General features: G+C 60.9%; 50 protein-coding genes. 23 read left to right on the forward strand and 27 right to left on the reverse strand.

The window, feature by feature from the left end; all coding sequences use genetic code 11:
• A partial coding sequence (locus D0N36_RS02185) for a hypothetical protein (RefSeq protein WP_207190715.1) occupies positions 1–1,180 on the forward strand: 1,180 nt, incomplete at its 5' end.
• A 95-nt stretch (positions 1,181–1,275) separates the two neighbouring features.
• Positions 1,276–2,256, forward strand: a complete 981-nt coding sequence (locus D0N36_RS02190) for an acyl-ACP desaturase (protein ID WP_116939417.1) — start codon at positions 1,276–1,278, stop codon at positions 2,254–2,256.
• 120 nt (positions 2,257–2,376) lie between these two features.
• Here D0N36_RS02190 and D0N36_RS02195 read toward each other — a convergent pair whose 3' ends face one another.
• Complete coding sequence (locus D0N36_RS02195; RefSeq protein ID WP_147320712.1) at positions 2,377–2,997, reverse strand: hypothetical protein; 621 nt, start codon at positions 2,995–2,997, stop codon at positions 2,377–2,379.
• A gap of 185 nt (positions 2,998–3,182) precedes the next feature.
• Positions 3,183–3,464 carry a DUF427 domain-containing protein gene (locus D0N36_RS02200; RefSeq protein ID WP_116939419.1) on the reverse strand — a complete coding sequence of 94 codons (282 nt, stop codon included), beginning with the start codon at positions 3,462–3,464 and terminating at the stop codon, positions 3,183–3,185.
• Between the two features lie 113 nt (positions 3,465–3,577).
• Here D0N36_RS02200 and D0N36_RS02205 point away from each other — a divergent pair, with 113 nt between their 5' ends.
• From D0N36_RS02205 to D0N36_RS02220, 4 genes are all read left to right on the forward strand, one after another.
• Entirely contained in the window at positions 3,578–4,594 is a 1,017-nt protein-coding gene (locus D0N36_RS02205) for a GNAT family N-acetyltransferase (protein ID WP_147320713.1), read from the forward strand.
• 265 nt (positions 4,595–4,859) lie between these two features.
• Entirely contained in the window at positions 4,860–5,969 is a 1,110-nt protein-coding gene (locus tag D0N36_RS02210; RefSeq protein WP_116939421.1) for a vWA domain-containing protein, read from the forward strand.
• 145 nt (positions 5,970–6,114) lie between these two features.
• Entirely contained in the window at positions 6,115–7,677 is a 1,563-nt protein-coding gene (locus D0N36_RS02215; RefSeq protein ID WP_116939422.1) for a sigma 54-interacting transcriptional regulator, read from the forward strand.
• A 217-nt stretch (positions 7,678–7,894) separates the two neighbouring features.
• On the forward strand, positions 7,895–9,250 hold the full coding sequence (locus D0N36_RS02220) for an SMI1/KNR4 family protein (protein ID WP_116939423.1): 1,356 nt from the start codon (positions 7,895–7,897) through the stop codon (positions 9,248–9,250).
• Positions 9,251–9,593: 343 nt separating this feature from the next.
• On the opposite strand, the gene D0N36_RS02225 is transcribed toward D0N36_RS02220, so the two are convergent.
• Together D0N36_RS02225 and D0N36_RS02230 are read right to left on the reverse strand one after the other, a co-directional pair.
• A complete protein-coding gene (locus D0N36_RS02225) occupies positions 9,594–9,857 on the reverse strand; it encodes a hypothetical protein (protein WP_116939424.1) in 264 nt (87 codons plus the stop codon).
• Between the two features lie 153 nt (positions 9,858–10,010).
• Positions 10,011–10,472, reverse strand: a complete 462-nt coding sequence (locus tag D0N36_RS02230; RefSeq protein ID WP_116939425.1) for a peptidylprolyl isomerase — start codon at positions 10,470–10,472, stop codon at positions 10,011–10,013.
• Positions 10,473–10,781: 309 nt separating this feature from the next.
• Here D0N36_RS02230 and D0N36_RS02235 point away from each other — a divergent pair, with 309 nt between their 5' ends.
• The gene (locus D0N36_RS02235) at positions 10,782–11,327 is read left to right on the forward strand and encodes a fasciclin domain-containing protein (protein ID WP_242478773.1); all 546 of its coding nucleotides are present in this window, start codon (positions 10,782–10,784) and stop codon (positions 11,325–11,327) included.
• Between the two features lie 136 nt (positions 11,328–11,463).
• Here D0N36_RS02235 and D0N36_RS02240 read toward each other — a convergent pair whose 3' ends face one another.
• A complete protein-coding gene (locus D0N36_RS02240; RefSeq protein WP_116939427.1) occupies positions 11,464–12,852 on the reverse strand; it encodes a UDP-N-acetylmuramate--L-alanine ligase in 1,389 nt (462 codons plus the stop codon).
• Between the two features lie 290 nt (positions 12,853–13,142).
• On the opposite strand from D0N36_RS02240, the gene dnaB reads away from it, so the two are divergent.
• The 3 genes from dnaB to gyrB all read left to right on the forward strand — a co-directional run bounded on the left by dnaB (position 13,143) and on the right by gyrB (position 19,580).
• Positions 13,143–15,770, forward strand: a complete 2,628-nt coding sequence (gene dnaB, locus D0N36_RS02245; RefSeq protein WP_242478774.1) for a replicative DNA helicase — start codon at positions 13,143–13,145, stop codon at positions 15,768–15,770.
• A gap of 304 nt (positions 15,771–16,074) precedes the next feature.
• Positions 16,075–17,430, forward strand: a complete 1,356-nt coding sequence (locus D0N36_RS02250) for a T9SS type A sorting domain-containing protein (RefSeq protein ID WP_116939428.1) — start codon at positions 16,075–16,077, stop codon at positions 17,428–17,430.
• Positions 17,431–17,591: 161 nt separating this feature from the next.
• Positions 17,592–19,580: a DNA topoisomerase (ATP-hydrolyzing) subunit B gene (gene gyrB, locus D0N36_RS02255; protein ID WP_116939429.1), complete on the forward strand. Its 1,989-nt coding sequence runs from the start codon at positions 17,592–17,594 to the stop codon at positions 19,578–19,580.
• A gap of 204 nt (positions 19,581–19,784) precedes the next feature.
• On the opposite strand, the gene rsgA is transcribed toward gyrB, so the two are convergent.
• The 6 genes from rsgA to D0N36_RS02285 form a co-directional block, all read right to left on the reverse strand.
• Entirely contained in the window at positions 19,785–20,711 is a 927-nt protein-coding gene (rsgA, locus tag D0N36_RS02260; RefSeq protein WP_116939430.1) for a ribosome small subunit-dependent GTPase A, read from the reverse strand.
• A gap of 188 nt (positions 20,712–20,899) precedes the next feature.
• Positions 20,900–22,150, reverse strand: a complete 1,251-nt coding sequence (locus tag D0N36_RS02265; protein ID WP_116939431.1) for a 3-deoxy-D-manno-octulosonic acid transferase — start codon at positions 22,148–22,150, stop codon at positions 20,900–20,902.
• 176 nt (positions 22,151–22,326) lie between these two features.
• Complete coding sequence (locus D0N36_RS02270) at positions 22,327–22,965, reverse strand: peroxiredoxin (protein ID WP_116939432.1); 639 nt, start codon at positions 22,963–22,965, stop codon at positions 22,327–22,329.
• A gap of 132 nt (positions 22,966–23,097) precedes the next feature.
• Positions 23,098–23,598 carry a Fur family transcriptional regulator gene (locus tag D0N36_RS02275; protein WP_116939433.1) on the reverse strand — a complete coding sequence of 167 codons (501 nt, stop codon included), beginning with the start codon at positions 23,596–23,598 and terminating at the stop codon, positions 23,098–23,100.
• 197 nt (positions 23,599–23,795) lie between these two features.
• Positions 23,796–24,575: an enoyl-CoA hydratase-related protein gene (locus tag D0N36_RS02280; protein ID WP_116939434.1), complete on the reverse strand. Its 780-nt coding sequence runs from the start codon at positions 24,573–24,575 to the stop codon at positions 23,796–23,798.
• A 145-nt stretch (positions 24,576–24,720) separates the two neighbouring features.
• On the reverse strand, positions 24,721–26,004 hold the full coding sequence (locus D0N36_RS02285) for an aspartate kinase (protein ID WP_116939435.1): 1,284 nt from the start codon (positions 26,002–26,004) through the stop codon (positions 24,721–24,723).
• A 147-nt stretch (positions 26,005–26,151) separates the two neighbouring features.
• Between D0N36_RS02285 and fbp the strand changes: the two genes are divergently transcribed.
• A complete protein-coding gene (fbp, locus tag D0N36_RS02290; RefSeq protein WP_116939436.1) occupies positions 26,152–27,174 on the forward strand; it encodes a class 1 fructose-bisphosphatase in 1,023 nt (340 codons plus the stop codon).
• Positions 27,175–27,242: 68 nt separating this feature from the next.
• Here fbp and D0N36_RS02295 read toward each other — a convergent pair whose 3' ends face one another.
• The 3 genes from D0N36_RS02295 to yihA all read right to left on the reverse strand — a co-directional run bounded on the left by D0N36_RS02295 (position 27,243) and on the right by yihA (position 29,044).
• Complete coding sequence (locus tag D0N36_RS02295) at positions 27,243–27,875, reverse strand: DUF5606 family protein (protein WP_116939437.1); 633 nt, start codon at positions 27,873–27,875, stop codon at positions 27,243–27,245.
• 66 nt (positions 27,876–27,941) lie between these two features.
• Positions 27,942–28,340: an energy transducer TonB gene (locus D0N36_RS02300; protein ID WP_116939438.1), complete on the reverse strand. Its 399-nt coding sequence runs from the start codon at positions 28,338–28,340 to the stop codon at positions 27,942–27,944.
• Positions 28,341–28,423: 83 nt separating this feature from the next.
• Entirely contained in the window at positions 28,424–29,044 is a 621-nt protein-coding gene (gene yihA / locus D0N36_RS02305; RefSeq protein WP_116939439.1) for a ribosome biogenesis GTP-binding protein YihA/YsxC, read from the reverse strand.
• A 484-nt stretch (positions 29,045–29,528) separates the two neighbouring features.
• On the opposite strand from yihA, the gene D0N36_RS02310 reads away from it, so the two are divergent.
• From D0N36_RS02310 to D0N36_RS02325, 4 genes are all read left to right on the forward strand, one after another.
• On the forward strand, positions 29,529–31,754 hold the full coding sequence (locus D0N36_RS02310) for an OmpA family protein (RefSeq protein WP_242478775.1): 2,226 nt from the start codon (positions 29,529–29,531) through the stop codon (positions 31,752–31,754).
• 132 nt (positions 31,755–31,886) lie between these two features.
• Positions 31,887–32,615: a bifunctional demethylmenaquinone methyltransferase/2-methoxy-6-polyprenyl-1,4-benzoquinol methylase UbiE gene (ubiE, locus tag D0N36_RS02315; RefSeq protein ID WP_116939441.1), complete on the forward strand. Its 729-nt coding sequence runs from the start codon at positions 31,887–31,889 to the stop codon at positions 32,613–32,615.
• Positions 32,564–33,388 carry a type IX secretion/gliding motility protein PorT/SprT gene (gene porT / locus D0N36_RS02320; RefSeq protein WP_116939442.1) on the forward strand — a complete coding sequence of 275 codons (825 nt, stop codon included), beginning with the start codon at positions 32,564–32,566 and terminating at the stop codon, positions 33,386–33,388. Before ubiE ends, porT begins: the two co-directional genes overlap by 52 nt.
• A 129-nt stretch (positions 33,389–33,517) precedes the next feature.
• A complete protein-coding gene (locus D0N36_RS02325; RefSeq protein ID WP_116939443.1) occupies positions 33,518–34,264 on the forward strand; it encodes an SDR family NAD(P)-dependent oxidoreductase in 747 nt (248 codons plus the stop codon).
• Positions 34,265–34,355: 91 nt separating this feature from the next.
• Here the strand turns inward: D0N36_RS02325 and D0N36_RS02330 are convergent, their stop codons facing one another.
• Positions 34,356–35,000 carry an alpha/beta hydrolase gene (locus D0N36_RS02330; RefSeq protein ID WP_116939444.1) on the reverse strand — a complete coding sequence of 215 codons (645 nt, stop codon included), beginning with the start codon at positions 34,998–35,000 and terminating at the stop codon, positions 34,356–34,358.
• A 141-nt stretch (positions 35,001–35,141) separates the two neighbouring features.
• On the reverse strand, positions 35,142–35,636 hold the full coding sequence (cdd, locus tag D0N36_RS02335) for a cytidine deaminase (protein WP_116939445.1): 495 nt from the start codon (positions 35,634–35,636) through the stop codon (positions 35,142–35,144).
• A 162-nt stretch (positions 35,637–35,798) separates the two neighbouring features.
• Here cdd and D0N36_RS02340 point away from each other — a divergent pair, with 162 nt between their 5' ends.
• From D0N36_RS02340 to D0N36_RS02350, 3 genes are all read left to right on the forward strand, one after another.
• Complete coding sequence (locus D0N36_RS02340) at positions 35,799–37,163, forward strand: saccharopine dehydrogenase family protein (protein ID WP_116939446.1); 1,365 nt, start codon at positions 35,799–35,801, stop codon at positions 37,161–37,163.
• A 44-nt stretch (positions 37,164–37,207) separates the two neighbouring features.
• Positions 37,208–38,152 carry a hypothetical protein gene (locus D0N36_RS02345; RefSeq protein ID WP_116939447.1) on the forward strand — a complete coding sequence of 315 codons (945 nt, stop codon included), beginning with the start codon at positions 37,208–37,210 and terminating at the stop codon, positions 38,150–38,152.
• Between the two features lie 225 nt (positions 38,153–38,377).
• On the forward strand, positions 38,378–39,079 hold the full coding sequence (locus D0N36_RS02350) for an ATP-binding cassette domain-containing protein (RefSeq protein WP_116939448.1): 702 nt from the start codon (positions 38,378–38,380) through the stop codon (positions 39,077–39,079).
• Positions 39,080–39,141: 62 nt separating this feature from the next.
• Here D0N36_RS02350 and D0N36_RS02355 read toward each other — a convergent pair whose 3' ends face one another.
• The 7 genes from D0N36_RS02355 to D0N36_RS02385 form a co-directional block, all read right to left on the reverse strand.
• Complete coding sequence (locus D0N36_RS02355) at positions 39,142–39,864, reverse strand: tRNA1(Val) (adenine(37)-N6)-methyltransferase (RefSeq protein WP_116939449.1); 723 nt, start codon at positions 39,862–39,864, stop codon at positions 39,142–39,144.
• A gap of 13 nt (positions 39,865–39,877) precedes the next feature.
• Positions 39,878–40,333 (reverse strand): ribonuclease HI, encoded by a 456-nt coding sequence (gene rnhA / locus D0N36_RS02360; RefSeq protein ID WP_116939450.1) that lies wholly within the window; start codon positions 40,331–40,333, stop codon positions 39,878–39,880.
• 236 nt (positions 40,334–40,569) lie between these two features.
• Positions 40,570–42,360: a chloride channel protein gene (locus tag D0N36_RS02365; RefSeq protein WP_147320714.1), complete on the reverse strand. Its 1,791-nt coding sequence runs from the start codon at positions 42,358–42,360 to the stop codon at positions 40,570–40,572.
• Positions 42,361–42,450: 90 nt separating this feature from the next.
• Entirely contained in the window at positions 42,451–43,275 is an 825-nt protein-coding gene (locus D0N36_RS02370; RefSeq protein WP_116939452.1) for a mechanosensitive ion channel family protein, read from the reverse strand.
• A 204-nt stretch (positions 43,276–43,479) separates the two neighbouring features.
• Positions 43,480–43,905, reverse strand: coding sequence for a hypothetical protein (locus D0N36_RS02375; protein WP_116939453.1), 426 nt, complete (start codon positions 43,903–43,905; stop codon positions 43,480–43,482).
• Positions 43,902–44,177 (reverse strand): hypothetical protein, encoded by a 276-nt coding sequence (locus D0N36_RS02380; protein ID WP_147320715.1) that lies wholly within the window; start codon positions 44,175–44,177, stop codon positions 43,902–43,904. The genes D0N36_RS02375 and D0N36_RS02380 overlap by 4 nt, the downstream gene beginning before the upstream one ends.
• A gap of 122 nt (positions 44,178–44,299) precedes the next feature.
• The gene (locus D0N36_RS02385) at positions 44,300–44,734 is read right to left on the reverse strand and encodes a nucleoside deaminase (protein WP_116939455.1); all 435 of its coding nucleotides are present in this window, start codon (positions 44,732–44,734) and stop codon (positions 44,300–44,302) included.
• Between the two features lie 252 nt (positions 44,735–44,986).
• Between D0N36_RS02385 and D0N36_RS02390 the strand changes: the two genes are divergently transcribed.
• Positions 44,987–45,712 carry an energy transducer TonB gene (locus tag D0N36_RS02390; protein ID WP_190242482.1) on the forward strand — a complete coding sequence of 242 codons (726 nt, stop codon included), beginning with the start codon at positions 44,987–44,989 and terminating at the stop codon, positions 45,710–45,712.
• On the opposite strand, the gene D0N36_RS19470 is transcribed toward D0N36_RS02390, so the two are convergent.
• Together D0N36_RS19470 and D0N36_RS02395 are read right to left on the reverse strand one after the other, a co-directional pair.
• The gene (locus D0N36_RS19470; protein WP_242478782.1) at positions 45,688–45,933 is read right to left on the reverse strand and encodes a hypothetical protein; all 246 of its coding nucleotides are present in this window, start codon (positions 45,931–45,933) and stop codon (positions 45,688–45,690) included. The genes D0N36_RS02390 and D0N36_RS19470 overlap by 25 nt on opposite strands.
• Complete coding sequence (locus D0N36_RS02395) at positions 45,837–48,800, reverse strand: PD-(D/E)XK nuclease family protein (protein ID WP_116939458.1); 2,964 nt, start codon at positions 48,798–48,800, stop codon at positions 45,837–45,839. Before D0N36_RS02395 ends, D0N36_RS19470 begins: the two co-directional genes overlap by 97 nt.
• A 353-nt stretch (positions 48,801–49,153) precedes the next feature.
• On the opposite strand from D0N36_RS02395, the gene D0N36_RS02400 reads away from it, so the two are divergent.
• Complete coding sequence (locus D0N36_RS02400) at positions 49,154–49,747, forward strand: hypothetical protein (protein WP_147320716.1); 594 nt, start codon at positions 49,154–49,156, stop codon at positions 49,745–49,747.
• A 20-nt stretch (positions 49,748–49,767) separates the two neighbouring features.
• Here D0N36_RS02400 and D0N36_RS02405 read toward each other — a convergent pair whose 3' ends face one another.
• Positions 49,768–51,006 (reverse strand): TCR/Tet family MFS transporter, encoded by a 1,239-nt coding sequence (locus tag D0N36_RS02405; RefSeq protein WP_116939589.1) that lies wholly within the window; start codon positions 51,004–51,006, stop codon positions 49,768–49,770.
• A gap of 159 nt (positions 51,007–51,165) precedes the next feature.
• Here D0N36_RS02405 and D0N36_RS02410 point away from each other — a divergent pair, with 159 nt between their 5' ends.
• Together D0N36_RS02410 and D0N36_RS02415 are read left to right on the forward strand one after the other, a co-directional pair.
• Positions 51,166–51,816 (forward strand): hypothetical protein, encoded by a 651-nt coding sequence (locus D0N36_RS02410; protein ID WP_116939460.1) that lies wholly within the window; start codon positions 51,166–51,168, stop codon positions 51,814–51,816.
• A gap of 51 nt (positions 51,817–51,867) precedes the next feature.
• Positions 51,868–52,725 carry a M48 family metallopeptidase gene (locus D0N36_RS02415; protein ID WP_116939461.1) on the forward strand — a complete coding sequence of 286 codons (858 nt, stop codon included), beginning with the start codon at positions 51,868–51,870 and terminating at the stop codon, positions 52,723–52,725.
• 186 nt (positions 52,726–52,911) lie between these two features.
• Here the strand turns inward: D0N36_RS02415 and D0N36_RS02420 are convergent, their stop codons facing one another.
• Entirely contained in the window at positions 52,912–56,406 is a 3,495-nt protein-coding gene (locus D0N36_RS02420) for a UvrD-helicase domain-containing protein (RefSeq protein ID WP_116939462.1), read from the reverse strand.
• Positions 56,407–56,604: 198 nt separating this feature from the next.
• Between D0N36_RS02420 and D0N36_RS02425 the strand changes: the two genes are divergently transcribed.
• Positions 56,605–57,327 (forward strand): NADPH-dependent F420 reductase, encoded by a 723-nt coding sequence (locus tag D0N36_RS02425; protein ID WP_116939463.1) that lies wholly within the window; start codon positions 56,605–56,607, stop codon positions 57,325–57,327.
• Positions 57,328–57,397: the final 70 nt, after the last annotated feature.

Raw genomic sequence — 57,397 nt, forward strand, 5'->3', positions numbered from 1 at the left:
GCGTAGAGTAGCTCCAGCTCCGCATCGGTGGTGCAGTAGGGTGGCAGCAGGTACACCACGTTGCCCAGGGGCCGCAACACTACGTGATGGTCGAGGGCTGGGCGTGCTGGCCGGCCAACTGCTGCTGGTGGGGGCGTTGGCCCTGGTGGTGGGCCAGGGCGAAAAGGCTGCCGCCTACCGCCGTTTCGATACGCAGGTGGCCTCTTTCAACGATTACCGCCTGACCACCGCGCCGCCCGCCACCCGCGTGCTCAACCCCACCGACCGCCTCGCCCTGGCGGCTGCCCGCAGCTGGATGTACTCCGACTCCACGCTTACCGGCGAAGCCTTTTTCGGGCGGCTGGTACGGGCCCGGCCCGCCGAGTTTCTACGCCGCACGGCCCCGGCCAAGTTTGGCCGCACCCTGAAGGGGCTAGGGCGCGACTACTTTCCGCTGCTGCTGTTGCTGGGGCTGTCGGGCCTGGTAGTGGGCCGCCGCCGGCCGGTGGGCCAGCGGTTGTTCTGGCTCGTGCAGGCCGGCTTTATCGGGCTGCTGCTGGGGCTGGGCACGCTGCTGAAGCTGCCGCCCCGCGCCGCCCTGCCGCTCCTCGATTTCTGGCTGCTGGCCAACCTGATTTTTATGGTGCGTCGGGGCCTGCTGCCGCGCCGCCCGCCAGTGGCCGGCACAAGCCACTACCTGGCAGGGCTGGCGCTGCTGCTGTCAACCGGCGCCTACGCCTACAAAACCACTCATCGGCGCCACATACTGAGGCAGGAGCGGGCTGCCAACGAGCAGCAGCAGCGTAGGCTACTGGCCGCTGCCGGCCGCAGCGCCGTGCTGGTTACCGATGGCTTGGCGGCTACGTACAAGTCGAACTCGCCCTTCGCGCCGGTGCTCTGGCCGCCGGGGCCAAAACAGGTGCTCATGCTGGCCGGCTGGCCCAGCTACAGCCCCGCGCAGTCGCAGCTGCTGGCGGCGCTTGCCGGTACCCGGGTCTTTGGGCCAGCCTTGGCCCGGCTTGCCACGCGGGCCGATGTGGCCTGGCTGCTGACGCCCGGCGGGGCCCGGCTGGTTAATGCCCGGCTGGCTGCCAGCGGGTCGGGCTGCCGGCTCAGGCCGGTTGCCACACGGCTGCCGGAGTCCGCAGTAAGGCGCTATAAACCAAGCTGTATCGGCTTAAACCCTGCAGGGAGGCCATAATTTTGTATAGCCCGAAAGGAAGGTATTTGACAGCTGAGGTGTAGTAAGTACATATCTTTAGCTTTTTACCGTACTCCCTCACTCTCCCATTCGCCATGATTACTGCCTCCGTTACCACCCGTAGTGAAGTACTCCAGAGTATGGAGGGTTTCCTGAAAGAAAATATGGGCACGTTTCTCAAGAGCGTAGAAACCAGCTGGCAGCCCGCCGACTTTCTGCCCGATTCGCGTCAGGATACCTTCTTCGACGAAGTGAAGCTGTTGCGCGAGCGGGCCCAGGGACTCAGCTACGACCTGTTGGCCGTGCTCATCGGCGACACCATCACCGAAGAGGCCCTGCCCAACTATGAGGCCTGGTTTCATCAGCTCGATGACCTTAACCGCGACCCCAACAACGGCTGGGCCCAGTGGATCCGGGGCTGGACGTCGGAGGAAAACCGCCACGGCGACCTGCTCAACCGCTACCTGTACCTTACGGGCCGCGTAAATATGCGCGAGTTTGAAATCAGCACCCATTACCTAATCAACGACGGCTTCGACTTGGGCACTGCCCACGACCCCTACCGCGCCTTCGTGTACACTTCGTACCAGGAAATGGCCACTAATATCTCGCACCGCCGGGTAGGCCAGCTGGCCCGCACCGCCGGCGACGACCAACTTTCCCGCCTCTGCGGCATGATTGCGGGCGATGAAAACCGCCACGCCCGCGTGTACAAAACCTTCGTGGAGAAGATTTTCGAAGTCGATCCATCCGAAATGATGCTGGCCTTCGAGGATATGATGCGCAAGAAGATTGTGATGCCGGCCCACTACATGCGCGAGATGGGCGTGGAGATGGGTAAAACCTTCGGCCACTTCACCGACGCCGCCCAGCGCCTGGGGGTGTACACCAGCCACGACTACACCGAAATTCTCGACACGCTCATTCAGGAGTGGAAAATTGAAGGGATGACTGGCTTGAACCCGGCTGCCGAAAAGGCCCGCGACTATGTAGTGGCATTGCCCAACCGCCTGCGCCGCGTGGCCGACCGCATGCCCATCCCGCGTCTGGAGTACAAGTTTAAGTGGATTGACTAGCCACGGCAATGCCACTGCCAGGCGGCCGGGCCGAACAGGCCCACCCCGAATTGCAACAACATAAAAATCCCCGCCGTAACCACAGCGGGGACTTTTTATATATTTTCTAAGCTCTAAGCTCTAGCGGTCCATCGACTGGCCCATTACCAGCTTGCCGGTACCATCGAGGGTGTACTCTACGGTGCGGCTGCCAGTTGAGGCCGAGCCATCGGCGGGCGTGATGGGGAAAGTGCGCATGAGCTTATTACCGCTGATCTGGTAGGTGTCCTGGCCCATGTAACCCGAACCGGGCTGGCCGGCAGGCGTGCCGGGCATCGAGATAGGAGCATAGCCCCGCTCGTTGAACTCGAAGCCATAGAGGCCGCCGTTCGCTTTCTTGTTATCGGTCATCACGTATAGCTCGGGCTTGCCGTTGCCGTTCATATCGGCCGCCATAACGCTCGTAACGGCCCCCGTTACCGACGTGCGGATGGGGTCGGTGGTGAGCGAAGAGCCACGGTAGGAGCGGATGCTGATAACGCGTGAGGCATCCGAGCCGAAAGTTTTCACCTGGAAGCGGTACTCGCCCTGAGTTGCTTCCTGAGAGAATGTAACGTCGCCTTCATCGATGGCGGGAGTGGAGGGCAGGGGGCTCGACGATGACTCGGTAGTAGCTACCTGGCGCGTAGAATCGCAGGCCGACAGGGCAGAAGAGGCAACGCCGGCCGCCAGCAGCAAATAGGAAAGAGAAGAAATACGCATAGGTGAAAAATTAGGGAAGATGCAAGTATGGCTCCGGCGGTTGCCGGCACTGGGAGCTATCCGGGAGAGGATTTTGACCGATTAAACGCAATGTACAAAGATTGAGTTGTATTTTTCTGCTTGTCTGGGAGTCTGGCAACCCGAACCATCCGTTCTGGTACCGGTCCGGGCAGTTCGGCAACGGCTCAGGCCTCTACCCGCACGCCCTTCCAGAAGGCCACCCGCCCTTGGATGTGGTTGGCGGCTTCCTTCGGCTCAGGGTAGAACCAAACGGCATCCTTGTTCAGTTCGCCATTCACCCGTAGCGAGTAGTAGCTGGCCCGGCCTTTCCAGGGGCAGCTGGTGTGGGCAATACTGTCTTCGAAATACTCCTGCTTAATGGAGTCGATGGGGAAATAGTGGTTGTTTTCCACTACTACAGTATCGTTGCTCTCAGCAACGACGGTATTGTTCCAGATAGCTTTCATATGCGTGAGAATTGAGGGCAGACAGGTAAAACGACGGCCGCCGGAAACTGGGCCGCAGTGCCGATATTGCTAAACGTGCATCTTTGCCGGATGTTTAGCTACTGCTGAAACCCGTGCTTCCCGCCATGTTCCGCTACGTCGGCCCCGAGAGCCTTAACCGTTCCCAATGGGATGCGCTGATTACCGCCGACCCCAACGGCCTGATATACGCGCTCAGCTGGTACCTCGATATTGTGTCGCCGGGCTGGGCCGCGCTGGTAAAGCACGACGCGCAGGGCCGTTACGTGGCTGGGCTGCCGCTGCCGGTACACTCGAAATTCGGTTTCCGCTTCCTGCGCCAGCCGGTGTTCACGCAGCAGCTGGGCCTGTTCAGCCAAGAGGCACCCACGCCCGCCGACTGGCAGCAAATTGGGGCGCTGCTGCAGCGCGAGTTTCGCTTTATCACCCGCTATGCTTTCAACACCGCCAATACGGGGCTGCTGAGCGCCGATGCGCCGGTGCTGGCGGACTTTGGGGCGACCACTCGCCACACCTATTATATAGACCTACGGCCCGACTACCCGCAGCTGGCTGCCGGCTACCATGCCAGCCGCCGCCGGCAGTTGCGTCAGGCTCAGCCCCATGGTCTGCGCGTGGAGGCGGTGGCCGGGCCGGAAGCATTGGAAACGATGATTCGGCTGTTTGCGGAAAACACGGCCGCCAACATTGCCGGGCTGCTGGGTGAGGCCTACGAGTATCCGCTGCTGCGGGCGCTGTACGCCGCCGCCCACCAGCACGGAATGGCTGAGCTGTGGCAGGCCCGCACCCCGGCCGGCGAGGTGGTAGCGGCCGTGCTGCTGTGGAAATTCAATGGCCAGCTCATTTACCTGTTCAACAGCTCCAGCCGGCTGGGCAAGGAGCAGCGGGCTATTTCGGTGATTGTGGATGCGCTGCTGCAACGCTACGCCGGCCAGCCGCTGCGCTTCGATTTCGAGTCGCCCCAGGTGCCCAGCCTCGACCGGTTCTACGCCAGCTTCGGCTCCACGGAAACCCCATTTCTGAGCGTCTCGCTAAACCGGCTGCCCTGGCCCGTGCGCCAGCTGAAGGCGGCCCGCACAGCGCTGGTGCGGGCCTTGGCGTGGCGTGGGTAAGGAGAGGGAAGAATGAGACGAGAGAAAACCCAAAACGTCATGCTGAGCGCAGCCGAAGCATCTCTACCGCTTCTCTGTGATTGCAACGAAGCGGTAGAGATGCTTCGGCTGCGCTCAGCATGACTGTTTATTTCGTAACAACATCAGCATAAACGTTCTTCTGCCCAGTATTCCCGCTCCTTTCGGCCCCAAGAAACATTCCGCCGCTGGGCCGTGTTGGGCCTAGTGCGGATAAGCTCCGCTTTACCTCTCCCGATTAATTTCTATGTCCGCAGGCTTCCGATTCCGGGATTACGTGCCCGAAGAAACGACTGATAAGGGCTTCGACTCCCTGTTTAAAATATTCATGCAGCTCGTTACCATCACCAGCGGCGACGTGGGTGAGGCCCTTTCGTGGCTCAACGAGCTGGACAAGCAGTACGGTCTGACCGACGATGGTTACGGCATGGGCAACTTCATCGAAGACCTCAAGAAGAAGGGCTACATCGATGAGAATGCCCAGGAGCCCGGTTCCTTCGAGATTACGGCCAAGAGTGAGCAGAAAATCCGTAAGTCGGCGCTGGAAGAAATCTTCGGCAAGCTCAAGAAATCGGGCACCGGCAACCACCGCACGCCCCACACCGGCCAGGGCGACGAGCAGAGCACCGACATGCGCGAATTCCGGTTCGGCGACTCGCTCGACCAGATTTCCATGACCGAGAGCATCCGCAACGCCCAGCTCAACCATGGCATCGGCAGCGGCGACGACTTCATGCTGACCGAAGGCGACCTGGAGGTGCGCGAGAACGAGCACAAGACCCAGACCAGCACGGTGCTCATGATCGACATCTCGCACTCGATGATTCTGTACGGCGAAGACCGCATCACGCCCGCCAAAAAGGTGGCGATGGCCCTGGCCGAGCTCGTGAAGCAGAAGTACCCCAAGGATTTTCTCGACGTCATCGTGTTCGGCAACGATGCCTGGCAGATTGAGGTGAAGGAGCTGCCCTACCTGCAGGTGGGCCCTTATCACACCAACACCGTGGCCGGCCTGGAGCTGGCCCTCGACCTGCTGCGCAAGCGCAAAACGTCCAATAAGCAAATCTTTATGATTACCGATGGTAAGCCCACCTGCCTGAAAGAAGCTGGCGGCTACTACAAAAACTCGTTCGGCCTCGACCGCAAAGTCATCAACAAAACCCTGAACCTGGCCGCCGCCGCCCGCCGCCTCAAAGTGCCCATCACCACCTTCATGATTGCCGACGACCCGTATTTGAAGCGCTTCGTGGAGGAGTTTACCGAGGTGAACCAGGGCAAGGCCTACTACTCCAGCCTCAAGGGCCTGGGCCACCTGATTTTTGAGGACTACAAGAAAAACCGCCGCAAGAGCCTGTAAACCGAGCGGATGTAGAGACGCGACCCTTCGCGTCTCGGCGTTGAACGACCCGTTCATCGATTCCGGGCGAACCTTACGCCCCCGTTCAATGCCAAGACGCGAAGACGCGTCTCTACAATTCAGAACATTCCACTACTCCCCATATATGCCCGCTTACGATTCGCTTTCCGCTGACCAACTTCAGAAGATAACCACCCTCGGGGCCCTCAAAAAATCCGGCTATCAGCCCCGCTCCGTTAAAACCGAGCTGCGCGACAACCTTATTAAAAAGCTGCAAAGCGGTGAAGACGTGTTTCCCGGCATCTTCGGCTACGAAGAAACGGTGATTCCGGAGCTGCAGCGCGCTATTCTGGCCGGCCACCACATCAACTTACTGGGTTTGCGCGGTCAGGCCAAAACCCGCATTGCCCGTCTGCTCATTGGCCTGCTCGATGAGTACGTGCCCATGGTAGCAGGCTCGGAGCTGAACGACGACCCGCTGCAGCCGCTGAGCGTGTTCGCCAAGAACCTGCTAGCCGAGAAAGGCGACGATACGCCCGTTTCCTGGCTGCCGCGCGCCGACCGCTACACCGAGAAGCTGGCGACGCCCGACGTATCGGTGGCCGACCTGATTGGCGACGCCGACCCCATCAAGGCCGCCACGCTCAAGCTGCCGTATTCCGATGAGCGCGTGATTCACTTCGGACTCATTCCAAGGGCGCACCGGGGCATTTTTGTCATCAACGAGCTGCCCGACCTGCAGGCCCGCATCCAGGTGTCGCTGTTCAATATTTTGCAAGAAGGCGACATCCAGATTCGGGGTTTCAAGGTGCGGCTGCCGCTGGATCTGCAGTTCGTGTTCACGGCCAACCCCGAGGACTACACCAACCGTGGCTCCATCGTCACGCCCCTCAAGGACCGGATTGACGCCCAGATCATCACCCACTACCCCAAGAGCATCGAAATCGGCAAGCGCATCACCCAGCAGGAAGCCCGCATCAAGCCGGCGCAGCGGGGCATGGTAACGCTGAACGACATCGTATCTGACTTGGTGGAGCAGGTGGCCATTGAGGCCCGCGGCTCCGAGTTCGTCGATGCCAAGAGCGGCGTATCGGCCCGCCTCACCATCTCGGCATTCGAGCAGGTAGTGGCCGGGGCTGAGCGCCGGGCGCTGGTGAATGGCGAAAAGACCACGTACGTGCGCGTGAGCGACTTTATTACTGCCGTGCCGGCCGTTACGGGCAAGGTGGAGCTGGTGTACGAGGGCGAGCAGGAGGGAGCCGGCATCGTGGCCGAGAAGCTCATGGGCAAGGCCATCCGCACGCTGTTCCTCAACTACTTCCCCGACCCCGACAAGGCTAAGAAGCTCAAAGGCCGCCCCTCGCCTTACAAAACGGTGCAGGAGTGGTTTGGCAGCGGCCACACCGTAGACCTGCTCCACGACCTGAGCACGACCGATTACCGCGCCGCCCTCGACCAAGTGCCCGGCCTGCGCGACATCGTAACCGAGCTGCACCCCAACGAGGACGCCGAAGCCACCTACTTCCTGATGGAGTTCCTGCTCCATGGTCTTTCAGAGTACAGCCTGATTTCGCGCAACCGCCTCACCGCCGGCGCCCAGTTCAAGGACCTGCTCTCGTCGATGTTCACCATGCCCAGCTTCGGCGAAGATGACGACGAAGACGAGGACGACGAAGAGGAAAAGCCCCAGCGCGGCCGCCGCCGGTAGCATCTCACCCCCCGGCCCCCTCTCCTCTGGGAGAGGGGGAGCCTGGCGCCCCGCGTACCGATTGGTGCGCGGGGCGTTTTGCTGTGTATCTTAAATCCATAGCTCCCTTCCCCGGAACGGCAGTGGGATAAGGATTGGGTAAACCGTTTTTTGCGTCGTTAAAAAAAAGTTGCCTAAAATAGTCTCTTCACGACCTTCTTTTTTTCTGCTACCACGAATGATTAGCCACTTAGAAACGGATCATTATGCCGCCCAGATTGCCCGCATCAAGGCCAAGCTGCCTGCTGCCCGTGCGGCTGATACCGATCTAAAGGTATTTGGGGCAGACAGTCATCATTATCAGTTGCAGGAGCCAGTTGCGGAAGCGGCGTTGCAACAAGTAGAGGCCGATTATGGCATCCGGCTGCCCGAGGCTTACCGCTGCTTTATGCGCGAGGTGGGCAACGGCGGGGCGGGGCCGTTCTATGGCATCTACCCGTTGGGGCACGGGCTAAATGGGCTGGTGGACGACCCGGCGCAGTACCTGCGTCAGCCCTGCCGCCTGCAACCGGGCATGACGGACGCGCAGTGGAAAGAGCTGACCCGCGCCATTGAAGAGGAGCAGGACATGGCGGACGAGGCCTTTGAGCGGGCGATGGGGGAATTGTATGCCGGCCTGTTACCCCTGGGCGACCAAGGCTGCGCCAACTACCACGCCTTGGTGCTCAACGGCCCCTTTGCCGGCCGCGTGGTCAACGTTAGCTGGGAACGTTACTTACCCGGTTTTGCCTACGAGGCCAATTTTCTGGACTGGTATGAACGCTGGCTTGATGAAGTAATAGCGGATGAGCAAGCGGGCTGGTTCGGCTACAACCGGGGCGGGCCGGAAGCGGCGCTGCTGCACCTGTTCCAAACCACCACCGAAGCCAGCGTGCGGGCCGAATGTGTGGTGGGGCTAAAGGGCAAGAAGCAGTTGAGCCCGCCCGTGCTGCAAGCCCTGGCCGCCTACGAGCCAGGGGATGACGCCCGCCTCCGGCTGCTGCTGGCCCAGCTGCTGCTACGCTTCGACTACGCCCAGGGCCGGCCGCGCCTGCTGGCTCTCGTGCCCGATAACCTGTTGGGTGTGCTGCAAAGCGTGGTATGGTACGCCAAAAGCCACAGCGCCGACTGGCTTCCCGTTATTGCGGCCAACCTCGACCGCATTCAGGATACGCAAACGCTGGACTTCGCCACTTACGTGCTGCAAGAAACCGGTACCGACTACGGCCCGTTGCTGCTACCCTTCGCCGCCAGCCCCGACCAGCAGCAGCGCATCACCGCCCTGCACGCGCTGGCTAAGCTGCCGAACAAGGCGCAGTACCTCACCACCTTCATCACCGGCCTGCACGATGCCGTACCGCGGGTGGTCCATACCGCCCTGCAAGCCGTGTCCGACCTACCCGACCCGCAACTGCGCCCGCACTACCAAGCCGTTGCCATCCGCTTCGCGGTGCTGGATGACAACTACATCATGGTCAACATAGACCACGCGCTCAAAACCCAGGGAATAAGCCTGGAGCGCCTCCTGCGGCATGATTACGGCAGCAATGGGTAAGGAGGCGAGCTTTCGACATCGACGACTTCGTAAACAGCCTCGTTGCCTGATGCGCTTTGGAAGCCTGCCGCCGGAGCCAACCCGAGTAGGCTGGCGGAGCTGCCGGGCAGGCGGGGGCAACGGAAGAACAGCGAAGCGAAGCCCCCGCATCTTACCTCGTCCGACATGGCATAACGTGGTAATAACGGCTGACACCTCAAACGCCCCGCGTACCGATTGGTGCGCGCGTTTGAGGTGAGCACGGTGTTGTGCCTTGTTTTTTGGAAACGAATAATAAAGTACAACGCCTTACTTATATGTATGCTTGCTTACCCTTTGGATTTCCGGGCGCGGGCTTTAGCAATTACAGCTTGCGGGCCTTGAGCTCCTGCTCGGCGCTCTTGGGCTGGTACTCCAACGACTTCAGCTTGGCTTTCTCGGTGTCTACCAGCCGCTCCTGGTTTTTGATTTGGTTGCGGATGTCGCTGATGCGCTGGGCCTGAGCCGCTATTACGGGGTTGCTCGAATCCATATCGGACTTGAAGGCGGCGCAGCTGATGCCACCCAGCAGCAGGGCTGCCCCGAGCACATAACATGGGAGTAAGCGGGTATTGAAAGGAATCTTCATGTTGAAGAAAGTAAAAGGCACAGGTAATAACACCGTGGTCCTTGGGTTTACGCGCCCCTCACGGCGGATTTGCAACCCAAGCAGCCGGTCCGCAAAAAAGCCTCCGTCGGCCGAGGCTGACGGAGGCTTCTTAGAGCGGGTTGGGCGGCTAGGCTAGGCCTGCTCGCTCACGACAATTTTCTCGATTTCGTCGTCGGCTTTGATCTGCTCGATGATGTCGAGGCCCTCTACCACTTTGCCGAACACGGTGTGGTTGCGGTCGAGGTGGGCGGTGTTGTCGCGCGAGTGCACGATGAAGAACTGCGAGCCGCCGGTGTTGCGGCCGGCGTGGGCCATGCTCAGGGCGCCGCGCTCGTGGTACTGGTGGTCACCGTTCAGCTCACAGTCGATTTTGTAGCCCGGGCCGCCGGTGCCGGGGCTGCCCTTGGCGCCGTCGCGCGAGTTGGGGCAACCGCCCTGAATCACGAAGTTGGGAATTACGCGGTGAAACTTGAGGCCGTCGTAGAAGCCTTTTTCGGCCAGGTCGGTGAAGTTCTTAACAGTTTTCGGCGCGTCCTGCTCGTAGAACTCAACCTTCATAACGCCCTTGCTGGTGTGGATTTCGGCAGTTTTCATGGTGTTGGCTGTGGAAATGAGAAATGGAAACAGTAAGTGGAAGGAAAATCTGAGGGGCCTTACGCCCCCGGCCGGCCGGGGTTGCGGCGGCAGGCAAAGGTAGGAATTTAGCAGCCGGCCAAACATCCGGATTCACCTTTGGTTCGTAGCTTCGCACGCCCCGCCGGATGGTGGTGGCAGTTCTTCTCTTTCCCTTTTTTCTCTTTTCATGCACAAGATTCTGCGTTCCTCTACCCTGGCCCTGCTGGCCGCCGGCTCCCTCAGCTTTGGTTTGGCCAGCTGCGGCGATACCACCACCGAAAACACGACGTGGTTGTTGACAGCACCACTATCACCACCGTCGACTCGACGGCTATGATGGCCGACGACGCGCGCATGGGCAAGCCCGAGGGCGTAATGGTAGATGGCGTAGCCATGTTGCCCAGCAATACCATCGTGCAGAATGCCGTAATGGCCACCAGCGTAAGCACCCTCGTGAAAGCCGTGCAGGCCGCCGGCCTCGATGGCACGCTTAGCGGCCCCGGTCCGTTCACGGTATTCGCCCCCACCAACGCCGCCTTCGACAAGCTGCCCAACGGCGCTCTGGCCGGCCTGCTCAAGCCCGAAAGCAAAGACAAGCTGGCGGCCGTACTCACCTACCACGTCATCCCCGGCCGCATTGTGGCCCAGGACCTGAAGGACGGCCAGGAGCTGACCACCGTGAACGGTGAGAAGCTGAAAGTAATGGTGAAGGATGGCGTAGTAATGGTTGGCAACGGCAAAGACGCTCCCGCCACCGTACAGGTAGCCGACGTTATTTCGAGCAACGGCGTAACCCACGTTATCGACGGCGTTATTCTGCCCCTGGCTAAGTAACCAAAAGACATTCCGCTCATTCCGGATGCTACCAAAAGCGCGGCCACTTGTGTGGCCGGCGCTTTTTTGTGCGTGGTACAGAACGCCAACGGTTGGGCCTCTTGCCCGGTGTAGGGGCGGGGCCAAGCCCCGCATCCTACCGTACCACCTCCTCGGCCAGCCGGGCCAGATCCAGCCCGTCGAAGGTGCCCGACGACATCATCAGCAGGTTGGTGTCGGCCCAGTTCTGGGCGTGCAGGAAGTCGGCCAGCTCGCGGCTGTCGGTGAACACGCGCAGGTCGGGGCGCTGGAAAGCGGCCTGCACCGCTTCGGGCGGCAGGGCCGGCAGGCGCTTGTGGGCCAGCACGGCCGGGTTGAAGTATACCACGGCCACATCGGGCGCATCGAAGGTGTGGGCGTACTGGGGCAGGAACTCGGGGTTGAGCGAGCTGAACGTGTGCAGTTCCAGGCAGGCCACCAGCCGCCGCTTTGGAAACTGCTTCTTGAAGGCCGTGGCCGTGGCCTTTAGCTTGCTCGGGGCGTGGGCAAAGTCCTTGTACACCACCGACCCCTCGCCCTCGCGCACCAGCTCCAGCCGCCGCGCCGCGCCCTTAAACGAGCCCAGCGCCTCATAAAACTCCTTGCCCTTGATACCGAGCTGCTTGCACACCTCCTTGGCCGCCGAAATATTGCGCAGGTTGTGCTCCCCGAATATCTTCACCGGCACTTCCTCATCCTTTTTCGTCACCAGAAAAGTCTGGCCGTCGCGCACTACGTTTTCGTGGGGCCCGTAGCCGATGTACTTCACGTCGGGGGAGCTGGGCACGGTTACCAGCTGGGTCTGCTCGTCGTCGCGGTCATAAATCAGCACCCCGGCCTTGGGCGTCATCTCGGCGAAGATCCGGAACTGCTCGCGGTAGATTTCCTCGGTCGGGAACACGTTGATGTGGTCCCAGCTGATGCCCGAAATAACACCGATGTGGTGCTGGTAGAGGTGGAACTTGGGTCGCCGGTCGATGGGGGAGGCCAGGTACTCGTCGCCCTCAATAATGATAATGGGCGCGTCGTCGGTAAGCTGTACCATCAGCTCGAAGCCCTCCAGCTGGGCCCCGACAGCGTAATCGAACTTGCGGCCGTGGTAGCGCAGCACGTGCAGGATAAGCGAGGTAATGCTGGTTTTACCATGCGAGCCCCCGATTACGATGCGCTGCTTGTCCTTCGAGGCCTCGTAGATGAACTCCGGAAACGAGTACACCCGCAGGCCCAGCTCCTGCGCCCGCAGCAGCTCGGGGTTGTCGGGGCGGGCGTGCATGCCCACAATCACGGCGTCGAGGTCGGCCGTAATTTTCTTCGGAAACCAGCCTTCGGCTTCGGGCAGCAGCCCGGCGGCGGCCAGCCGGCTTTTGGCGGGTTCAAATATTTCGTCGTCGGAGCCCGTTACGTGGGCCCCGCGCCGGTGCAGGGCCAGCGCTAGGTTGTGCATAATGCTGCCGCCAGTGGCAATCAGGTGCAGGCGATAGAGCGAAGAAGGAGCAGCAGAAGTCATAGAGACAGCAGGAGTGAGGGCGGCAAAGGTAGTAATTTGGGGTTTTGGGGGCTGGAAGTTGGGCTTAGCCGAGCGAGATTCTTCGCTGCGCTCTGAATGACGCTCAACCCCAACCTCTGAACTCAAAGAAACCTTTATCCCTGTTCCCGGATTGTAAAGCCCAGCCGTTAGCTTTGTAGCCCTTTGGCCGGACAGCTGCGTTGGGCCGGGAAGCCGGCCGCGAAAATACCCGTCGCGAAACTCGTCCGGTGTGCTTACCTTGTAGTGTATTATTTTAGATGAACGATCGGATGGATGACCGCCTCAAGCAAGCAGGTTCGAGGGCTAAAGCGGCCTGGAACAGCCGCCCAGCCCACCTGCCCCAGGGCGGGCCGGCGGGTAAGCTGCCACCCCAGGCGCTGGAGCTGGAGGCGGCCGTACTTGGGGCGCTCATGCTCGAAAAAGATGCCCTGACTACCGTCATCGACATCCTCAAGCCCCAGAGCTTCTACAAAGATGGCCACCAGCGCATCTTCAAAGCCATCCTGAACCTGTTCGATAAGTCGGAGCCGATTGACATTCTCACCGTCACGCACGAGCTGCGCGAGATGGGCGAGCTGGAGTCGGCCGGCGGCACCCACTACGTGGCCCAGCTCACGTTCAAGGTCAATTCAGCGGCCAACATCGAGTATCACTCCCGCATCATCACCGAAAACGCCATCAAGCGGGAGCTCATCAACATTGCCAGCACCATCCAGCGCGACGCCTTCGAGGACACCACCGACGTATTCAACCTGCTCGACTCCACTGAGCAGGCCCTGTTTGAAGTGTCGGAGTCGAATATCCGCAAAAACTTCGACGACATGCGCAGCCTGATGGGCAAGGCCATCAAGGAACTCGAAGAAAAGAAGGACCAAAAGGACGGCCTCACTGGTGTGCCCTCGGGCTTCTCTGCTCTGGATAGGGTAACGAGCGGCTGGCAAAACTCTGACCTAGTGATAATTGCCGCTCGACCGGGCATGGGCAAGTGTCTGGGCAAGGGTACCAAAGTGCTCATGTTCGACGGCACGCTGCGCAACGTGGAAGACGTGCGCGAAGGCGAGCTGCTGATGGGCGACGACTCAACCCCGCGTCGAGTGCTCAACATTGCCCGGGGCCGCGAAAACATGTACTGGGTGCGCCAGAATAAGGGCGAGGCCTACCGCGTCAACGAAAGCCACATTCTCTCGCTCAAGCGCAGCCGCACCGAGGGTCCGCACCGCCACGGCGACGTGCTCAACATCGAAGTGCGCGACTGGCTGCAGAAAAGCCCCAAGTTCCGCTCGAACTACAAGGGCTATAAGGTTCCCGTGGAATATGCGGCGCAGCAAGTACCCCTAGATCCATATTTTTTGGGCCTGTGGCTGGGCGACGGGTCTTCCGATAACTGCCGCATCACGGGTCAGGATCCGGAAATCATCGATTACCTGCACGAATACGCCGCCGCGCTGGATATGCAGGTGACGGTGGGCGTAGCTGAAAACCGCTGCAACAGCTACGGCATTACCCGGGGCCGGCAGGGTGGTAGCATCGCGCAGTATTCGGTGCAGGATGAGCTGCGCCAGCTGGGCGTACTCGGCGACAAGCATATTCCGCAGCAGTACCTGAGCAACAGCCGCGAAAATCGCCTGCTCCTGCTGGCCAGCCTTATCGACTCCGATGGCCACCTCGACCCGGTGAGTAACGGCTACGAAATCACCCAGAAAAACCACCGCCTGGCCCGACAGATCAAGTTTCTGGCCGACTCGCTAGGCTTCCGCACCTCGCTGAAGAAAAAGCGGGCCGCCATCAGCGCTATCGGCTACGAGAGCGAGGTGTACCGCGTCCGTATCTACGGCGACATCAACTGTGTGCCGGTGCGCGTGGCCCGCAAAAAGGCCCAGCCCTGGGCTTCGGTGGTCGATTGGCGCATGACCGGCATTTCGGTCGAATTCGACAAGGAAGACGACTACTACGGCTTCAGCATCGACGGCAACCGGCTGTTTCTGCTGGCCGACTGCACTGTGACCCACAACACGGCTTTTGTGGTGTCGGCCATGCGTAATGCGGCGGTCGAGTTCAAGAAGCCCGTGGCCATCTTCTCGCTCGAAATGTCGTCGCTGCAGCTTGTGAATCGTCTGATTTCGGCCGAGGCGGAGCTGGATTCGGAGAAAATCAAGAAGGGCAACCTGGCCGACCACGAGTGGGCCCAGCTCAACCACAAGATATCCAACCTCTCGTCGGCCCCAATTTACATCGACGATACGCCCGGCCTCAGCATCCGGGAGCTACGCACCAAGTGCCGCCGCCTTAAGGCCCACCACGATATTTCGATGATTATCATCGACTATCTGCAGTTGATGACCGGCAACACCGACGGCAAGGGCGCTGGCAACCGTGAGCAGGAAATTGCCAGTATCTCGCGGGCGCTCAAGGGCATTGCCAAGGAGCTGAACGTGCCCGTACTGGCCCTCTCGCAGCTCTCGCGCTCGGTGGAAACCCGCGGCGGCGACAAGAAGCCCCAGCTCAGTGACCTGCGTGAATCGGGCTCCATCGAGCAGGATGCCGACATGGTAATCTTCCTCTACCGCCCCGAGTACTACAAAATTACGGAGGACGAGATGGGCAACCCCACCCAAGGCACGGGCGAGGTTATCATCGCCAAGCACCGGAACGGCTCCCTGGAAACCGTGCAGCTCAAGTTCATCGGTAAGTTCACCAAGTTCGCCGACCTCGACGGCGCCGGCGGCTTCGATGATGGCTTCAACCCCAGTTCCTTCCCTACCAGCACTTTCGACGACGACCAGTCCGGTTTCGCCCCCAACACCATCCGCCTGGGCTCGCGCATCAACAACGACTCGCCGCCGCCGGCCCAACCCTTCCCGCGCAGCAACTTCGACGACGGACCGCCGCCGTTTTAAAAGCCTGTCCGTAACGTCCCGGTGCTTCCGGGCTCATTACCCCGAATCCCGGTCTCACTAAAATGCCACACGCCTGCTGCCACAGCGGGCGTGTGCATTTTAGCGAGACCGGGCAGGCACAGAACACGGCTGAATGGCAGCAGAAGCGGTGGGGGATTAGCGGGTGATTTCATCTAAATACAACTATATTGAAGCCTAGTTAAGTATAGCTCGTTTGCCCGGCAGGCGGCCCCATCCCGAAAGCAATCCGTCTGAAACTGCCATTTTATTTCACTCCTTAATTCCACCTTTTTCCCTTTTCAATATGAAAATAGTTGTACAACTCGTTGCCGGTTTATTGCTGACTACTGCCACTGCGCAGGCCCAGTGGGTAACCCAGCCGTTTAGCTTCGCGCAGCCGCAGGCTGCAGCGGCCTACACCGATGCCATTGATGCCAACACGGCCTGGGCTATGTCGAGCGCGCTGCTGGCGCCCTCTGCGGCCAATGTGCGCACCAACCAGGTTGCCCTCACCGTTAATGGGGGGCAGAATTGGACAGTACGGCAGGTAACGGGCATCGGCAGTTCCGAAACGCTTACCAGTATATCGGCCATTAGTGCCACTACCGCGTGGGTATCGACCTTCCGCACCGCTAGTGGCGGTGGCCGGGTGTTCAAGACCACCGATGGGGGTCTTACCTGGGTGGTGCAGTCCACGGCTGTCATGTTCAGCGAGGCCAACAGCTACCCTAACTCGGTATACTTCTTCAATGCCACCAATGGCATGGTGATGGGTGACGTGGACGGGCGCAACGGCGGGGGCCTGGAAATTTATTACACCTCCGACGGCGGCGCCACCTGGACCCGCTCGGCCAACGTACCTACCGGCACCGCCGGCGAATACGGCACCTACTCTCCGGTTGCCGCGGTTGGTAATTCCATTTGGTTTCCCAACAACGAAGGCGACATCTTCCGGTCGAAAGACCGGGGGGTAACCTGGCAGGTAGCCAAGCAGATAGTCCCTTCCGGCGACCCGGTAAGCACCCTCGCCTTCCGCGACGAGCTGAACGGACTGGCAGTGATACCCTCGGTCAACGATACACAGCACGAACTCTTCAGCAGTGCCGACGGCGGTGCTACCTGGACCCGGCTTACCTATACCGGCCCGCTGCACGGTTTTGGCCTGGTTCGGGTACCGGGCAACGGCAACTACCTGTCGGTGGGCCTCGACTTGGGCAACGGCGACCAAGGCTCATCATACAGCCAGGATAACGGCAAGACCTGGATCCGGCTGGAAAGCACAATCGACCACCTGTTCGTGGATGCCGCCAGCCCTACAGCTGTGTGGAGCGGGAACATATCGGCTACCGGAACGGGCGCCAACAAGCTAACCAGCCCCGTGCTGAGTGCCCGCGGGTCTACGTTGGTGTTGGGCGCCAGCCTCAGCCCCAACCCCAGCGCCAACGGGCAGTTCCGGGTGCAGTGGCCCGCAGCGGCCCACACCGGGGCAGCTACGCTCACGGTGTTCGATGTGCTGGGCCGCCAGGTGCAGCGTCGCACCTTCGACATCTCGCGCGGGACCGAAACCAAGCTTGACCTGAGCGGCGAGAAATCCGGCATTTATCAGGTGCGGCTGGAGTCGGGCAGTGGCGTAAGTCAGCTGCGGGCACAGGTCCAGTAGCACTGGTTCTAATCCAATAAAAAGCCTGGCTTCCGTCCCCGTAGGCCGGGCTTTTTTTGGCCCCTTGCTACCACACGAAACCGGCCCCGGCGCTGGCAAAAACCGGATTTTTTCGGTATCTTTGCCTACTTACGCACTTCGCGCTGAACCCCCTCTGACACATGAGCGAAATCACTGAAAAAGTAGCCCCCGCCGAGTACTCGGCCAATAGCATTCAGGTACTCGAAGGGCTCGAAGCCGTGCGCAAACGCCCGTCGATGTACATCGGCGACACTGGCATTAGAGGCCTGCACCATCTGGTGTGGGAAGTGGTCGATAACTCCATCGACGAAGCCCTGGCCGGCCACTGCGACACGATCCACGTTACCATCAACGAAAACAACTCCGTTACCGTCCGCGACAACGGCCGCGGCATTCCCGTCGATTTCCACGAGAAGGAAGGCCGCTCGGCCCTCGAAGTGGTGATGACCGTGCTGCACGCCGGCGGCAAGTTTGATAAGGACTCTTACAAAGTATCGGGCGGCCTGCACGGCGTGGGCGTGAGCTGCGTGAACGCGCTCAGCCAGGACCTGAAAGTAACCGTGCGCCGCAACGGTAAAATGTACGAGCAGGAGTACAAAATCGGCATTCCGCAGTACCCAGTGCGCGAAATCGGGACCACCGACGAGCACGGCACCCAGGTGGAATTCCTGCCCGACGACAGCATCTTCACCGAGAGTGTGTACAAGTACGTCACCATTGCTGGCCGCCTGCGCGAGCTGTCGTACCTGAACAGCGGTATTCGCATCACGCTTACCGACCGCCGCGAGCCCGGCGAAAACGGGGCCGAGTTTCGTGGTGAGGAATTTTACTCGACGGGCGGCCTGGCCGAGTTCGTGCAGTACCTCGACGGCACGGAGCGCCATGCCCTGATGCCGGCCCCCATTCACGTAATCAGCGAGAAGGGCAACACGCCGGTGGAGGTGGCCCTGCAGTACAACGATTCGTACCAGGAGAACATTTTCTCCTACGTCAACAACATCAATACCCACGAGGGCGGTACCCACGTGGCCGGCTTCCGCTCGGCCCTCACGCGCACGCTCAAGGCCTACGCCGACAAGTCGGGCAAGCTGGAGAAGGCCAAGGTGGAAATCTCGGGCGAGGACTTCCGCGAGGGTCTGACGGCCGTTATTTCGGTGAAGGTGCAGGAGCCCCAGTTCGAGGGCCAGACCAAAGCCAAGTTGGGTAACAACGAGGTGAACGGTGCGGTGAACACCGCGGTGGGCGAGATTCTGGCCCAGTACCTGGAGGAGAACCCTAAGGAAGCCGGCATCATCGTGGAGAAAGTAATTCTGGCTGCCAAGGCCCGGATTGCCGCCAAAAAGGCCCGCGAAATGGTGCAGCGCAAGTCGGTGCTCGGCTCCACCTCGCTGCCCGGCAAGCTGGCCGACTGCTCCGAGTCGGACCCCGCCATCTGTGAGATTTACCTGGTGGAAGGTGACTCGGCCGGTGGAACTGCCAAGCAGGGCCGCAACCGGGCCTTCCAGGCTATTCTGCCGCTGCGAGGTAAGATTCTCAACGTGGAGAAGGCCCAGGAGCACCGCATTCTGGAAAACGAGGAAATCCGGAACATGATTACGGCCCTGGGCGTGAGCTTCGGGGTGGCCGCCGATCCGGAGAACGGCATTGAGGCCGATTCCAAGGCGCTCAACATCAAAAAGCTACGCTACCACAAGGTCATCATCATGACCGACGCCGACATCGACGGCTCCCACATCCGGACGCTGATTCTGACCTTCTTCTTCCGCTACATGCGCGAATTAGTGGATAAGGGCTACATCTACATCGCCCTGCCGCCGCTCTACCTCGTGAAGAAAGGCAAGGAGGAGCGCTACTGCTGGACCGAGGAAGAGCGCGTGGCCGCCCAGGAAGAACTGGGCCGGGGTAAGCCCGAAACCGTAAACGTGCAGCGCTACAAGGGTCTGGGCGAGATGAACGCCGAGCAGCTCTGGAGCACCACCATGCAGCCCTCCACCCGCTCGCTCAAGCAGGTAAACGTGGACTCCGCCGCCGAAGCCGACCACCTGTTCTCGATGCTGATGGGCGACGAGGTAGCCCCCCGCCGCGACTTCATTGAGAAGAACGCCAAGTACGCCAAGCTGGACGTTTAAATTTGGAGTTGTTAGTTGAGAGCTGTTAGCTTTCGTTCTGGCAGTTTACATAAAAAAGCGCCAATCCGTAATGGGTTGGCGCTTTTCGTTAGCGTGCTATGCCGAAGAACGGGTAGGGTGCGGGGCTTGCCCCCGCCCGCCGTTGAACGGTTCTGCCAGATTCGGTCAACGGCGGGCGGGGGCAAGCCCCGCACCCTACCCGTTCTACTTCCTGTTATCGTCCGCCTGCTGCATGCTTACATAGCTGTCGTAGCGGGGGAGGGCAATGCGGCCCTCGTCTACGGCTTCGCGCACGGCGCAGCCGGGCTCGTGCAGGTGCTGGCAGTTGTGGTAGCGGCACTGGTTCAGCAGGGCGCGCATTTCGGGGAAATAATGGGCCAACTCGCCGGCTTTCATGTCCACGAGGCCCAGCTCCTTGATGCCGGGCGTATCGATGAGGTAAGTGCCAGGGCGTACTTCGAGCATTTCGGCGTAGGTGGTGGTGTGCACACCTTTATCAGAAAACTGGCTGATTTCAGCCGTCTTCAGGTCGAGGTCGGGCACCAGGGCGTTGATGAGCGTGCTTTTACCCACGCCCGAGTGGCCCGAGAGCAGCGACACCTTCCCATCGAGCAGGGCATCAACATCTTCCAGACCCTCGCCGGTGTGAGCCGAGCAGCGCAGGCCGGGGTAGCCCAGGCGCTCATACAGCTGCTGAATCTGGCCCTGATAGTCGTTGAGGTCGTCGTCGTAGAGGTCGGTTTTGTTGAAGATGAGCGTGGTGGAAATGTGGTAAGCCTCGGCCGTTACCAGAAACCGGTCGATGAAGCCGAACGAGGTGGCCGGCGAGGCCAGTGTTACCACCAGCAGGGCCTGGTCGAGGTTGGCGGCCACGATGTGGGCATGCTCGGTTTTGTGTACCGAGCGGCGGATGATGTAGTTGCGGCGCGGCGCAATGTGGTGAATGACGCCCGCGCCCTCGGTCTGTTCTTCTACCGTAAACTCCACCTCGTCGCCCACGGCCAGCGGGTTGCTCACTTTCAGGCCCTGGTTTTTGAACTTGCCCCGCAGCCGGCAGTGGTGGAACAGCCCAGTGCTGATTTCGCGCACCACATACCACGAGCCGGTCGATCTGACAATGATTCCGGTCATGCCCAGAGAAATGTTGAGGTGGTTATCATAGGTAGAATTTGACGGGCGCCGGGTGTGCTGGCACAGGGTAAGCGGCTGATGGCAAAAGACATTTGGGGTAGTAAGGAAACAAGGCCGGAGCGGGTTATGCGCTGACGCCAGCGGGCCTCCTGCACATCAGGCGTGCTGGAGGCCCGGCGCCACCTGCTTTATTTCACCGGCTCGCCCTGCACCCAACCCATAATTTTGCGGGTAGCGCCGCTGTGGTCGTGCACGTAGTCGAGGCTTTGGTCCTGCACCTGCAGTCGGGCTTCTTCGCGGTAATAAAGGAGTCCGAAGGCCTTCAGCAGCTCGTCGGTTGAAGTTACGGGGAAGGCGCACCCCAACTCCACGAGGTCCTGGGCTTCCTGAAACTTGTGGTAGGTGGGGCCAAAAAACAGTGGTAAGCCAAAGGCGGCGGCTTCGAGTGTGTTGTGCAGGCCCTTGCCGAAAGCCCCGCCAATGTAGGCGAAGTGGCCGAAGCGGTACAGGGAACTCAGCAGCCCCACGTTGTCGATGAGCAGCAGCCGGGCCTGCGCCACGGTAGCCGTCTTAGCCTGCGAGTAGCGTACCACCTGGCCGGGCAGCGTGGCCTCAACCCGGCGCAGGTTGGCCTCGGTTATTTCGTGCGGAGCCACAATAAAGCGCAACTCCTGCTGGTATTTCAGCAGCAGCGGCGTAAGAACGGCTATATCTTCGGCCCAGCTGCTGCCCACAATCAGCACCGGGCACCAGTCGTCGGTGAAGGCTTCGATCAGGGGCAGGTGGCGGGGCGGGGCTGAGGCGGTACGCACCACCGTATCGAAGCGGGTGTCGCCGGCTACGCTCACCCCACTCAGGCCGGCACCGCGCAGCAGTTCGGCCGAGGCTTGGTTCTGGGTGAAGATATGCGTGAAGAAGCTCAGGATACGGCGAAAAAAGCCACCCCAAGGATGGAAAAACACTTGTTCGGGCCGGAAAATAGCCGATACGCAGATGGCCGGAATTGCCCGGCGCTGCAGTTCACGCAGAAAGTAGTACCAGAACTCGTACTTCACGAACACGGCCAGCCGGGGCTGCACCGCATCCAGAAAAGCCCGGGCATTGGCGCCCGTATCGAGCGGCAGGTAAAACACGTAATCGGCTCCGGGCCAGTTGTGGCGCACTTCGTAGCCCGAGGGCGAGAAAAAGGTGAGCACCAGCTTATGCTCAGGATGTTCGGCCCGGTAGGCTTCCATGAGGGGGCGGCCCTGCTCGAACTCACCCAGCGAAGCGCAATGAAACCACACCAGTGGGGCCGTTTCCTGGCGCAGCTGCCCCTGTATGCGGCCCAGCAGCCCGCGCCGCCCGGCCGTCCAGGCGGCAGCCTTGGGCACAAAGGGGCTCAGCAGCTGTAGCAGCAGCGCATACAAACGCAGACCAAAAGAATATAACAGACGCAAGACGAAGCGAAAGGAAGCCAAAGCGGAACGGACAGCACGAAGCAGCCCACCACAAAAGTACGCCCTTCGCCTCACTATAAAGCAAAAGCCCCCACCCAACCGGGTGAAGGCTTGCTGAAGTGGCATGATAGAGGAAGTGAGAGGTCAGAATGCCTCTCTTACCTCTACCCTCTAACTTAGTGAGCGGCCTGCTTGCCAAGGTAGTTGGCTACGCCCTCGCGGGTGGCCTGCATCCCCTCCTTGCCCTCTTCCCAGTTGGCGGGGCACACCTCGCCTTTCTCCTCGAAGTACTGCAGGGCATCCACCATGCGCATGGCTTCGTCGATGCTACGGCCCAGCGGCCCGTCGTTTACTACCTGGTGGCGCACAATGCCGTCCTTGTCAATCAGGAACAGGCCGCGGTAGGCCATAGGCGAGCCGATGAAAGTCATTTCGCCCGCTTCGTTGTAGTCGTAGTGGCCGCCAAGCACGTCGTAGTTGGAGGCAATGGTTTTGGTCGCGTCGGCTACCAGTGGGTAGGTTACACCCTGTATGCCGCCGTTGTCGCGGGGCGTTTGCAGCCAGGCGAAGTGCGAGAAGTGCGTGTCGGTCGAGCAACCTACGATGGCTACGCCCTTCGCCTCGAAATCAGCCAGACGGTCTTCAAAAGCAATGATTTCGGTGGGGCAAACGAACGTGAAGTCGGCGGGGTAGAAATAGAAAATAACGTGCTTCTTGCCCAAATACCGGTCGAGGGAGAAATCCTCCTCGAATTCGCCATCAATAACGGCGGTGGCTTTGAAAGAAGGAGCGCGTTTACCAACAAGAACTGCCATGTGCTTTAAAACTTAAGGTTGAATGTGAACTACTAATAAACCGGACCGGTAAGCCCGTAAACTGACCACCACCCGAAGCCGGGCGGCAAATCAAAAAAAAACGTTTAAAAGAACTAGCGTCGTCGCCAGCCGTCAGGAGGGCTGCTTGGTCAGGCCGGCAGTAGGCAGACCGGCAGCGGGCAGGTCGGCCACGCGGCTGCCGGTTACGTGTAGCGAGAAGGAGTGGGGCTGGAAGCCCGGCAGCCCTTTGGCCGCAAAAAAATTCCGGATAAGCTCATCAAGCTGCGGGTCGCAGTAATCGATGATTTCCCGGGTGTCGGCGCAAACCAAATGGTGGTGCTCCGTACAGTCGGCGTCGTAGCGGCGGCGCGAGCCCTCGGCCGAAGCCACCCGGCGCGTAAGGCCAGCCACCACAAACGAGTCGAGCGCCTTGTACACAGTACCCAGCGACACCGACGACAACTGCCCGATTACCCGCTGATGCACCTGCTCGGCAGTAGGGTGGCCCGGCAATACCAGCAGACTCTCCAGAATCAGGAGACGCTGGCGGGTAGCGCGCAGGCCGGCGTCGGCCAACTGCTGCTGCAGCTGCTCAGGCGTAGGAGCCGGATGATGGGGATGATGCGTGTGCACAGGTAAGAATGATTCTCCGCAAAGATAAGGCTATAAGCGTTGCGAAAGAAAAAATGTTTCATTTGGAGCGTTTTGGGTAATGAAGTCCGGTAAGTTGTCATTCCGACGCAGGAGGAATCTGGGGCAAGCTGTTGAAAGCCGTTGTTCAACAAATTGCCCCAGATTCCTTCTGCGTCGGAATGACAACTTACTCACTGCTACCGCCCCTTAAACTCTGCCGGGCGCTTTTCTACGAAGGCCGCCATGCCTTCCTTCTGGTCTTCGGAAGCGAAGGTCATGTAGAAGTTCTTGCGCTCGAAGTGCAGGCCCTCATCGAGATGGGTTTCGAAGGCGCGATTTACCGATTCTTTGGCCAACCGGGCCGCTATCGGCGACATTTTGGCGATGCTCGCGGCCAGCCGGAAGGCTTCTTCCAGGTACTGGCCCACGGGCACCACCCGGTTCACGAGGCCGTGGCGGGCAGCCTCATCGGCCCCCATAGGCTCGCCGGTAAGCACCATTTCCATGGCCCGGGCCTTGCCAATGGCCCGGGTGAGGCGCTGGGTGCCGCCCGCGCCGGGCATAGTGCCAATGCGGATTTCGGGCTGCCCGAACTTGGCCGTTTCCGAGGCCACAATCATGTCGCAGGTCATGGCCAGTTCGCAGCCTCCGCCCAATGCAAAGCCCGACACGGCGGCCAGCAGCGGCTTGGTGGTGCGCCGGATCTGGTCCCAAATGCTGAACTGGTCAATCAGCAGCATATCGATGGCCGTGCGGCCGGCCATCTGCTTGATGTCGGCGCCGGCGGCAAAGGCCCGCTCGTTGCCTGCCAGCACAATCACGCGCACCTCGGGGTTCTGGTCGAGTTCCTTGAGGGCGGCGGCCACTTCCTGCATCAGCTGCAGGTTGAGGGCGTTGAGCTCCTTGGGCCGGTTAAGCTGGATCAGGGCCACCTGGGGCCGCGCCTGAGGCGTTACGAGGATGAATTCGGGAGTCATACGTAGTGCAAAAGCTGGAAGAATAGGAATAGCAAAGAACGTCATTCGGCGCGAAGCGAAGAATCTCGCGTGAACCATTGAGGTGTTGTTGCAGGACTTTACTGTGGCACGCGAGATTCTTCGCTTCGCGCTGAATGACGTTCTTTTAGCCCTGAATTTCCCCAACGCCCCGGCACACGAACTGAAATGTCTGGCGGGTGCGCTGCTCCAGCAGCAGCTCGCGGCCGGCCGTCAAGCGCTGCAGGCTGGGAGTATCGTAGTTTTTAATGGTGTAGAGCTCCAGGCCGGTATTGTAATGGATGGTAAACTGGTCGCGCAGCCGCGCCAGCAGCTGTTCGAGGCGGGCGGGCACAAAGTCGGTGCATACCGAGAAGCTGATAGCCGAGTTCTGCATGAGTCGGATTTTTAGCCGCACCTGCGCCAGCACCCCGAAAATCACCTCCAAGTTTTCCTCCGAAATAAAATCCAAACCCTTCGACTCAAAGGAAATCAGGCACTGGTCGGCTTTGCGGATGAAAGCCGGTACCAACAGGCCGTGGCGGCAGTCGTGAATGCGCGTACCCTCAGCGGCCGGGTCAAGGAACGACTTTACTAGCAGTGGAATACTGCGTACGGCCAGTGGTTTAATGGTTTTGGGGTGAATGACCGAGGCGCCGTAATAAGCCATTTCGATAGTTTCCTGGTAGCTGATTTCAGGATAGCACACCGTATCGGCGAAGATCTTCGGGTCGGCATTGAGCAAGCCGGCCACATCTTTCCAGATGGTGACCGACCCCGCGCCCAGGCAGTAGGCCAGAATGGCGGCCGTGAAGTCGGAACCCTCGCGGCCCAGCGTAGTGGTGAGGCCGCCGGCCGTGCCGCCCACAAAGCCCTGGGTAACTACCGGCGGGCCCTGGGCCAGCCCTTCCAGTGGCAGCGCAGCCCGCAGGGCGGCCTCAGTGGCGGCCCAGTCGAGGCGGCCTTCGCGCCAGGTTTCATCGGTGCGGATGAGGGGGCGGCAGTCGAGCCAGCGGGCCTCCAGAAACGCGGCCACAATGCGTGTGGAAAGCAGCTCGCCGCAGCTTACTACCTGGTCGTAATGGCGGTCGAAGTCGGCGGTGGCTACCGTAGCGGCGGTGGCCAGTTGCGTTTCAAGCATGGTAAACAGCTCCCGCAACAGCTCGTCGGCGGGTAGCTGCAACTCAGTGGCCACGCCCATATGGAAGTCGCGCAGCGTGGCCAGCTGGGTAGCGTAGGGCTGGCCGGCGTGCGCCAGCTGCAACAGGGCCTCCAGGGCGTTGGTGGTTTTGCCCATGGCCGATACCACTATCACCAGCGGGCTTGGCCGGCCGTGCTCGGTCACAATGCGGCCCAGGTTGCGAAGGGCGGCGGCATCCTTCACTGAGGCCCCACCAAATTTGTAAATTTTTAGTTGCGCTGAGTCGTGCATGGCCCCAAATGTAGGGCCGGGGCGCGGCTTCACCTTCGCCGCGTCTGCAAACGATACCGTGAATACCGGAGCGAAGATTCGCTTTGGCCGCCCCGAATTGGTTACTTTTGGACTTTCCCCCCGAATCTAATCTTCCCACATCTTCTAATGGACAATCACGACAAGCTCGCCCTGCCCGTCGGCACCACCCTCGACCGCTTCATCATGCGCAAGCAGGAGGATTTCCCCTACGCTACCGGCGAGCTGAGCCAACTACTGCGCGATATTGCCTTGGCCGCTAAAATCGTCAACCGCGAAATCAACCGCTCGGGCCTTATTGATATTGCCGGCGCTTACGGCAACCGCAACGTGCAGGGCGAAGACCAGCAGAAGCTCGACGTTATTGCCAATATCCGCTTCATCCGCGCCCTGCGCAACGGGGGCGAGGTCTGCACTATCATCTCGGAAGAGGATGAGGAGATGATCCAGACCGGTAATACGCAGGGTAAGTATGTGGTAGCCATCGACCCGCTCGACGGTTCGAGCAACATCGATGTGAACGTAAGCATCGGCACTATTTTCAGCATCTACCGCCGCGTATCGCCCACTGGCAGCGAGGGTACGGCCCAGGACTGCATGCAGACCGGCACCCACCAGGTAGCAGCCGGCTACGTGATTTACGGCTCCAGCACCATGATGGTGTACACGACCGGTAATGGCGTGAACGGCTTTACGTATGAGCCCAGCCTGGGCGAGTTATTCCTCTCGCACCCCAACATTCAGATTCCTGCTACGGGCAAAGTGTACTCCGTAAACGAGGGTACGTCGGAGTACTTTTCTGAGGGGATGAAAAACTACGTAGCCTACTGCAAAGAGCAGAGCTATTCGGCCCGCTACATCGGCTCGCTGGTAGCCGATTTCCACCGCAACCTGCTCAAGGGCGGCGTCTACATCTACCCCGGCACAAGCAAAGTGCCCAACGGCAAGCTGCGCCTCATGTACGAGTGCAATCCGCTGGCATTTATTGTAGAGCAGGCGGGCGGCAAATCGAGCGACGGCCGCCGCCGCACCCTGGAGCTGGAGCCAACCGACATGCACCAGCGCTGCCCGGTATTCATCGGCTCAACCGAAATGGTAGAGAAAGCCGAGGAGTTTCTGGCTGCCGAGCTACTGCAGAGCGAGGCAAAATAAACGGCGCCCCGGCACCACAAAAAGCGCGCGCCGCTTGGGCCGCCGGCGGCTTTTTGTGGGTGCCGGACTTACTCGGCCTTTTTCTTGGGGGCAGCTTTCTTGGCGGGCTTGGCCACGGCGGCCTCAGGGTTACCGGGGGCAGTGTCGGCCTCGGGGGCGGCAATAATGCCAGCCGTGCTCATCGCCTCACCATCGGCGGGCTCGGCCAGTTTCTTGGCAGCGGTTTTCTTCTTGGGCTTCTGAGCTTCATCCGTAGTGGCCGCCTTAGGCGCCGCTTCCTCCGAGTCTTCGTCCTCGGTAGCCGGAGCCTGGTACTCGAGGCGCTGGCTGACGATGTTGTACCACTGCACCAGCTTCTTGATGTCGGACAGGTACACCCGCTCGCGGTCGTAATCAGGAATGATACCTTCCATAAACGACACCAGCTCCTGGTCGTTCGACTTACTGCTCAGCCTCAGCTCGGCGCCGTGCTGCTGATGAATCCGGTCAAATACCTCTGTCAGGGGAACCGTCTGGTCGTAGTCCTGGGTATAGATGGAAATTTCCTGGAGCAGCGACACCTTGTTCTGCGCGGCGGCTACCGAGCGGCTGCCCTTGTCGTTGAGGGCTTCGATGATAACGCCGGCGCGGGTAGGGCGAACGAGGCGGTACAGACCGGGCATTCCGCTGATGGCGGCAATTTCCTTCAGGTCGTAGGGCATAGCAAAAAAAGCAGTGGTTGAAGAGGCGAAGGTACGCAACGCCCACGAACGGGGCCCTGCGGCTGGCTACAGCTTAAAGGTGATGGGCAGACTGGTCAGTACGGCGTAGTCGGGCTTGGTGAACTTAAGCAGCCGCACCAGCCGCAGGGCTTCATCACCGCAGCCGCCGCCAATCTGTTTCACTAGCTTAATGCCCGAGAGCGTGCCATCGGTGTTGAGCGTGAAGCTGACGATACACTGACCCTGAATCCGGTTGCGACGGGCCATTACAGGGTACTTAAGCTGCTGGTTGATAAAGGCATACATGGCTTCCTGACCGCCTTCGTAGTATTCGGCTACCGGAATGGTTTTGCCCGAGTGGGCCGCTTCGGTAGCGGGGGCAGGGCTGGCCGTTTGGGCCAGGGCCGGGGCGGCCGGGAGGGCCAGCAGGCACCCAAGTCCAAGCAGATAAAATGCGTTATTCATCTTCAAATGAAACGAGATTGAGTTGAGAAAGAAAGGGTTGCCGCGACTCCGGCTGGTCGGCATGCTGCAAGAACGAGGCCAGCTTAGGCGTCGGCCCCGGCCTGGGCCGCTAGCTGCTGGTTGGTGTCGGCAACAAAGCCCAGCAGCTCTTCGCGGCCCATTTTGTCCTCGGCCGAGGTAACAAAGTATTGAGGCAGCTCGTCCCAGGTTTCCTGCATTTTTTCCAGGTACTGCACCACATTCTGGCTGGTACGCGACGACGACTGCTTGTCGGCCTTGGTGAACACCATAACAAAGGGCACACCTTCTGTTCCGAGTTGATCCATAAATTCCAGGTCAACGGCCTGCGGCGTATGGCGCGAGTCGAGCAGCACCATCACGCAGGTTAGGTTGGGCCGGTGGCGCAGGTAAAAGTTGATCATGCGGGCCCACTTGGCGCGGGCATCCTTGCTGATACGGGCATAGCCGTAGCCCGGCAAATCGACCAGGTACCACGCTTCGTTGATCAGAAAGTGGTTGATAAGCTGGGTTTTGCCGGGTTGCGACGAGGTTTTGGCCAGCCCTTTCTGGTTGGTAAGCATATTGATGAGCGACGACTTGCCCACGTTGGAGCGGCCAATAAAGGCGTACTCGGGCATCGTGGGAGCGGGGCAGTCTTCGGCCCGCGAATTACTCGTTAAAAATCTGGCGTCCTGAATAAGCATCTGGGGCAATTAATTGGAAAGGACAAAGGTAAATATTCCGGACGGGCCGGAAAGGCCCATCATTTTTTGAAGAAAAACCTTGTAGTTTATAAGGCTGGTCTATATTTGCACATTCGTCGGCTTCTGAAACCGGGGTAAAAGTTCCCCTACAGAAGCGGTATGTAAGCCTTAATTGCCCGATTCCGGTGGAATAGGATAGCACCAAGGCTGTATAATAAAATATCTATCTTTGCCCGCTAAACAGGCAGGCTGTTGGTTGGCGGAGTGAAATAAAGCGGCAAAAGGCGGTTTCCAGCGCCTGGGTTTCGCTTTTTTTGCCCGCTTTGTCAACTCTGCAGTTAAATTTCAGTAATAGGAGGCAACCCCTAAATTACCTCTGCGTAATTGGCGGTCGATACTCTCTCCCTTGCAACCCCCTCGTTTCCCTAACCCCTCCTCAATGGACAACTTAGTCAGAAGGTTATTAAAAGCCTCGTGTGCCGTCATGCTCACGACTGCAATGGCCCAGCCTGCCCTGGCTCAAAGCACCCGTCAGCAACTGAAAACGGCCAATAAGTTTTTCGGCCAGGAAAACTACCGCGCTTCGCTGCCTTACTATGAGCAGGTGCTGGCCAAAGACCCAAACAACGCCCAGGCGCTGTTCCGGGCGGGTATTGCTTACATGTCCTTTGATAAGGAGAAAGCCAGTGACTATATTTATAAAGCACAGCGTCTAAAGAAGAACGTAGCCAAGGACGTAGAGTACTGGCTAGGCCGGGTCGACCACCTGAACTACAACTTCGACGAGGCCATCTCGCACTTCCAGGCCTATAACGCGACGCTCAAAACCAAAGATAGCCGCAAGCGTGAGCTGGCGCAACTGATTCAGCACAGCAAGAATGCCAAGGTGCAGTTCAACAGCCCCAAGGATATTTTTGTGAAGAATCTGGGTCCAACCATCAACACACAGTGGTCGGAGCATAGCCCCGTAATCTCGGCTGACGATAAAATTCTGCTCTTCACCTCGCGCTCCGACAATATGAGCGCTGCTCCTGTTGTGAATGCCGACGGCAAAGCGACGGATAACAAGAAACTGGCCGCCGACGGACAGTACTATGAGAACATCTACGAGGCCCGCCGCATCGACGACGACAACTGGGATAAGCCCCGCTCGCTGAGCGGCGTACTCAACGGCAAGGGCCACGATGCCTCGATTCAGGTGTTCGACAACGACACCAAGCTGCTCATGTACCGCAACGATGAGAATGGCGACATTCTGTACGCGGAGAAAAGCGGTAGCGACTGGACCGAACCCAAGCGGCTGAACAAGAACATCAACACCCCGGCCTTCGAATCGGACGCCTATATCACGCCCGACGGCCTGACGATTTACTTCTCGACAGCCAAGTACTCGGAAGACGGTACGCTCGATATTTACTTCTCGACGCGCGTACCCGGCGGCGACTGGGGCCCGGCCAAGACGATTGGTAATGCCATCAACACGCCTTACGACGATGATAGCCCATATTTGAGCCGCGACGGCAAGACAATGTACTTCTCCTCGCGGGGCCATAACACCATGGGTGGCTACGACATCTTCAAGTCGGAGTACGACTCAATTGGCCGCAAGTGGGGCCGGCCCGAGAACATGGGCTACCCCATCAACACGCCCGATGACGATACGTACTACCGTCTGAGCCCCGATGCCTCTTACGCCTACCTGTCGTCGTACCGCATTGGTGGTTACGGCGAGAAGGACATCTACACCATCAACTACATCAAGAACGCCACCATTCGGGGCCGCGTGCTGGCCATGCAGGACAGCAGCGCCATTCCTGGTGCCGAGTTGGTGTTCAGCGGCACTCAGGCCGACAAAACGGCCCTAAGCTACCGCGACGTAAGCAAGCCGCTGACCGGCGAGTACCAGGTAAATGTGCTTTCGGGCCGGACGTATCAAGTGGCCGTAAGCAAGGATGGCAAGAACATCGAAACCCAGGAGTTTGCCGTTCCGATTTCGACCAACGACTCGACCGTAGTTGAGAAGGACTTCTACGTCAACTACATCGATACGACGGCGGCCAACATGGCCAACATCAACCCGATTTACTTCGACACCGACAAGTACACGCTGCGGCCCGAGTCGATTGTGGAGTTGAAGAAGGTGAGCGCGCTGCTGGCTGCCAACCCCGGCATCAACATCTCGATTGAAGGCAACACCGACTCGCGCAACACTGACGAGTACAACATTGTACTGGGCCAGAACCGTGCGAACGTAGCCTACAACTACCTTAAGAAGGCCGGCATTGCCGAAACCCGCATGGTAACCGTAAGCTACGGCGAGCGTCGTCCGGTAGCCCCCAACGATTCGCCGGAGAACATGCAGCTTAACCGCCGCACCGACTTCCGCGTGATTGTGAAGGAAGGCGAAGGCATGCCGAACATGAACCGTCCGGCTCCCGCTCCGGCTCCTTCGGGCGGCACGGGTACCGGTAGCAACATGGGCATGGGCACCACGCCAACCGTACCGCTGCAGCCCGGTAAGAGCAAGGTGAAGCTGGAAGACGGCACCAAGGTGAAAACCAAGGTTGACGAGGACAGCGACAAGGTGAAGGTGAAAACCAAGGGTCCTGACGACGAGAAAAGCAAGACCGTAACCAAGGACGGTACCATTGATGCCAAGTCCAAAGACGCGGAAGGCAACAAGGTTAAAGTGAAGACCGACAACGACTAACCGACTATTTTCTGAATGAAACGGGCGGGCCGGGCTATATGCCCGGCCCGCTTTTTTTTAACATAATGGGGCAAAAGCCGTTGTAATGAGGCAATTTTGCTCGCCCTTCTGCCGTTCCTTGCTCCAAGAGCCATGTCTGTAGTACCTTATAAAGATGACGCCGCCGACAAAAAGTCGCAGGTTGCCCAGATGTTCAACAGCATTGCGGGTAAGTACGACTTCCTCAACCACTTCCTGAGTGCGGGCACCGATATTTATTGGCGCCGTAAGGCCGTTGATGAGTTGAAGCAGCTGCGCCCGGCCCGTATCCTCGATATTGCCACCGGCACGGCCGATTTCGCCATCGAAACACTGCGCGCCGCCACTCCCGATGCTCAGATAACGGGCGTGGATATTTCGGAAGGGATGCTGGATGTGGGCCGCCGCAAGCTGGCGGCCAAGGGCCTAGGCCACCGCATCCGGCTGGAGCTGGGCGACTCGGAGAACCTGCCCTACGAAGACAACTCGTTCGATGCGGTAACGGCCTCGTTTGGGGTGCGCAACTTTGCCAACCTGGAGCGTGGCCTGATCGAAATGCGCCGGGTGCTACGGCCGGGCGGCAAGCTGGTAATACTGGAATTCTCCAAGCCCACGGCTTTCCCCATGAAGCAGGCTTACAACTTCTATTTCAAGAATATTCTGCCGGTTTTTGGCAAGCTTATCTCCAAGGACCGCGCCGCCTACACCTACCTGCCCGAGTCGGTGCAGGCCTTCCCGGACGGCCCGGATTTTCTGGCAATTCTACGCAAAGTCGGTTTCAACTCTCCTGCATGGCAACCACTCACCTTCGGAATCAGCTCCATTTACACGGCGCAAAAGTAGTGCGCTACACGTTGCTGGCGGCAGCTGTGCTGGCGCTGCCGCTAAGTGTAGCGGCCCAGAAAACAAGCCGTAGCCGGGCCAGTATCGGCCGTAATGGCCAGGTAAAGTCGGTTACGACCGACAACCTGCTGGGCTTTGACGACCGGCCGCTGCACCTGGGGCTGTACGTGGCGCCTAACTTCTCGCGCTACCTGATTGAGCAGGGCTTCGGGTATCCTGATCAAGAGAAAGTATCGGCTAACTCGATCATCAGCCCGGGCTTTTCGGTAGGCTTTCTGGGTGAGCTTCGGCTGGGCGAATACGGGGCGCTCACCTTTGCGCCCGGCGTAAGCTTCCTGACTCGCCGCATCGAGTTCAAGGACCAAGGCTATGTGCAGGATACGCAGCGCAACCCCAACGACCCTAAGGAAATCGAGGATCAGGAAATCGGCAGTACGCAGGTTGATTTCCCGCTGCTATTTAAGTTGAAGTCGCAACGGCGGCGCAACACGCGTGTGTACTTGGTTGCGGGCGTGAGGCCGAGCCTGAACATGGGAGGGCGCCGCAAAGACCCCGAGGTGAACCTGTTGCAGGCGGCTGATTCCGACTTCGCCATCGAGTACGGCGTGGGCCTCGATCTGTTCTACCCGTTCTTCAAGTTCTCGCCCGAGCTGCGCTTTTCCAACGGCCTGAAAAACCTCTATGTGCCCGGCAACGATGTATACAGCCGTAGCCTTCAGAGCATGAAAAGCAACACCGTTACGCTGTACCTTAATATCTGGTCGGGGCGGTAGGACGTTGATACGAATGAGAACGTTATGCTGGGCGGAACCGAAGCATGACGTGCTTATTCGTATCAGCGAGTTTCTAAATAGCTTCAATTATTTCACTCCCGGCCTCCTGATTCCTAGCTTCCTTCTAGAATGAAAACGGCATTTATTACCGGCGCTTCGTCGGGTATTGGGCGGGCAACGGCAGTGGCGCTGGGCCGCGCCGGCTTCAAGCTGGTGCTAACGGGGCGGCGGCTGGAGCGGCTGCAGGAACTGGCTCGCGAACTGGCCGATGTACCCACCCACCTGCTCACGTTTGACGTGCGCAACCGCGCTGCTGTGGAGGCGGCCGTGGCCAGCCTACCCGCCGAATTTGCCGATGTGGACGTACTCATCAATAATGCTGGCAACGCCCACGGTCTGGCCCCCATTCAGCAGGGCGACCCGAACGACTGGGATGCTATGCTCGACGGCAACGTGAAGGGGCTGCTTTATGTGAGTCGGGCCGTGCTACCGGCCATGACGCGCCGCAACACCGGCCACATCATCAATATCGGCTCTATTGCGGGCCACGAAACCTACGCCAACGGCAACGTGTACTGTGCCTCGAAAGCAGCCGTAGCGGCCCTCACCAAAGGCATGCGCCTCGACTTGCTGCCCCACCACATTCGGGTGGCTGAGGTGAACCCGGGTGCCGTAGAAACCGAGTTTTCGGAGGTGCGCTTTAAGGGCGACACCCAGCGCGCCGCGGGCGTGTACCAGGGCTACGAGGCCCTGCGTGCCGAAGATGTAGCTGACCTGTTGGCCTTTATGGTGACGCGCCCGGCCCACGTCAACATTGCCGAGGTTCTGATTCTGCCCGCTGCCCAGGGGGCTGCCACGGTTATCAGAAAGGAGTAGAACCGTTTTTTGACGAAGTAGGACGCCAGGTTGAGTTATTGGTCATACTCCATGGCCTGCCCCGGCTTCCTGCTGCGTCGAAAGAATGGCTTTAAACTGCCAGTTCCAGCAGTGTTTCCCGGTCCAGGGTATGCGTACCGGCAAAGCGGATCAACGTTGGCTCCACGCCCAGCCGGCGCAGAAACTCCTGTTGCTTCTGCAGGTCCTCATTTTTGATAAACTCGTCTTCGGTACCACAGACGAGCGTTACGGGCAAACCTTTCAGCAAGCGGGTAGCCACCGAAAAATCCATATCGGGTGGGAAGGCACCGGCCCAGAGGATGAGCTGTGCCGGCCGGAACGCGGCGCGGGTTAGCCAGCGACTGATGGTAGCTGCCCCCTGCGAGAAGCCCAGCACCGTAACGGCCGCATCGGGCGCTGCCTGGGGCAGAACGGTGGCTGCCAGCTGATTAAGATAGGCTATATAGTCGTCAATTTCGGCCAGCCGGTTTTCTTTGGTCATCCAGGTGGCACCTACCCGGCCGCCAGTGCCGTTGAGGTAAAAACGCGACAAGCCCTCGGGCGCGATAATGACCAAGTGCGGGTCGGCGGCCACCAAGGGGGCGAAATGCCGCACAAAATAGGCCGCCAGCTGCCCGTAGCCATGCGCCACAAACCACACCCGCCGCGTAGCCGCCGACAACTCGCCCAGCTGCTGATAGCGGGCCGTGCGCGCAACCGTAAGCGAGTGTTCCATAAAACGAGGAGGTAGCGAAACGGTAAGTTGATGCCCGGGCAGCCTGATGACGCAGCCACTATAGTCGCACTCGGGCTGCAGATAACGCCGTCAGCGCTTTTGTGACCATCATTTTGCCTGAAAAAGCAACCCTCCAATGGCCTATTTGGCCTTTGGCAGGTCGTCGGCGTTGAAGCCGAAGGGAAGCAGGGCAGAGAGGGAGGGGAAACGGTAGATACTGCCATCGGGGCCGGGCAGCAACAGCGGAATGGACTGCTCCTGGCGCTGCTCGTACTCGGCCATTACCTGCCGGCAGGCTCCACAGGGGTTGGCAGGCCCAAAGTCGCCACCAGCAGGGCGGGCCGCTACCGCCATGCCTACAATGCGGCGCTGAGGCTGCGAAACGGCCAGCCCGAATAGCGCCGTACGCTCGGCGCACAGGCCCGAGGGGTAGGCGGCATTTTCCTGGTTGGAACCCCCGAATATAGTACCATCATCGAGCAGCAGGGCCGCGCCTACCTGGAAGTGGGAGTAAGGGGAGTGAGACGTGGCCGTGGCAGCCTGGGCAGCCTGCCAGGTGGCCGTTTCGGCCGACGTCAGTTCGGCTTCGGAAGCCAGTATGTCGGCCGTAATAGTCAGGGTAAGGGTGTGGGCCATGCGGGGCAAAGGAGCGGGTGCCGCAAGCGGCTCCGGCAAAGTGAAAAGGGGCGACGAATGTACGGTTTTTTGCGAGAATGGCGGATAAATGGGGTGGTGAGTGTTTACCAACTCACTCAATGCCTGTTTCCCTATCTTGCCGCCCCACCCACTCACCCACTTATGTCGCGTATTCTGCTGCTGGGAGCCGGCCGTTCGGCTTCTTCGCTTATTAAATATCTGCTGCACCATGCTCCCGCCGAAGGTTGGCAGCTGACCGTAGCCGACGTGCAGCCGGCGCACCTAGCGCCGGTGCTGGCCGCCCACACCGACTATGCCTGGGCCGTACCGTTCGATGTACACGATGAAAACCGGCTGGAAGAGCTCGTAGCCGAAGCCGACGTGGTCGTATCGATGCTGCCGGCTTTGTTTCATGCTCCGGTAGCGCGGGCCTGCGTGCGGCACCGGCGGCACCTGGCCACGGCCAGCTACGTAAGCGACGAAATCCGGGCGATGGGGCCGGCAGCCGAAGCGGCGGGCGCCACGCTGCTCATGGAGTGCGGCCTCGACCCCGGCCTCGACCACATGTCGGCCATGCGCGTGCTGGCCGAAATCCGGGCGCAGGGCGGCCGGGTCACCTCGTTCAAATCGTACTGCGGAGGCCTTCTGGCGCCCGAGGCCGAGGCGGGCAACCCGTGGCGCTACAAGTTTACCTGGAACCCACGCAACGTGGTGCTGGCGGGCCAGGGCACGGCCAAATACCTGGAGCAGGGCCGGCTGCGTTTCATTCCATACCAGCAGCTGTTCACGCGCCTCGAAACAGTGGCCGTGCCCGGGTTCGGCGAGTTCGAGGGCTACGCCAACCGCGACTCGCTCAGCTACCGCGCCCCCTACGCGCTGGAGCACGTGCGCACCATGTTGCGCGGCACGTTGCGCCGGCCGGGCTACTGCGCCGCCTGGCAGCAGCTGGTGCGCCTGGGCCTCACCGATGATGCCGTGCAGCTGGGCAACCCCGCCAGCCTGACCTGGGCCGAGCTGGTAGCTGCCTATCTGCCGCTGCCGACCACCGCCGGCCAGCCCTTGGCCGCCCGCGTCGCGACGCACCTGAACTTGTCCCCTGAATCGGTAGAAATGCAGCAATTGGGCTGGCTGGGGCTGTTTGATGATGTGCCGGTGGGCCAAGCCGATGCCACGCCGGCCCAGCTGCTCGAAAAGCTGCTCACCGAAAAGTGGGCCCTGGCGCCCACCGACCGCGACATGATTGTGATGCAGCATCAGTTCGAGTACGAGCTCGACGGGCAGCGCCACGGCCGTACTTCGTCGGTAGCAGTACTGGGCGACGATGCTACGCACACGGCCATGGCCAAAACCGTGGGCCTGCCGCTGGGCATGGCCGTGCGCCGGCTGGCCACCGGGCAGCTCCGGCAGCGGGGCGTTGTCATCCCAACTTTGCCCGAACTCTACGAGCCAATCCTGGACGAGCTGGCCGCGGATTACGGTGTCGTCTTCGTGGAAGAGGAGCAAGGAGTGCTAGGCGGGCCGCAATAAGCGGTCAACTCTGCAGTTATAGCACCCTGACAAACCAACTTTCTATGCAAAACTACCTGCGCCTGCGGGCCCTGTTATTGGGCCGGCAGCTGCACGAGCTGGGGTGGTGGCGGCTGCTGGTACTAGGGACGCTGCTGGGGCTGGCGACGGCCCGGGCGCTGGTCACGGCGGCTACGCACCCCACGCTGGTGTGGGCCGTGCCGCTGGTGGTAGTGCTGTTCGTGTTCAGCCTGCACCGCCGCCGCGCCGATCTGACTTTTCTGCACCTCGCTGCACCCAGATTTCGAGATTGGCTGGTAGTGGAATACGCTTTGGGCAGCCTGCCGGTGGCGCTGGTGTTGCTGGGCTGGGGCCGCACTGTGCCAGCTTTGCTAACAGTGGCCGGCGCGGCTGCATCTGCGTTGGTGCCGGCCGCCGCCGCCCCCGCGAGCCGGGCACGGCAGCCGACGTGGTTTCGGAGCGTTGCTTTGAGTGGGTGGGCGTGGGCCGCCGGCGGTGCTGGGGCTGGCGTGGCTGGCGCTGCTAGGCGCGGCCATAGCCACCCGCGCTGGCGGCACCGGTCCGGCCCTGGCGGTGCTGGCCTGGCTGCTGCTCACGCTGGAAACGTACGGTCGGCCGAGCCCTGGAGCTGGCTGCTGCCGGCCTTGCGGACGCCGGGCGCTTGGCTACGGCAGCGGGTGGGGTGGGGGCTGTTATATTTCGGCCTCTCGGTGGCCCCGCTGGCGGCGGTGCTGGCCCTGGGCCCGGCTGGGGCGGGTGGCACGGCGCTGGTGCTAGGCTGGTGCGCCGTCGTCCTGACGATGGTTGTGCTGGCCAAATATGCGTTTTACCCGCACGCCACGCTGGGCCGTCTTACTCAGGCTGGAGCAGTAGTGGTAGGGCTGTCGGTTCTGGGCAGCAATCCGGCCTACTTAGTGCTGCTGCTGTCCTGCTTTCTGGGTTTGCTGCTGAAAAGCCGGAGCCGATTGGAGCAGTACAGGGAAGCGTGAATTCAGTTGGCAGAACGTCATTCAGAGCGTAGCGAAGAATGACGTTCTGATAATGAAGCTGTTTAAAAAGTCAATAGAACGTGATGCTGAGTGCAGCCGAAGCATCTCTACTGCTTCGTTGAACGACCGCTACGAAACGATAGAGATGAATCGGCTGCACTCAGCATCACGTTCTATTATTTATAATTTCTAAACAGCTTCAATTGATAACTGGCAACTAAAAATATGCTGTTAATCGAAGGCTTGGGTAAGGATTTTGGCTCCAAAAAGGTGCTGCATCATGTGGACTTGGCGTTGCGGCCGGGTACGCTGCACGGGCTGGTGGGGACCAACGGGGCGGGCAAAACCACGTTGCTGCACTGTCTCTACGGCCTGCACGCCGACTACCGCGGCACGGTGCGCGAAACCGACGGCCGGAGTATTCGTGGGTGTACCGGTCTGCTGCCTTACGAGCCGTATTTCTACCCGCGCATTACCGGCCGCGAATACGTGGAGTTCTGCCTGCAGGCCCGCGGCCGGCCGGTGCCCAGCCTCGCGGCCTGGAACGAGCTGCTGGAGTTACCCCTCGATCAGTACGCCGAAGACTACTCGGCCGGCATGAAGAAGAAGCTGGCCCTGCTGGCGCTGCTGGTGCAGGACTTCCGCTACCTCGTGCTCGACGAGCCCTTTAACGGCCTCGACCTAAGTGCCAACTTGCTGCTGATGGAAGTGCTGCGCCGCCTGCGCCAGCAGGGCACCGGCATCCTGCTTACCTCGCACCTGCTAGGCTCCCTCACAGAATTGTGCGACGAAATTACGGTGCTCGCCGAGGGTCGGGTACTCCGTCACTACCCCGCCACCGACTTCGCGCGGCTGCCTACCGACCTGCTCGGCCAGCTTCACCAGCAAAAACTGCAGGTGCTAACCACCCTGCTGCCGCTATCCTGAGTAGGCGGTGTGGCTGTGGTGCTACGCCAAAAAACTGTGGCACCGCAGCTAATACAACCGAGCTACAACGCCAGATAAAACGGCCCCAGTCGCTCCTGAAACCAAGCGGTATAGGCTTCCGAGTCCGGCTCGTGCAGGGGTAGTTCCTGTTCCGTGGCCAGAACCGGCTGTCGGCTGAACGCCACGATGTGGCGTAGCGGCTTGCTGGTGGCGCGGTGGCGGAGTACCAGCCGCGTTGCCGGAAACAGGCCCGCGGCAGCGGCCTCGCGCTCGAACTCCTGCATTTCGGGGGGCGGCAGCAGCACCGTGAGGCGGCCGGTGGGCGTTAGGAAGTCGGCGGCGAAGCAGGCCAGCTCGCCGAAGCTCAGCGTGTCGTCGTCGGCGTGGCGGGCGGTGGTGCGCCGGGCATCGGGCGAGCGGAGGGCGTGGCGGAAGAAGGGCGGGTTACAGATGATGTGGTCGAAAGGCTGGGGCCGAGCGGCGGCCAGCTGCGCCAGCGGCCGTGCGTGCAGCCGTAGCCGGGCGGCCCAGGGGCTGGCTGTAAAATTGGCCGCTGCCTGCGCCGCTGCAGAATCATCCAGCTCCACAGCTTCGATGCTGGCCGTAGGGTTGCGCTGGGCCGCCATCAGGGCCAGCAGGCCGGTGCCGGTGCCAATGTCGAGTATCCGCGCCGCACCTGCTACGGCCGTCACCGCGCCCAGCACACAGGCGTCGGTGCATACCTTCATGGCGCAGGCTCCTTGCTCGATGCGGAACTGCTTGAACTGGAAGTAGGAGTTAGCCATTCTTCACTAACCACTACGCCAGGGCCTCGTAGCCGGCGTCAATCAGCAGGGGGCCGCGGGTGGCGCTGCGCACGGCCAGCTGGTCGCACCGCTCGTTTTCGGGGTGGCCGTTGTGGCCCCGCACCCAGCGGAACTGCACCGTGCGCTGCTTGTATATTTTGATGAAGCGCCGCCATAAATCCTCGTTGGCTTTCTTACCAAAATCGGCCTTGTTGGCCCAGCCGAACACCCATTTCTTCTCCACCGAGTCCACCACGTAGCGCGAATCGGTGACGACCATGATGGGCAGTTCGGGGCGGTTGACGGCCTCCAGGCCCACAATCACGGCCAGCAGCTCCATGCGGTTGTTGGTGGTCAGGCGGAAGCCCTCGCTGAGTTCCTTCTCGTGGGCGCCAAAGCGCAGAAGCGCGCCGTAGCCGCCTGGCCCGGGGTTGCCCCGCGATGAGCCGTCGGTAAACAGGTAAATCAAGGTTTGGAGCTGTTAGCTAGTAGCTGCTGGCTGTTGGTTTTTGTGCGCGAAGCAACACGCTTAACCAGTGCCAGACAGCGGTGAGAGGCCGCAAGGTACAACGGGCACCTCTTTGATGCCCGGCGAGAACGAGGTGGCGTTTTGGTTGTCTATACTCCTGACAGGAAATGCCGCTGCCGCTTTGGAAGGAAGGGCCTGATAGTCAGAATGGAGCTATCAGCTGAAAGGTCAAAAAGCTAGTCTCCGCTGTCTTTGAGCAGCTGGCGGCGGTAGTTGGCCAGGATGGTGGATTTGAGCAGGAAACCCAGGTACCGGTCGTCGGCATCGACCACGGGCAGGGCCCAGGCATCGAGCTGCTCCATGCAGCGCAGCGTGTCGAGCAACGTGTCGTCGGGGCGCACGATGGCCAGGGGTTCGTCCATCAGGTCGCGTACGCGGGTGGTGGTGTAATGGGCATCGTCGAAGAGGGCGTGGCGAACGGCATCGAGGCTGACCACGCCCAGCAGCCGGCCCCCATCGTCGTAATCGACCACCGGAAACAGGTTGCGCGACGTGTGGCGGAAGGTATGCACCAGCTCGCCCAGCGTGTCGTCGGGCCGCACGGGCTGGAAATCGGTTTGCAGCAGGCTCGTTACGTCGAGCAGCGCCAGCAGACCCCGGTCACGGTCGTGGTTCACGTACACGCCCTTCTGGGCCAGCTTGCGGGTGTACACTGAGTAGGGTTCGAAGTAGCGCGTAATCAGGTAGGAGCCTGAGGTAACGAGCATCAGGGGGACAAACAGGGCGTAGCCGCCGGTTATTTCAGCAATCAGGAAGATGGCCGTGAGCGGGGCGTGCACTACTCCGGCCAGTGTGCCGGCCATGCCCAGCACAATAAAGTGCACCTCCGAAATCGGGTAAAGACCGCTCAGGTTGATGAGGCGCGCGAAGATGAAGCCGCACAGTGCTCCGGCAAACAGCGACGAGCCGAACATGCCGCCATTGCCGCCCGAGCCGATGGTAACGGTGGTAGCTACCACTTTCAGCAGCATACTGCCCGCGGCCACCAATAGCACCAGCCAGGCACTCTGGTCTTTAAAAACATCGAAGAGCGAGCCATTAACAAGCTGCTCGGAGTGGCCCCCCAGCAGCTGCTGCACACTGTTGTAGCCTTCGCCGTAAAGTGGCGGAAACAGGAAAACCAGTCCCCCCAAAGCCAGGCCGCCGAACAGCACCTTCCAGAAAACACCGGAGTAATAGCTGAATTGCCGGTCGGCCCAGAAATACACCCGAATCATATAGACCGAGAGCAGGGCCGTGAACAACGCCAGCATCAGGTACAGCGGCACGGCATCGACGGGCCAGCTAGTGGTGATGAGCACGAAAGGCTGGCCCGCGTACAGGGCTTTCGACACCACGGTGGCGGTGGCCGAGGAGATGAGCAGCGGCACGAAATACGCCGCCGACAGCTCGGAGAGCAGCACCTCGACGGCGAACAGCACCCCCGCGATGGGCGAGTTGAAGATGGCCGCAATGCCGCCCGCCGCCCCGCAGGCCGTGAGCAGTCGCCGCTGCCGCCGCCCAATGCGCAGCACCCGCGAGGCGTTGGAGCCAATGGCGGCGCCGGTAACCGAAATGGGAGCCTCCAAACCTGCCGAACCACCGAATGAAACTGTCAGGAACGACGATACGAGCTGCGAGTACAGCTTGCTGCGCGGCACGACGCTGCCCTGGCGGGCCACGTTATATATCACCGGCCCGATGCCCCGCCCCAGGTCGCCGCCCAGAAAATAGCGCGTGAACAGCACCGTGAGGGCAATGCCGATAATGGGATACAGGGAGCTGCTGAATACCTGGTACTGCGGGGGCACCCAGGCATTAAGCAGCCCCTGCGTATCGTGCACCAAGGTTTTGAGTACCACTGCCGCCAGCCCTGCCAGCAGGCCAATCAGAATACTAACCAGAATCAGGTAGGCCCGGTCGCTTATGTGGCGTACGCGCCACATGAGCAGCGGCAGCAACAGCCGATGAATGGAGTTCTGAGACATAGGCAGCGAGGGCAGCAGAAAGGCCCGGCAGGCAGGAAACTGCAACCTAACGAAAAGCGCGCTCGGTTCGCGTATTCTGGCCGAAGTATGTTAGGCTGCCAGCGCCGGCACGCTGAAGCCAGCCCCCACAAGCTCCTGCTTCACCTCCTGCATCAGGCGGCTTTTGAGCTGCAGCACGCCCCGGCGGTAGTCGTTCGAGTCGCCCCAGAAATACACCCGCAGGTCGACGGTAGTGGCGGCAGCCTTCTCCAGGTTCACGTAGGGCGATTTGGTGCCGGTCTGCACCTCGGGCACGGTTTGCAGGTAGTCGAGGATGATACCGGTGGCCACGGCGGGCGTATCGGCAGGAGCCAGCTCCACGGTCAGCAGGAAGTCGGAGCGCAGGTCGCCGTCGCGCGTGTAGTTGGTGAGGGGCTCTTTGAGCACCATGGAGTTGGGCATGAAAATATGCTTGCCATCGAAGGTGCGAACAAGTGTGGTGCGCAGGTTGAGGGCCACCACGTGGCCCACCAAGTCTTTTATCTGAACCGTATCATCAATATGAAACGGCCGGTTGAAGGCCAGAATGACGCCGGCCAGGAAGTTCTCGGCAATATCCTTGAACGCAAAGCCCACAATAAACGCCGATACGCCAGCCGCGCCCAGCAGGCTGCCCACCACACCCGAGAAGCCCAGCACATTGAGGGCCACAAGTAAGGCAATCAGGCTTAGCACCCATTTGCTGATCTGGGTCAGGAAATCGGCCAGCAGCGGGTCGGCGGAGCGGCGGTGCAGGCGATGGCTGAGCAGCGCGCTGAGCCGGCCGGCAATAAAGAGGCCGATTGCTAGCAGCACCAGGGCAATTAGGAGCTTGGGCAACATAAACAGAAACTGCTCCCAATAAGCAAGCAGTACGTGGTGAAAGTCAGTGGTCATATAGTTAGTAGAGGCTGGGCGATTAGCGTTCAGCGCGTTGTGAGGAACCCTGCGGGCGAATCGTCAGGGTAGTGTTGAGCGGCTGCACGCAGAACTATTCGGAGTGCGCTGCCTCCTGATTGCCGGTAATGCAATTTGCAGCGCGGAGGCAACGCAAGGCCCCGCCGGTGGGTGCCGGCAGGGCCTGAATACAGGGCTATTCGCTTATAGCGGGCCTTCGGGTTGAATGGCGCGGCTGGCAGGGCGGTTCATCCAGCGGGCAAATACCAGCCCGCCCAGCGCGTAGGCCAGCACGTCGCGCCAGTCGGCGGTGGCGCGGGCATCAAAGCGGGGCAGTAGCCACTCGAACCACAGGCTAAAGGCCAGCCAGGAGCTGAAAATCCAGGAGCGGGGCAGTACGAAGGCCGGCTGGCGGAAGTAGAAGCGCCGCAGCCCCCACAGCTCCAGCGTGAGCAGCAGGGGCAGGGCCAGGGCGTCGGCAAGGTGGGCGCGCAGCAAAACTGGCGGCTGGGGCCAGCCGGCTACCAGCGGGCTGCCGGTTTTGTACAGTATAAGTAGCAGATAAGTGACCACCCCGGCTACAAACAGGGGGTGGCGCAGCTCGGCGGGCAAGTGGCGGCCGCTTCTCATCCGGCCAGGGCGGCCAGCAGCCACATTACAAAGGCCATGAAAGCCCCGAAAGCCAGCTGCCCGCCCCGGATGAGGTATTTGAAAAACCGCAGCACCGGCCCATCGTCGGGCGATATTTCAATCAGCAGCAGCCCCTTGGAAAGCGGCGCATCGGCTTGCTGCTGACGGCGCTCATCGGAGGCGCCCGGGCCGCTTCGAGCTGCTGCCCGCAATGCTGGCAGCGGTCGGTGGGCTTCTGCTGCCACTGCGTCCAGCGCCCGCAGTTGGGGCACTTTTTGGTGGCGGCGAAGGGGGCGTTGGATTCGGGCAAATCAGACATGGCAAGAAAAAAGAAGAGCCGGAAACGGCCGCTATTCCCGGCAGGTGTTTCCGGCTCCTAACGTAAGCAACGGGCTTATAACTCCATAATGTCTTCGTTCCAGAGTTCGGGCTCCTCTTTGATGAAGCTTTCCATCATCTTCACGCACTCTTCAAGGTCGAGAATTTCCACTTCTACGCCGTGGCTTTCGAGGAACGCCTTCGATTCGCCGAAGGTGCGCGACTCACCCACTACCACTTTCGGGATTTTGAACTGCACAATGGTGCCGGCGCACATGAAGCAGGGCATCAGGGTGGTGTAAAGCACGGTGTCACGGTAGGTGCGCTGGCGGCCGGCGTTCATCAGCGCATCCATTTCGCCGTGCTTGATGGCGTTGCCCTCCTGCACGCGCTTGTTGCGCCCGCGGCTCACGAGCTTGCCGTCGCGCACGAGCACCGAGCCAATCGGAATACCGCCTTCCTGGCGGCCCTGGCGCGCCTCATCAATAGCAGCCTGCATGAATTCGTCCATTTTTTAAAGAAGCTAGAAGTTGGAAGCTAGGAGTTAGAAGGCGAAAGGTAGAGCGGTAATCCTGAACCGATGACGATATGCTTGGTCGGATGGGGCATTCCCAAGGATGCTACGCCGCGGCTGGGGGGCGCTATTTGGCTGGCTGGTTGGCAGGACACCCGGAGAATTTCGCTTACTTTTCCGCTCCCTTTATCCACCCAAATCCTTCTCTTATCCACCATGCGTAAGCCACATTTCCTTCTTCTAATACTATTGTCAGCTACTCCGCTACTGGTTTTTGGGCAGAAGAAAGAACGTAAATCTAAAAATGCCGACTCTGTACCGACCGTTACATTCGAGAAAGGAGCACTGACCGACGGCCGGCCCACCGGCATCTGGGAGTATTACGACCAGCAAGGCGAACTGACGCTGCGCATGAACTACGATTCGAGCCGCATTGCTTACAGCCGCCCCGATACGGCCCGTTACCTGCTGTATCTGAACGACGACTGGCAACTGGTGCGCCCCAGCCGCGCCCCGCAGTTCGTGGGCAGCCGCGCCAAGCGCACGGCGGATATTGGCAAAAGCATTCGGTATCCGGTAGCGTCCCTTATGCAGGAGCAGCAGGGTGAAGTGGTTATCTCCTACGTCGTGAATGAGCAAGGTAAAACCCAGGATTACCAGGTGGTAACCACGCCTTCCAAAGAGTGCACGGAAGCCGTGTGGACGGTGCTCAAACAGCAGCCCGATCGTTGGATTCCGGCCGTTTACCAAGGCCGGCCCACGCAGGCCCAGTTCCTGCTGCGGGTGACTTTTGTCATTGTCCTTGAGCAGGAAGTTGCGGCCTACCAGGCCCGCATACAGCAGCAGGATCAGCAGCCCCACGCTCCTTATATCGATCAGGTACGCGTGGTGGCCTACGGCATGGAGCGCACAACTCAGTCCCGCCCCGCCCCGAACCGTAATCGTCCGGGTCAGCGGGCGCAAATGCCCCGATAAACGCAGTACTGGCACTTATCAAGGTCGTCAGTTTTGCGGATGGGCTCGGCTGGGTCGAGGATGCGGCGCACCAGCTGGCCCAGCAGCTCCTCGCTGTGGCGCCCGAAATCCTGGCCATCGGCCGTCAGAAAGCCCATATCGGCCGACATGGGGCCGGCCGCCAGGTTGCGTAGCGAGATGATGGCCGCGTCGGCGGCGGGGCGGCCCTGCTGGGCCAGCAGGAAGCGGTAGAGCCAGAGCTGACGCACTTTGTCGGCGGCCGGGGTGGCGTCGGTGAGCAGGCGCTCCACGCCGCGGCCGGCGCTTCGAGGCGCTTGAGCAGCTGCAGGTGCGACTTCTCCACGAGGCCCGACTTATAATCCACCACCCGCAGGTCGCCGTTGGCCAGCTGGTCTACGCGGTCGGCGAGGCCGAACAGGTTCACGCGCAGCTTCTCGCCGCCTTCCAGGGCCACGTACACGGTGGCCTGCAGGGCTTCTTCGAGGCTTTGGATGCGCAGGGGCAGGGCGCCTTCCGTGTCGAGCAGGCTTTCGAGGTAGCGGCGCACGAGCTGCTTGGCCACCTGGCCCAGCACGTGGTTGAGGCCCTCGTCGGCGCGGGCGTGGCGGCCGGCCACCTCCTTGCGCAGGGCCTTGGCCACCATAATCGGAGCCAAGGCCAGCAAACCCGGAATATCGGCCGCCGTGAGGGCCGGGGCGCCGGGCGTCTGCTGCTGGGAAAAGGGCATCAGTAGCTCCTCCAGCGCCTCGTGTACGGCCGTGCCGAAGCCGTCGGGCCCGAGGGCTTCCTCCACCTCCTCGTTCTCGCGGAAGCGGGCAATCCGCTGGAAATAGAACTGCAGCGAGCAGCCCAAGTACTGGTTGAGGGCCGTGGGCGAGAGGCCTTTCTGCAGCAGCTCCCGCAACGCCAGCAGCATCCCGGCGTCTTTTTCGAGGGTAAGGTCAGTGCCAACGGGCGCCTCACCCCCTAGCCCCCTCCCCGAAAAAGGAGAGGGGAGACTAGTTTCTAGTTGTTTATCCAGCTCTAGAAGATTAGTAGCTAGTTCCCCCTCTCCTTTTTCGGAGAGGGGGCTAGGGGGTGAGGTGCCCGCATCAGCCGTCACCGTCAAATCCAGCAGCTCCATCTGGGGGTTCTGCAGGGCCAAGTCGTTTTCCACCTGCAGCAGAAAGCGGCTTCGCTCGCCGGTGCGGGTGCCCTCGGCGCCGGGCAGAATGTGCAGCAAATCAACGTTGCTTGCGCGCTGCAGCAGGCGCCAGAACTGGTGGGCGGTGGCGGCCTCGTGGTCGGCGTAGGTGGGCAGGCCGAAGGTCGTGAGCACGTCGTAGGGGAACAGGGAGCTGTGGCGCTTGGGGGCCGGCAGCACGTTCTCGTTGCAGCTCAGGATGATGACGTGGTCGAAGTCGAGGGCCCGGGTTTCGAGCAGGCCCATCACCTGCACATCGGCAATCGGCTCGCCGCTGAAAGGGAGCCGGGTATTGCGCATCTGCTCGTACAGAAACCGCCGGAACGAGCGTACCGACAGCCGCTGCTCCCGGCAGTCGAACACCGAGTGCAGCCGCTTGATGAGCGTGTAGAACAGGTACAGGTACTCGGCCTCGATGGCGGAATGCTGGTCCTGGTAGGCCTTTTTGAGCAGGTCGATGAGCGTGTTGCAGGCCGCAATGATGTCGTCGCAGTTGTTCCAGGTAGCAAACAGGGCCGTGAGCAACGGGTGGCCCTGGCCCAGCTCTACCAGCTCCTCGGCCGGCAGCAGCACCGCGTGGCGCTGCACAATAGCGCGGCATACTTTATCGAGCATGCCGTGGCCGGCGGGGTCGTCCTGCTTATCGAGCCAGCTCTGGTAGCGGCGCAGAAACGGGTGCTGCAGCAGTTTGCTGACGGCCAGGTGGTGGTAGCGGGGCACGCCGTAGCCCGTTTCCTGCGAGCCTTCGCGCACGCCGGTCAGGTGCACCTCAAACAGCAAATCCACGAGGTTGAACAGGGGTGTGCTCTGGAAATTGAGGCCCATCGTAACGTTGTACTCGGGCACCTCGCGCGGGGGCAGGCCGTGAAGCACCGGCAGCAGCAGCGTTTCGTCGGGCAGCACCACGGCTACTTTGGCGTTGGGGTTGGCCTGGCGGGCGGCGGCCAGCAGCTGGCCGGCCAACTTGCCCTGCATCGAGGAGTTGGCCACGCCCACCATGCGCACGGTACGCGGCAGCTGGCGCAGCAGCTCGGCCGGCCCGCCGAAGTTGTCCCAGGGCAAATCGAGCCGGTCCTTATACTGGCGCAGGTGCTGGCCGGCGCGATTGGGCGAGCCGGGCTCCAGGTAGAACGCGTCGCCGTCGAAGAGCACGTCGGCGAGGCCGGCCTTGCGCAGGTGGCGGATGAGCCGCTCCTCCGCCTTCGACAGAAAACCCAGGCCCACGAACACGTGACGGGGCAGCGTTTCGCCCGCATCCAGCTGCTCGCGCACCCGGCGCTGGGCCAGCCGGTAGGCCAAGCCGGGGTAGGCAATGCGGCCCTGCTTCATCCGCTTTTTCAGGCGCAGGTACACTTTGTCGAGGTCGTCCCAGAAGCGGAAATAGGCAGTAGTGGTAGTTGCAGGCTGATACTCGGCCCCTAAATCCCAGCGCTCCAGGGCCTTGGCCTGGCTCAGGTACTCGAATACCTTGCGGGGCGAGGCCAGGTTCTGGTCGAGGCTCGAAAAGTCCTGCAGCAGCAGCGCCGACCAGCCCACGAACTGGTCAAAATCGAGCTGGGGGTCGATGTCCTGCAGGATTTCAAACAGCAGCAGCTGCAGGGCAATGGGCTCCTCGACGCGCACGCCGGCCAGCTCCACCATGTAGTCTTCCATAGCCGCTACCCGCGGGCTCCACACCGCCTGTCCGGCCTCGGCGGCCAGGCTCAGCTCGTTTTGCAGGTACACCACCGCCCGCCGCGTGGGCACCACCACCACCAAATCCGACAACTCCCCCGTCGGCCCGTACTGCGCCACCAACTCGCGTGCCACCCGGGTCAGGAAGGGCGTAGCGTCGGGCAGGGGCCGGGCGAGTGGGAGGGTGGGAGCAACAGCGAAAAGAGGCAGGTCGGGGAGGGAAGTGGGCATGCGCGGCGGGTCAGGAATTCTACTTAAAGGTACAGTGCCTTTCGCTCAGAAACCGGCTTCTGTTTGCAGAAAAACCTAAGTTGCGGAGTGGGTTGCGGAGAACGACGTAGGGGCGGGGCTTGCCCCCGCCCGCCATTACACAGTAGCGTTGAACGGCGGATGAAGGCCGCAACGCCTCGTTCCAGCGGCGGGCGGGAGCAAGCCCCGCCCCTACATCGCCCTCCGCAACTTGAGTTAACAAAGACTTCTCTGATTCGCCTCATCGCATGCCTTTCACCGTTCAACAAACCATCCTTCCGCCACCGCCGGTGCCCCCCACTTCCTGATGGGAGGATGCGCGCAACTCGGTATTGGTGACGCTGGTAGCCATACTGGTTGTGGTCCTGGGAGTAGGAGTGTTGCTGGTCTTGGGAATCGGTTACGGCGTCTGGAGCGCCGGCTCAAAAATCATCCTACCAATCCGGAAGCTGTTTGGCTACCAGCCGCCGCCTGAGCCGCCACCAATTCCGGAAGTGCCTGTGGTGCTGTTCCAGAATGAGCAGCTTCGCTTGCTTATCACCGAGCAGGAATCGGGGGCAGTCAGTCGGGAGTTTGAGCGGTGGTTCGAGGCATGGGACGACCTGGAGGACCAGGGACACTTTCCGGGGCTCTACCGCCTGCATACTGCGCCCGAAATACCCGGTCTGCATGGGCAGCTCGTAAGCGACTTATGCCGCGAGTGGCCCGCCGGACTTTTTCTGCAGCTGGTGGAGCCGCATCCCGGGCAGGAGCCCGCCGGAACTACCTGGCTGATATACCTGGAACTGGCTACCCTGCGCTGGCACCAGGTGGTCGAAACCAACGACTATTACCTGCATCCAGATGCAGTGGGGCTGGAACATGGGGCGTTCGAGGGCCTGAATCCGGCGGGAAATAAGCTCGAGTTGCGAGTGCAAACGGACGCTTAGCATCCGAACTCCCATGCCCCTTACTCGTTCACCGGCGCGACGTAGCTGGCCAGCGAGCGGGCGGCCAGGGCTACACTGATGAGGGTGAGCACGGCCGCCAGAATGAAGGGCGCGCCGGGGAAATACACCGGCGCACTGGGGCTGGTATAGTAGGAAAACAGGCCGGTCATGAGTACCGGGCCCACGATGGAGGTGAGGCTCATCAGGCTGGTGAGGGCGCCTTGCAGCTCGCCCTGCTCGTTGGCCGGCACCTGGCCCGAAATGATGCCCTGCAACGCCGGGCCGGCAATGCCGCCCAGGCAGTAGGGCACCAGAAAGGCGAACATCATCCAGCCCTTGCTGGCAAACGCGAACAGCACGAAGCCCACCGCATACAGCAGCAACCCCAGGTACACCGACCGTTTGGGGCCCAGCAACGGGTTGATGCGCCGGATGAGCCCGCCCTGTACGATGGCCACCAGCAGCCCAATGGCCGCCAGCGAGTAGCCCACCCATTTTTCGCTCCAGCTGAATTTCTCCATCACGTAGTAGGTCCAGGTGCTTTGGGTGGCGTGGGCGGCTACGTAGAGGAAGAGCAGCGAGGCTACCAGCCCCAGAATAACGGGGTAGCGGCCCAGCATTTTGAGGCTGCCGATGGGGTTGGCCCGCTTCCAGGCAAACGCCCGCCGCCGCGACAGGGGCAGTGATTCGGGCAGCACAAAGTAGCCGTACACCACGTTGAGCAGCGTGAGGCCGGCGGCGGCCAGAAACGGCAGCTGGTGGCTGTATTCGCCCAGTACCCCGCCCATCAGCGGCCCCAGAATGAAGCCCAGCCCGAAAGCAGCCCCAATCAGGCCGAAGTTCTGGGCCCGGTCCTCGGGCTTCGACACGTCGGCTATATAGGCCGAGGCCGTTGTGATGCTGGCCCCGGTGATGCCCGCAATGGCCCGGCCCACAAACAGCCAGGCCAGGGTAGGGGCGAAGGCCAGAAACAGGTAATCGATACCGAAGCCGAGCAGCGAGAACAGCAGCACCGGCCGCCGCCCGAACCGGTCGGAGAGGTTGCCCAGCACCGGCGAAAACAGGAACTGCATCACGGCGTAGGCAAACACCAGCCAGCCGCCCACCTGGGCCGCCTGGCTCACGGTGCCCCCGGTCAGGTGCTGAATCAGCTTCGGAATAACGGGAATGATGATGCCAATGCCCGTTACATCAAGCAGCAGCGTGATAAAGATAAAGGTAAGGGCCGAGCGGGGCGCGGGCGTAGCGGTGGGTTCCATGAAGGCGGCAAAACGGGCGGGCCGCAAAGGTAGGCGGTTCGCGGCCGGGTACCCCGAAACTGGTAGATCTAACGAGTAGTGAGGGATTCAGGATTTTCTCCGTTATTCGTGCCTTCGAAGGTTGTACATTTCTCCGCAATTATTGCCTAAAACTACTGCATGCTATTTTTTTATGGTACCGGCACCTCCCGCCTGCTCACCGCCCCACTGCTTACCACCAGCTGCACGCACTGCGGCATCACCGGCCAGCTCAGCGCCACAGTTTTCTCCCGCTACGTCAGCCTGTTCTGGACCCCTATTTTCCCGTTTGGCAAAATGAGCGTAACCGTGTGCGGCCACTGCCAGCAGACGATTGCCAAGCTCAAGCAGATGCCCGAAAGCCACCGCCCGCCGGTGCAGGCCCTGCAGCAACAGGCCCGCTACCCGCTCACCAATTTCGCGGTGCTCATTCTGTTCGGACTTACGCTGGTCTTCATTTTTGGAGTAGGCTGGTTTAGCGACCCCAAGCCGGTTACAGCGCTGTCAGCCGCTGATCAGCCGGTTGTAGAAACTGGTGTGCAGGAGGGGACCCGTTACAAAACCATCGGCATGACTGAGGAGGGGACCTACCTGCTGGCCGAAGTAACCCGCCTCACGGCCGACACCGTGTATTTCAAAACCACCGGCCTGCTGCACGGCCCGCTTACAGCGGCCAGCGCTACGCTGGCGCTACGCGACTCCGTGCCGGCCGGGGTGCCCATCAGCAAGTATCCCCGCAACCTGTGGCACTTTCTGGTGCAGGGCGAAGGCCGGTTTCGGCGCATTAACTAACGCTTCTTCTCCATCAATCCTTTCCTACCACCAATTCCAGCTCCCTTCCCTATGCGTAAGCGTTTACCCGTTCTGCTGCTGGCCTCCGGCTTGCTGCTCGGCTCCGGCCTCAGTGCCCAGGCCCAGTTCAAACTCAACCCCAAAACTATTGGCGCGGGCCTGAAAGCCGCCAAGGCCGCTACCGTTTCCGATGCCGAGGTAATCGAGCACACCAAGGAATACGTGAAGTGGAGCGATGAGAACAACCCCGTAGCCCCCGCCAACTCGCCCTACGCCCAGCGCCTGAAGAAGATTGTGGCCGGCCTCGATAACTACGATGGCATGACCATGAATTACAAGGCGTATTTGGTGAAGGATGTGAATGCCTTCGCCTGCGCCGACGGCAGCGTGCGGGTGTTTGCCGGCCTGATGGACCTGATGAGCGACCAGGAAATTCTGGGCGTTATCGGCCACGAAATCGGCCATGTTAAAAACAAAGATTCCAAGGATGCCATGCGCACGGCCCTGATGGCCTCGGCGCTAAAAGAAGGGGCCAGCTCGCAGGGCGGAGCCGCCGGCGCTCTGAGTGATTCCCAGCTCGGCGACCTGGGCCAAGCCGTGGCCAACGCCTCGTTCTCGCGTGCCCAGGAAAGCAGCGCCGATTCCTACGGCTACGACCTGCTTAAGGCCAAAAAATTGAATCCCTGGTACATGGCCACCGCTTTCGGCAAGCTCAACGACCTCTCCGGCGGAGCCAAAGCCAGTAAAGGCGCCCAGCTTTTCTCCTCCCACCCCGACAGCGAGAAGCGCATGACCATCGTAATGGAGAAAGCCCAAAAGGACGGTTTCACGAAGCCAACAGATCCGGTAACCCCAACAAAATCGGCAACCCCAACGAAGTCGACAACTCCAACGAAGGCGAAGAAATAAGGTAAATAGCTATTGTTGAGAGCGGCGCAAAGCACCCGAGGGCAGCGCAGCTAACCCGCTCGTGCAAAGCGGCTAACCTTGATAAGCAGCAAAGCCCCTGACATTCATGATGTCAGGGGCTTTGCGTTTAAAAGGATTTACTGATTTCCTGTAAGGATCAACTCTATTGCCCCTTATGCCATCACCTTATTCGCCCACAACCCACTCCACCACTTCCCGGATATCAAAATAATACAGCACGCAACGTACCTGCTCGTAGCCCAGCTGTCGGAATAGGGCGGCGTACTGCTGCAACGGCACCCGGTGGCGGTATTCGGCGGGCGGCAGCTTGAAATCGAGCAGCGTGACGCGGCGGCCCGAGCCGTCGGGGGTGGTTTCGAACACGATGCGGTCGGGCTTGTAGTCCTGCTTGCGAGTGCCGCCTACCAGAATTTCGCGCTCGGCCTCGGCCACCACCTCGGGGCTGAAATAGTGCGCCAGCCGCGGGTCGTCGGTTACCTCACGCAGCCGGGCCAGCAGCTCGGGGCGCTCCTGCAGGCTGATGATGCCCTCGGCCGCCAGTTGGGACGCCACGCGCTCCACGTCGGCGGCCTGCCGCACGCGGCGCAGGGCGTAGTGCAGGCGGCGGTTCCACTCGCGCTGCTCCTGCTGCTCATCAAAATCGAACACCGTATTGGCGTGCCTGCGCAGCCGCAGCCGCTGCTCCCAGGGCGTGCTGGTCAGGTTGGTCAGTAGGAGTTGGTTGTTGGCTGTCGGTTGTTCGTTGCTGGTTTTTGGTTTTTGGTTGCTGGCTCCGTCTAACGAAGAGCTATCAGCTAATTGCTCTGAGTTAACAGCTAAGGAGTACGCCATCTGCTCGTCGTCCCACTGGCCGGTGCTCACGAGGTAGCGGTGCAGTAGCTCGGCCACGGTGCCGGCGGGCTTGTCGGGGCCGGTTTCGCCGTCGTCGTTTTTGCCGCTGGCTTTGGCGGGTTTGGGCTTTTTGGTGATGACGTAGAGGCGGTGGCGGGGCCGGGTGAAGGCCACGTAAAGCATGTTCAGGCCTTCCAGAAACGTCTTTTCCAGCTCTTCGGTGTACTGGGCGGCCAGGGGCGTGAGCAGCAAATCCTGCTTCTGGCTGAGCACGGCCACGCCGGGCATTTCGGCCATTGGCCGGTCGGCTACGTTGGGCAGGCGGCCCCAGAGCAGCGTGCCCATAAACGGCCGCAGCGACCAATCGGCAAACGGCACAATGACTACGCCGTAGGCTAGGCCCTTGGCCTTGTGCACTGTCGTAATAGTAAGCGCGTCGCGGCCGGCGGGGGCATTGATGCTCAGGCTGCTCTTCTTCTGGTCCCAGTAGGCCAGGAAGTTGTTGAGGTTGTTGCCATAGCGCAGGCTGTATTCGAGCGTCAGGTCCAGAAACCGGAACAGGTACTCGCGCTCGGCGGCCCGGTCCAGCAGCCCGAACAGGCCCAGAAGCCGTTCCGTCAGCTCGTAGAGGCCCAGGTTGCCGGTTTCTTTCTCCTGGAGGTCGTAGCCCAGCGCGCGCAGCTCCTCAAAAAACGGCTCGGCCGACTTGTCGTTGGCCAGCTCGGCCCAACGCCGGGCCCGGTCGGGGGTGGGGGCGTGGCCGCGCACCACGCGGTCGACGAGCAGCAACGCTTCGGCGCGGGCCAGCGTGTCATCAGGCCGGTTGAGCACCCGGAACACTGCCACCAGCAGGTTTACCACCTCGGCAAACTCCAACGACAGCGAATCGGCCGAAATAATGTCGTAACCCCGCTCTTTCAGGAATTTGGCGGTGTGGCGGCTGTTGCCGCGGGTGCGGCAGAGCACGGCAATATCCTGGAGCCGGTAGCCGTCGGCCAGCGCCTGCTGCACCAACTGCAGCGTGAGGTAGAGCGTGCTTTCGGCGTAGTCGAGCGTCTGGCCGGGCAGGTAGCCGGGCAAGGCGTCGGGCGTGAAGGTGCCGTGGGCCGCGTCGTAGCGGGTGGCGGGCGCGTCGTCGTCGGTAAACAGCAGCTCTACGTGGGCCGCCGCGGCCTCCGCGCCAGGCGGACTCTGCTGCGTGAAGTCGGCATCAAACAACGCTTGCACCAGCGGCAGCGCGCCGTGGGTGGCGCTTACGTGGCTGAAAAAGGCGTTGTTGAACTCGATGATGTTCCGGCCCGAGCGGTAGTTGATGTTCAGGTTGCGCGCCTCCAAGGCCTGGTCAACGGTCTGGTAGCGGTCGGCCAGGCGCTGGCGGGTTTCGGGGTCGGGCACCCGGTCGTAGAGGTGGTGAGTTTCCTTTTTATAAAGGCGCAGAATCTGCTCCATCTCGCCGCCCCGCCAGCGGTAAATGGCCTGTTTGGCGTCGCCCACGGCCAAATTCAGGTGGCCGCTACCCAGGGCGTTTTCCACCAGCGGCAGCAGGTTGTTCCACTGCAGCACCGAGGTATCCTGAAACTCATCAATCAGTAAATGCTGGTACCGGTCGCCCAGCCGCTCGTATAGGAACGGCACCGGCTCGTGCAGTACAATCTGGGCAATGCGGCGGTTGAATTCGGCAATCAGGACCACGCCCCGGTCGCGGCTGAGCTGCTCCACAGCCTTGCTCAGCTCACTCAGCAAGCTCACCTGAAACACGTAGGGCAGCATGCCGGCGGCCAGCAGGTAGCTGGGCAGCAGCCGCGCCCGCAGATCCTGCAGCTGCCCGAAGGTTTCGGCCAGCAACGGCGCCACGGCCGCCACATCGTCCTCGCGGCCTTGCTTTTTGGCGGCGGCGCTGCCCCATTTGTCGGTTTCTATGGTTTTGAGGGCGGTGGCCGTCGGGAAGCTGGCATCTTTGGCGGGGGCCTCCAGCCAGCGGCGCCAGTTCTGGAAATGGCCATAGATGCCGTTGGCTCCGCTGGCCAGGTGCTCGGGCTCCAGCCCGGCCGTTGCCAGCACGTCGAGGGCCACGGCGGCGGTTTGCTGCACCAAGTCCTCAATTTCGCGCTGCCGGGCCCGCAGGCCCTCGTGCAGCCGTCGGTAGTCGGCCAGGCTCAGGGCCTGCAGCTGCTGCATAGCCTCGTGCACCGGCTCGCTCAGCAGAAACTGCCCGAACTCGACCAACTCCTCGGGCAGGTTGTTCCAACTCTTGCCTTCCTCGGCTTTGTTGAGCGCGAAATCGGAAATCGTGCGCGAAAGCAGGTCCGCGTTGGGGTCGCGGTTCACCCGGTCGAGTACCAACGCCACCGCGCCTTGCAGCACCAGGGCGCTGTCCAGCTCCACCTCAAACGTGGCCGGTAGTCCCAGTTCGCGGGTAAAAGCCGTTACAATGCGCTGCACGAACGAGTCGATGGTACTCACCGCGAAGTCGGCGTAGTGGTAGAGCGCCAGCCGGAACGTGGCCGCCGCCCGTTCGCGCAGCACCCGCTCGCGCTCTTCGGCCGTTTCCAGGTGGGCCAGCGGCCCCTCGGCGGCCAGTTCTTGGGCAATATCGGCCAGCAGCGGGTCGTGCTGGCCCCCGGGCAGCCGCGCGAACCGCCGCAGCGCCCCCAGAATCCGCTGCTTCATTTCGCCCGCCGCGTCGTTGGTGAACGTGATGGCCAGAATCCGCTTGAAGTAGCCCGCATCCTCCGAGCCCAGCGCCAGCTTCAGGTATTCTTTGGTGAGCTGGTAGGTTTTGCCGGAGCCAGCCGAGGAGGAGTAGATGCGGAAGGTGGGCTGGGACATAGGGGAGGGTAGAATAGCCAGACAAAGGTCGAATTAATCCCTCTACCAGCATACTACATGAGTACCCCGATTGGGGCCGTCTGGCTGAGCGGAACCGGGCTGCCGGCCGACTCCAACCCGAACAAACCAGCCAACCGAGCGTTCTTGGAACCACGCCGCGCAGTTGCGGCGGCTATTTCACTTGCTAACAACCCAGCCATGAATATTGGAATTATCGGTGCCGGCCACATCGGCAGCGCCCTTGCCGTGCGACTCGTCAGCCTCGGTCACTCAGTTCTTATTGCCAACTCCCGCGGCCCCGAAACGCTGACGGATGTAGCCCAAAAAACCGGCGCCACGCCCGCCACGGCCCGCGAAGCCGCCCGCCACGGCGACATCATCGTGGTAACCATTCCGCTCAAAAACATACCCGACCTGCCCAAAAACCTGTTCGAGGGCGTAAGCGCCGATGTTCCCATCATCGACACCAGCAACTACTACCCGATGCTGCGCGACGGCCAGATTCCGGAGCTGCAAAGCGGCTCATTGACCGAAAGCGAGTGGGTGCAGCAGCACCTGGGCCGGCCGGTGGTAAAGGTGTTCAACAACATCTACGCCGACCACCTCGAAAACAAAGGCCAGCCCGCCGGTACGCCCGGCCGCATTGCCCTGCCCGTAGCCAGCGACGATGCCGCCGCCAAAAAGCAGGTTATGAAGCTGGTCGATGAACTGGGCTTCGACGCCGTGGACGACGGCACGCTGTACGAGTCGTGGCGGCAGCAGCCCGGCACGCCCTCCTACGGCGCCGATATGCCCGCCGAAAAGCTGCGCGAGCACCTCGCCAGCCTGGGCACCGAGCGCACGGAAGCCCAGCGCGCCAAATTCGCTGCCAACCACGCCGCCCAGGAGCAGGAAATGAAAAATCAGGGCGCCCAGCTGTAGCCCCAGGTTCTCCCCCTTATATGGGAACGGTCCGACTACGCGCAGGCGTAGTCGGACCGTTCCCATATAA

Source organism: Hymenobacter lapidiphilus (assembly GCF_003417065.2).
Lineage (GTDB): Bacteria > Bacteroidota > Bacteroidia > Cytophagales > Hymenobacteraceae > Hymenobacter.

Bases quoted from the DNA above. Each gene is read 5' to 3' on its own strand.
- D0N36_RS02190 (WP_116939417.1), top strand. From the start codon at position 1,276: ATGATTACTGCCTCCGTTACCACCCGTAGTGAAGTACTCCAGAGTATG.
- D0N36_RS02195 (WP_147320712.1), bottom strand. From the start codon at position 2,997: ATGCGTATTTCTTCTCTTTCCTATTTGCTGCTGGCGGCCGGCGTTGCC.
- D0N36_RS02200 (WP_116939419.1), bottom strand. From the start codon at position 3,464: ATGAAAGCTATCTGGAACAATACCGTCGTTGCTGAGAGCAACGATACT.
- D0N36_RS02210 (WP_116939421.1), top strand. From the start codon at position 4,860: ATGTCCGCAGGCTTCCGATTCCGGGATTACGTGCCCGAAGAAACGACT.
- D0N36_RS02215 (WP_116939422.1), top strand. From the start codon at position 6,115: ATGCCCGCTTACGATTCGCTTTCCGCTGACCAACTTCAGAAGATAACC.
- D0N36_RS02220 (WP_116939423.1), top strand. From the start codon at position 7,895: ATGATTAGCCACTTAGAAACGGATCATTATGCCGCCCAGATTGCCCGC.
- D0N36_RS02225 (WP_116939424.1), bottom strand. From the start codon at position 9,857: ATGAAGATTCCTTTCAATACCCGCTTACTCCCATGTTATGTGCTCGGG.
- D0N36_RS02230 (WP_116939425.1), bottom strand. From the start codon at position 10,472: ATGAAAACTGCCGAAATCCACACCAGCAAGGGCGTTATGAAGGTTGAG.
- D0N36_RS02240 (WP_116939427.1), bottom strand. From the start codon at position 12,852: ATGACTTCTGCTGCTCCTTCTTCGCTCTATCGCCTGCACCTGATTGCC.
- dnaB (WP_242478774.1), top strand. From the start codon at position 13,143: ATGGATGACCGCCTCAAGCAAGCAGGTTCGAGGGCTAAAGCGGCCTGG.
- D0N36_RS02250 (WP_116939428.1), top strand. From the start codon at position 16,075: ATGAAAATAGTTGTACAACTCGTTGCCGGTTTATTGCTGACTACTGCC.
- gyrB (WP_116939429.1), top strand. From the start codon at position 17,592: ATGAGCGAAATCACTGAAAAAGTAGCCCCCGCCGAGTACTCGGCCAAT.
- rsgA (WP_116939430.1), bottom strand. From the start codon at position 20,711: ATGACCGGAATCATTGTCAGATCGACCGGCTCGTGGTATGTGGTGCGC.
- D0N36_RS02270 (WP_116939432.1), bottom strand. From the start codon at position 22,965: ATGGCAGTTCTTGTTGGTAAACGCGCTCCTTCTTTCAAAGCCACCGCC.
- D0N36_RS02280 (WP_116939434.1), bottom strand. From the start codon at position 24,575: ATGACTCCCGAATTCATCCTCGTAACGCCTCAGGCGCGGCCCCAGGTG.
- D0N36_RS02285 (WP_116939435.1), bottom strand. From the start codon at position 26,004: ATGCACGACTCAGCGCAACTAAAAATTTACAAATTTGGTGGGGCCTCA.
- fbp (WP_116939436.1), top strand. From the start codon at position 26,152: ATGGACAATCACGACAAGCTCGCCCTGCCCGTCGGCACCACCCTCGAC.
- D0N36_RS02295 (WP_116939437.1), bottom strand. From the start codon at position 27,875: ATGCCCTACGACCTGAAGGAAATTGCCGCCATCAGCGGAATGCCCGGT.
- D0N36_RS02300 (WP_116939438.1), bottom strand. From the start codon at position 28,340: ATGAATAACGCATTTTATCTGCTTGGACTTGGGTGCCTGCTGGCCCTC.
- yihA (WP_116939439.1), bottom strand. From the start codon at position 29,044: ATGCTTATTCAGGACGCCAGATTTTTAACGAGTAATTCGCGGGCCGAA.
- D0N36_RS02310 (WP_242478775.1), top strand. From the start codon at position 29,529: ATGCTCACGACTGCAATGGCCCAGCCTGCCCTGGCTCAAAGCACCCGT.
- ubiE (WP_116939441.1), top strand. From the start codon at position 31,887: ATGTCTGTAGTACCTTATAAAGATGACGCCGCCGACAAAAAGTCGCAG.
- porT (WP_116939442.1), top strand. From the start codon at position 32,564: ATGGCAACCACTCACCTTCGGAATCAGCTCCATTTACACGGCGCAAAA.
- D0N36_RS02325 (WP_116939443.1), top strand. From the start codon at position 33,518: ATGAAAACGGCATTTATTACCGGCGCTTCGTCGGGTATTGGGCGGGCA.
- D0N36_RS02330 (WP_116939444.1), bottom strand. From the start codon at position 35,000: ATGGAACACTCGCTTACGGTTGCGCGCACGGCCCGCTATCAGCAGCTG.
- cdd (WP_116939445.1), bottom strand. From the start codon at position 35,636: ATGGCCCACACCCTTACCCTGACTATTACGGCCGACATACTGGCTTCC.
- D0N36_RS02340 (WP_116939446.1), top strand. From the start codon at position 35,799: ATGTCGCGTATTCTGCTGCTGGGAGCCGGCCGTTCGGCTTCTTCGCTT.
- D0N36_RS02345 (WP_116939447.1), top strand. From the start codon at position 37,208: ATGCAAAACTACCTGCGCCTGCGGGCCCTGTTATTGGGCCGGCAGCTG.
- D0N36_RS02350 (WP_116939448.1), top strand. From the start codon at position 38,378: ATGCTGTTAATCGAAGGCTTGGGTAAGGATTTTGGCTCCAAAAAGGTG.
- D0N36_RS02355 (WP_116939449.1), bottom strand. From the start codon at position 39,864: ATGGCTAACTCCTACTTCCAGTTCAAGCAGTTCCGCATCGAGCAAGGA.
- D0N36_RS02365 (WP_147320714.1), bottom strand. From the start codon at position 42,360: ATGTCTCAGAACTCCATTCATCGGCTGTTGCTGCCGCTGCTCATGTGG.
- D0N36_RS02370 (WP_116939452.1), bottom strand. From the start codon at position 43,275: ATGACCACTGACTTTCACCACGTACTGCTTGCTTATTGGGAGCAGTTT.
- D0N36_RS02375 (WP_116939453.1), bottom strand. From the start codon at position 43,905: ATGAGAAGCGGCCGCCACTTGCCCGCCGAGCTGCGCCACCCCCTGTTT.
- D0N36_RS02385 (WP_116939455.1), bottom strand. From the start codon at position 44,734: ATGGACGAATTCATGCAGGCTGCTATTGATGAGGCGCGCCAGGGCCGC.
- D0N36_RS02395 (WP_116939458.1), bottom strand. From the start codon at position 48,800: ATGCCCACTTCCCTCCCCGACCTGCCTCTTTTCGCTGTTGCTCCCACC.
- D0N36_RS02405 (WP_116939589.1), bottom strand. From the start codon at position 51,006: ATGGAACCCACCGCTACGCCCGCGCCCCGCTCGGCCCTTACCTTTATC.
- D0N36_RS02410 (WP_116939460.1), top strand. From the start codon at position 51,166: ATGCTATTTTTTTATGGTACCGGCACCTCCCGCCTGCTCACCGCCCCA.
- D0N36_RS02415 (WP_116939461.1), top strand. From the start codon at position 51,868: ATGCGTAAGCGTTTACCCGTTCTGCTGCTGGCCTCCGGCTTGCTGCTC.
- D0N36_RS02420 (WP_116939462.1), bottom strand. From the start codon at position 56,406: ATGTCCCAGCCCACCTTCCGCATCTACTCCTCCTCGGCTGGCTCCGGC.
- D0N36_RS02425 (WP_116939463.1), top strand. From the start codon at position 56,605: ATGAATATTGGAATTATCGGTGCCGGCCACATCGGCAGCGCCCTTGCC.